The organism is Kitasatospora sp. NPDC114501 (genome assembly GCF_055633695.1).
Window position 1 is genome coordinate 1 of sequence record NZ_JBVKDS010000017.1, and the last position, 55,740, is coordinate 55,740.

The 55,740-nt window shown below is 74.7% G+C and carries 53 protein-coding genes (1 of these 53 only partly in view); 24 read left to right on the forward strand and 29 right to left on the reverse strand.

Features of this window, described 5'->3' with window-relative positions; genetic code table 11:
- Positions 1–774: 774 nt before the first annotated feature.
- Positions 775–1,959: an FAD-dependent oxidoreductase gene (locus tag ACZ7RU_RS28620; RefSeq protein WP_470343853.1), complete on the forward strand. Its 1,185-nt coding sequence runs from the start codon at positions 775–777 to the stop codon at positions 1,957–1,959.
- Between the two features lie 85 nt (positions 1,960–2,044).
- Here the strand turns inward: ACZ7RU_RS28620 and ACZ7RU_RS28625 are convergent, their stop codons facing one another.
- On the reverse strand, positions 2,045–3,034 hold the full coding sequence (locus ACZ7RU_RS28625) for a PI-PLC domain-containing protein (RefSeq protein ID WP_470343854.1): 990 nt from the start codon (positions 3,032–3,034) through the stop codon (positions 2,045–2,047).
- 514 nt (positions 3,035–3,548) lie between these two features.
- On the opposite strand from ACZ7RU_RS28625, the gene ACZ7RU_RS28630 reads away from it, so the two are divergent.
- Positions 3,549–3,932 (forward strand): peptidase inhibitor family I36 protein, encoded by a 384-nt coding sequence (locus ACZ7RU_RS28630; RefSeq protein WP_470343855.1) that lies wholly within the window; start codon positions 3,549–3,551, stop codon positions 3,930–3,932.
- Between the two features lie 140 nt (positions 3,933–4,072).
- Positions 4,073–6,322, forward strand: coding sequence for a trehalose-6-phosphate synthase (locus ACZ7RU_RS28635; RefSeq protein ID WP_470343856.1), 2,250 nt, complete (start codon positions 4,073–4,075; stop codon positions 6,320–6,322).
- Positions 6,323–6,388: 66 nt separating this feature from the next.
- On the opposite strand, the gene ACZ7RU_RS28640 is transcribed toward ACZ7RU_RS28635, so the two are convergent.
- The 5 genes from ACZ7RU_RS28640 to ACZ7RU_RS28660 form a co-directional block, all read right to left on the reverse strand.
- Entirely contained in the window at positions 6,389–6,982 is a 594-nt protein-coding gene (locus tag ACZ7RU_RS28640; RefSeq protein ID WP_470343857.1) for a hypothetical protein, read from the reverse strand.
- Positions 6,979–8,313, reverse strand: coding sequence for a hypothetical protein (locus ACZ7RU_RS28645; protein ID WP_470343858.1), 1,335 nt, complete (start codon positions 8,311–8,313; stop codon positions 6,979–6,981). Before ACZ7RU_RS28645 ends, ACZ7RU_RS28640 begins: the two co-directional genes overlap by 4 nt.
- A gap of 76 nt (positions 8,314–8,389) precedes the next feature.
- Positions 8,390–9,202 (reverse strand): ATP-binding cassette domain-containing protein, encoded by an 813-nt coding sequence (locus tag ACZ7RU_RS28650; RefSeq protein WP_470343859.1) that lies wholly within the window; start codon positions 9,200–9,202, stop codon positions 8,390–8,392.
- Between the two features lie 103 nt (positions 9,203–9,305).
- Complete coding sequence (locus ACZ7RU_RS28655) at positions 9,306–10,142, reverse strand: zf-HC2 domain-containing protein (RefSeq protein WP_470343860.1); 837 nt, start codon at positions 10,140–10,142, stop codon at positions 9,306–9,308.
- Positions 10,139–10,669, reverse strand: a complete 531-nt coding sequence (locus tag ACZ7RU_RS28660) for an RNA polymerase sigma factor (protein WP_470343861.1) — start codon at positions 10,667–10,669, stop codon at positions 10,139–10,141. Before ACZ7RU_RS28660 ends, ACZ7RU_RS28655 begins: the two co-directional genes overlap by 4 nt.
- 294 nt (positions 10,670–10,963) lie before the next feature.
- Between ACZ7RU_RS28660 and ACZ7RU_RS28665 the strand changes: the two genes are divergently transcribed.
- The 3 genes from ACZ7RU_RS28665 (at position 10,964) to ACZ7RU_RS28675 (ending at position 13,607) form a co-directional block, all read left to right on the forward strand.
- Positions 10,964–11,296, forward strand: coding sequence for a hypothetical protein (locus ACZ7RU_RS28665; protein WP_470343862.1), 333 nt, complete (start codon positions 10,964–10,966; stop codon positions 11,294–11,296).
- Between the two features lies 1 nt (position 11,297).
- Entirely contained in the window at positions 11,298–12,305 is a 1,008-nt protein-coding gene (locus tag ACZ7RU_RS28670; protein ID WP_470343863.1) for a tyrosinase family protein, read from the forward strand.
- Positions 12,306–12,479: 174 nt separating this feature from the next.
- Positions 12,480–13,607 (forward strand): NADH:flavin oxidoreductase, encoded by a 1,128-nt coding sequence (locus ACZ7RU_RS28675; RefSeq protein WP_470343864.1) that lies wholly within the window; start codon positions 12,480–12,482, stop codon positions 13,605–13,607.
- 109 nt (positions 13,608–13,716) lie between these two features.
- On the opposite strand, the gene ACZ7RU_RS28680 is transcribed toward ACZ7RU_RS28675, so the two are convergent.
- The 3 genes from ACZ7RU_RS28680 to ACZ7RU_RS28690 form a co-directional block, all read right to left on the reverse strand.
- Positions 13,717–15,060 carry a GH1 family beta-glucosidase gene (locus tag ACZ7RU_RS28680; RefSeq protein WP_470343865.1) on the reverse strand — a complete coding sequence of 448 codons (1,344 nt, stop codon included), beginning with the start codon at positions 15,058–15,060 and terminating at the stop codon, positions 13,717–13,719.
- Positions 15,061–15,258: 198 nt separating this feature from the next.
- Positions 15,259–17,115, reverse strand: a complete 1,857-nt coding sequence (locus ACZ7RU_RS28685; protein ID WP_470343866.1) for a sialidase family protein — start codon at positions 17,113–17,115, stop codon at positions 15,259–15,261.
- Between the two features lie 483 nt (positions 17,116–17,598).
- Positions 17,599–18,870 (reverse strand): MFS transporter, encoded by a 1,272-nt coding sequence (locus tag ACZ7RU_RS28690; protein WP_470343867.1) that lies wholly within the window; start codon positions 18,868–18,870, stop codon positions 17,599–17,601.
- Positions 18,871–19,522: 652 nt separating this feature from the next.
- Between ACZ7RU_RS28690 and ACZ7RU_RS28695 the strand changes: the two genes are divergently transcribed.
- A complete protein-coding gene (locus ACZ7RU_RS28695; protein ID WP_470343868.1) occupies positions 19,523–20,179 on the forward strand; it encodes a hypothetical protein in 657 nt (218 codons plus the stop codon).
- A gap of 62 nt (positions 20,180–20,241) precedes the next feature.
- Here ACZ7RU_RS28695 and ACZ7RU_RS28700 read toward each other — a convergent pair whose 3' ends face one another.
- From ACZ7RU_RS28700 to ACZ7RU_RS28725, 6 genes are all read right to left on the reverse strand, one after another.
- Positions 20,242–21,108, reverse strand: a complete 867-nt coding sequence (locus tag ACZ7RU_RS28700) for an NAD-dependent protein deacetylase (RefSeq protein WP_470343869.1) — start codon at positions 21,106–21,108, stop codon at positions 20,242–20,244.
- Positions 21,109–21,118: 10 nt separating this feature from the next.
- Complete coding sequence (locus ACZ7RU_RS28705) at positions 21,119–21,778, reverse strand: P-loop nucleotide/nucleoside kinase family protein (protein WP_470343870.1); 660 nt, start codon at positions 21,776–21,778, stop codon at positions 21,119–21,121.
- A gap of 85 nt (positions 21,779–21,863) precedes the next feature.
- Positions 21,864–22,613 carry a maleylpyruvate isomerase family mycothiol-dependent enzyme gene (locus ACZ7RU_RS28710; RefSeq protein ID WP_470343871.1) on the reverse strand — a complete coding sequence of 250 codons (750 nt, stop codon included), beginning with the start codon at positions 22,611–22,613 and terminating at the stop codon, positions 21,864–21,866.
- A 32-nt stretch (positions 22,614–22,645) separates the two neighbouring features.
- Positions 22,646–23,449, reverse strand: a complete 804-nt coding sequence (locus ACZ7RU_RS28715; protein WP_470343872.1) for a methyltransferase domain-containing protein — start codon at positions 23,447–23,449, stop codon at positions 22,646–22,648.
- A 31-nt stretch (positions 23,450–23,480) separates the two neighbouring features.
- A complete protein-coding gene (locus ACZ7RU_RS28720; protein ID WP_470343873.1) occupies positions 23,481–24,959 on the reverse strand; it encodes a hypothetical protein in 1,479 nt (492 codons plus the stop codon).
- Between the two features lie 190 nt (positions 24,960–25,149).
- Positions 25,150–25,479, reverse strand: coding sequence for a hypothetical protein (locus tag ACZ7RU_RS28725; protein ID WP_470343874.1), 330 nt, complete (start codon positions 25,477–25,479; stop codon positions 25,150–25,152).
- A gap of 201 nt (positions 25,480–25,680) precedes the next feature.
- On the opposite strand from ACZ7RU_RS28725, the gene ACZ7RU_RS28730 reads away from it, so the two are divergent.
- The 6 genes from ACZ7RU_RS28730 (at position 25,681) to ACZ7RU_RS28755 (ending at position 30,508) form a co-directional block, all read left to right on the forward strand.
- Positions 25,681–27,006: a sensor histidine kinase gene (locus ACZ7RU_RS28730; protein ID WP_470343875.1), complete on the forward strand. Its 1,326-nt coding sequence runs from the start codon at positions 25,681–25,683 to the stop codon at positions 27,004–27,006.
- Positions 26,997–27,641 carry a response regulator transcription factor gene (locus ACZ7RU_RS28735; RefSeq protein WP_470343876.1) on the forward strand — a complete coding sequence of 215 codons (645 nt, stop codon included), beginning with the start codon at positions 26,997–26,999 and terminating at the stop codon, positions 27,639–27,641. The genes ACZ7RU_RS28730 and ACZ7RU_RS28735 overlap by 10 nt, the downstream gene beginning before the upstream one ends.
- Before the next feature lie 16 nt (positions 27,642–27,657).
- Complete coding sequence (locus ACZ7RU_RS28740; protein ID WP_470343877.1) at positions 27,658–28,404, forward strand: DUF4097 family beta strand repeat-containing protein; 747 nt, start codon at positions 27,658–27,660, stop codon at positions 28,402–28,404.
- A gap of 147 nt (positions 28,405–28,551) precedes the next feature.
- Entirely contained in the window at positions 28,552–28,797 is a 246-nt protein-coding gene (locus ACZ7RU_RS28745; protein WP_470343878.1) for a hypothetical protein, read from the forward strand.
- 276 nt (positions 28,798–29,073) lie between these two features.
- A complete protein-coding gene (locus tag ACZ7RU_RS28750; RefSeq protein ID WP_470343879.1) occupies positions 29,074–29,784 on the forward strand; it encodes a class I SAM-dependent methyltransferase in 711 nt (236 codons plus the stop codon).
- Positions 29,785–29,803: 19 nt separating this feature from the next.
- Complete coding sequence (locus tag ACZ7RU_RS28755; RefSeq protein WP_470343880.1) at positions 29,804–30,508, forward strand: hypothetical protein; 705 nt, start codon at positions 29,804–29,806, stop codon at positions 30,506–30,508.
- A 191-nt stretch (positions 30,509–30,699) separates the two neighbouring features.
- On the opposite strand, the gene ACZ7RU_RS28760 is transcribed toward ACZ7RU_RS28755, so the two are convergent.
- Positions 30,700–31,287, reverse strand: coding sequence for a DUF6309 family protein (locus ACZ7RU_RS28760; protein ID WP_470343881.1), 588 nt, complete (start codon positions 31,285–31,287; stop codon positions 30,700–30,702).
- Between the two features lie 285 nt (positions 31,288–31,572).
- Here ACZ7RU_RS28760 and ACZ7RU_RS28765 point away from each other — a divergent pair, with 285 nt between their 5' ends.
- From ACZ7RU_RS28765 to ACZ7RU_RS28775, 3 genes are all read left to right on the forward strand, one after another.
- The gene (locus ACZ7RU_RS28765; protein ID WP_470343882.1) at positions 31,573–32,238 is read left to right on the forward strand and encodes a TetR/AcrR family transcriptional regulator; all 666 of its coding nucleotides are present in this window, start codon (positions 31,573–31,575) and stop codon (positions 32,236–32,238) included.
- Positions 32,239–32,363: 125 nt separating this feature from the next.
- Complete coding sequence (locus ACZ7RU_RS28770) at positions 32,364–32,558, forward strand: DUF1918 domain-containing protein (RefSeq protein ID WP_470343883.1); 195 nt, start codon at positions 32,364–32,366, stop codon at positions 32,556–32,558.
- A gap of 50 nt (positions 32,559–32,608) precedes the next feature.
- Positions 32,609–33,289, forward strand: coding sequence for a DedA family protein (locus tag ACZ7RU_RS28775; RefSeq protein WP_470343884.1), 681 nt, complete (start codon positions 32,609–32,611; stop codon positions 33,287–33,289).
- 7 nt (positions 33,290–33,296) lie between these two features.
- Here the strand turns inward: ACZ7RU_RS28775 and ACZ7RU_RS28780 are convergent, their stop codons facing one another.
- Positions 33,297–34,037, reverse strand: coding sequence for a PIG-L deacetylase family protein (locus tag ACZ7RU_RS28780; protein ID WP_470343885.1), 741 nt, complete (start codon positions 34,035–34,037; stop codon positions 33,297–33,299).
- A gap of 220 nt (positions 34,038–34,257) precedes the next feature.
- Here ACZ7RU_RS28780 and ACZ7RU_RS28785 point away from each other — a divergent pair, with 220 nt between their 5' ends.
- Both ACZ7RU_RS28785 and ACZ7RU_RS28790 read left to right on the forward strand, forming a co-directional pair.
- Positions 34,258–35,277: an MDR family NADP-dependent oxidoreductase gene (locus ACZ7RU_RS28785; protein WP_470343886.1), complete on the forward strand. Its 1,020-nt coding sequence runs from the start codon at positions 34,258–34,260 to the stop codon at positions 35,275–35,277.
- Positions 35,278–35,293: 16 nt separating this feature from the next.
- Complete coding sequence (locus ACZ7RU_RS28790; protein WP_470343887.1) at positions 35,294–35,698, forward strand: MerR family transcriptional regulator; 405 nt, start codon at positions 35,294–35,296, stop codon at positions 35,696–35,698.
- A gap of 63 nt (positions 35,699–35,761) precedes the next feature.
- Here the strand turns inward: ACZ7RU_RS28790 and ACZ7RU_RS28795 are convergent, their stop codons facing one another.
- The 5 genes from ACZ7RU_RS28795 to ACZ7RU_RS28815 all read right to left on the reverse strand — a co-directional run bounded on the left by ACZ7RU_RS28795 (position 35,762) and on the right by ACZ7RU_RS28815 (position 41,398).
- On the reverse strand, positions 35,762–36,988 hold the full coding sequence (locus ACZ7RU_RS28795) for an MFS transporter (protein ID WP_470343888.1): 1,227 nt from the start codon (positions 36,986–36,988) through the stop codon (positions 35,762–35,764).
- Between the two features lie 5 nt (positions 36,989–36,993).
- Complete coding sequence (locus ACZ7RU_RS28800) at positions 36,994–37,611, reverse strand: GNAT family N-acetyltransferase (RefSeq protein ID WP_470343889.1); 618 nt, start codon at positions 37,609–37,611, stop codon at positions 36,994–36,996.
- Positions 37,608–38,822, reverse strand: coding sequence for a type III PLP-dependent enzyme (locus ACZ7RU_RS28805; RefSeq protein WP_470344047.1), 1,215 nt, complete (start codon positions 38,820–38,822; stop codon positions 37,608–37,610). The genes ACZ7RU_RS28800 and ACZ7RU_RS28805 overlap by 4 nt, the downstream gene beginning before the upstream one ends.
- Positions 38,823–38,957: 135 nt before the next feature.
- On the reverse strand, positions 38,958–40,271 hold the full coding sequence (locus tag ACZ7RU_RS28810; RefSeq protein WP_470343890.1) for a DUF6271 family protein: 1,314 nt from the start codon (positions 40,269–40,271) through the stop codon (positions 38,958–38,960).
- Positions 40,253–41,398, reverse strand: a complete 1,146-nt coding sequence (locus ACZ7RU_RS28815; RefSeq protein ID WP_470343891.1) for a phytanoyl-CoA dioxygenase family protein — start codon at positions 41,396–41,398, stop codon at positions 40,253–40,255. Before ACZ7RU_RS28815 ends, ACZ7RU_RS28810 begins: the two co-directional genes overlap by 19 nt.
- A 432-nt stretch (positions 41,399–41,830) precedes the next feature.
- Between ACZ7RU_RS28815 and ACZ7RU_RS28820 the strand changes: the two genes are divergently transcribed.
- On the forward strand, positions 41,831–43,771 hold the full coding sequence (locus ACZ7RU_RS28820) for an FUSC family protein (protein WP_470343892.1): 1,941 nt from the start codon (positions 41,831–41,833) through the stop codon (positions 43,769–43,771).
- Between the two features lie 100 nt (positions 43,772–43,871).
- Here the strand turns inward: ACZ7RU_RS28820 and ACZ7RU_RS28825 are convergent, their stop codons facing one another.
- Positions 43,872–45,275: an amidase gene (locus tag ACZ7RU_RS28825; RefSeq protein WP_470343893.1), complete on the reverse strand. Its 1,404-nt coding sequence runs from the start codon at positions 45,273–45,275 to the stop codon at positions 43,872–43,874.
- A gap of 309 nt (positions 45,276–45,584) precedes the next feature.
- On the opposite strand from ACZ7RU_RS28825, the gene ACZ7RU_RS28830 reads away from it, so the two are divergent.
- A complete protein-coding gene (locus ACZ7RU_RS28830; protein WP_470343894.1) occupies positions 45,585–46,940 on the forward strand; it encodes a cytochrome P450 in 1,356 nt (451 codons plus the stop codon).
- Between the two features lie 145 nt (positions 46,941–47,085).
- Positions 47,086–47,814, forward strand: coding sequence for a rhomboid-like protein (locus ACZ7RU_RS28835; protein ID WP_470343895.1), 729 nt, complete (start codon positions 47,086–47,088; stop codon positions 47,812–47,814).
- A gap of 63 nt (positions 47,815–47,877) precedes the next feature.
- Here the strand turns inward: ACZ7RU_RS28835 and ACZ7RU_RS28840 are convergent, their stop codons facing one another.
- Entirely contained in the window at positions 47,878–48,459 is a 582-nt protein-coding gene (locus tag ACZ7RU_RS28840) for a DUF421 domain-containing protein (protein WP_470343896.1), read from the reverse strand.
- 54 nt (positions 48,460–48,513) lie between these two features.
- Entirely contained in the window at positions 48,514–49,338 is an 825-nt protein-coding gene (locus tag ACZ7RU_RS28845) for a LysR family substrate-binding domain-containing protein (RefSeq protein ID WP_470343897.1), read from the reverse strand.
- A 58-nt stretch (positions 49,339–49,396) separates the two neighbouring features.
- Here ACZ7RU_RS28845 and ACZ7RU_RS28850 point away from each other — a divergent pair, with 58 nt between their 5' ends.
- The 3 genes from ACZ7RU_RS28850 to ACZ7RU_RS28860 all read left to right on the forward strand — a co-directional run bounded on the left by ACZ7RU_RS28850 (position 49,397) and on the right by ACZ7RU_RS28860 (position 52,750).
- Positions 49,397–49,834, forward strand: a complete 438-nt coding sequence (locus ACZ7RU_RS28850; RefSeq protein ID WP_470343898.1) for a DUF5997 family protein — start codon at positions 49,397–49,399, stop codon at positions 49,832–49,834.
- Positions 49,835–50,133: 299 nt separating this feature from the next.
- The gene (locus ACZ7RU_RS28855) at positions 50,134–51,807 is read left to right on the forward strand and encodes a DUF885 domain-containing protein (RefSeq protein ID WP_470343899.1); all 1,674 of its coding nucleotides are present in this window, start codon (positions 50,134–50,136) and stop codon (positions 51,805–51,807) included.
- 217 nt (positions 51,808–52,024) lie between these two features.
- Positions 52,025–52,750 carry a hypothetical protein gene (locus ACZ7RU_RS28860; protein WP_470343900.1) on the forward strand — a complete coding sequence of 242 codons (726 nt, stop codon included), beginning with the start codon at positions 52,025–52,027 and terminating at the stop codon, positions 52,748–52,750.
- A 33-nt stretch (positions 52,751–52,783) separates the two neighbouring features.
- On the opposite strand, the gene ACZ7RU_RS28865 is transcribed toward ACZ7RU_RS28860, so the two are convergent.
- From ACZ7RU_RS28865 to ftsH, 4 genes are all read right to left on the reverse strand, one after another.
- Positions 52,784–53,551 carry an SDR family NAD(P)-dependent oxidoreductase gene (locus ACZ7RU_RS28865; RefSeq protein WP_470343901.1) on the reverse strand — a complete coding sequence of 256 codons (768 nt, stop codon included), beginning with the start codon at positions 53,549–53,551 and terminating at the stop codon, positions 52,784–52,786.
- A 234-nt stretch (positions 53,552–53,785) separates the two neighbouring features.
- The gene (locus tag ACZ7RU_RS28870; RefSeq protein WP_470343902.1) at positions 53,786–54,721 is read right to left on the reverse strand and encodes an ADP-ribosylglycohydrolase family protein; all 936 of its coding nucleotides are present in this window, start codon (positions 54,719–54,721) and stop codon (positions 53,786–53,788) included.
- Positions 54,718–55,557, reverse strand: a complete 840-nt coding sequence (nadE, locus tag ACZ7RU_RS28875) for an ammonia-dependent NAD(+) synthetase (RefSeq protein ID WP_470343903.1) — start codon at positions 55,555–55,557, stop codon at positions 54,718–54,720. The genes ACZ7RU_RS28870 and nadE overlap by 4 nt, the downstream gene beginning before the upstream one ends.
- 134 nt (positions 55,558–55,691) lie before the next feature.
- Positions 55,692–55,740, reverse strand: the final stretch of a protein-coding gene (ftsH, locus tag ACZ7RU_RS28880) for an ATP-dependent zinc metalloprotease FtsH (RefSeq protein ID WP_470343904.1). The gene runs 1,796 nt beyond the window's last position; only the last 49 of its 1,845 coding nucleotides appear in the window; its start codon lies beyond the right edge, outside the window; the stop codon is at positions 55,692–55,694.

Below are 55,740 nucleotides of genomic sequence, written 5' to 3' on the forward strand. Positions count from 1 at the left end.
ATCGAGGCCGGGGATGTCAACATATCTGGCGTTGACTTTTGGCACGCTGTTGAGTTCTCAAGGAACGGACGCTTCCTTCGGACTGCCTTCCGGCAAGCCCTCCGGGCTTCGTTCTTTCGTGTTTCCAGCTTATCAGATGTTTTCCGCTCCGTTTCCGGGGCTTTCACTTCCGACTCGCCGGCGTCTTTCGGGGCGTGGTGCCCTGTCCGACGTTTCAAACACTAGCCGATCCCCGCTCCGAAAAGCGAATCCGGCCGCAATCCGATAAAATGAACACGCCAATTACAGACCGGACCGCATCTGCACATGACAGATCCGCCCGAGTCGGGAAGTGGTGGTTCAGAGGATTGGCCGCCCCGGGACCGTCCGCGCTGACGCGTGTCCGGTGCTCCCAGTCGAGCGACTGGGAGACAGTACTCCTCCGCCACGCCCAAAACAAATGCCGTGGCTCAGGGCGGGCGGCTCCACGCCCAACGACTCCGCCGAGCAGGTCGAGGCGGTCGGCGGGGACGAGCGTGGCGGGAGCGGTGAGTCGCGGCGCGAGCGGCCCCGGCCCCGGCCCCGGCCCCGGCCCCGGCCCCTGCGAGGTGGGGCCCGGGCTATAGTCCCTGGGTCGCGAAAAACGATGCCCCGAGGGTCCACCCGCCGGGCATCGCTCGTACATCGACGCAGATGGTTCTGATCGGTGAGCGTCTCCTTGCCGGGACCGGGCATTCCGTCCGCTCCCCGCACTGACCGTCGCCGACGCGTGTCGGCGCTACAGAGGAGCGCAGCATGCAGAAGACCATCGCCATCGTCGGGGCCGGACTCGGCGGGCTGACGCTCGCCCGGGTGCTTCAGGTTCACGGCGTCGCCGCGACGATCTACGAGGCTGAGGCTTCGGCGACGACCCGCGCGCAGGGCGGACTGCTCGACATCCACGAAGTGACCGGGCAGGTCGCGCTTCGCGCAGCCGGTCTGTACGACGAGTTCCTCACCTTGGTCCGACCGGGCGAGGACGCCAAACGTGTGGTCGACCGCCACGGCACGATCCTTCTCGACATGCCTGCGGACCCCGGTTCGGCCCGTCCCGAGGTGGACCGTGGAGAACTCAGGCGCCTGCTCGTCGACTCGCTCGCGCCCGGGACGATCAGGTGGGGTCACAAGCTCGCCTCCATCCGGCACCGTCTGGAGGGCGGCTACGTCCTCACCTTCAGGGAAGGCTCCGCCACGCACGCCGACATCGTCATCGGCGCGGACGGTGCCTGGTCGAAGGTGCGCCCGCTGCTCACCTCCGCCGAGCCTTCCTACAGCGGAACCTGCTTCCTCGAGGTTGCCCTCACCTCGGGCGGCCGGAACCATCGGGCGGGCGTGGCCGCGATCGGCGGCGGCACCTTGATGGCGGTCGCGCCGGGCAAGGGCATCCTCGCCCACCGCTACGCCGACGGACGGGTGCGCGGATACGCGGCGCTGAACAAGCCCGAGGCGTGGATGAGGTCGATCGACTTCGGAGACCCGTCCGCGGGCCTCCGTCGAATCGCCGACGAGTTCGACGACTGGTCGCCGCTGCTCACCGCCTTCGTGGCAGAGAGCGACGCGGAACCGTGGCTGCGACCCATCTACGCCCTTCCCGTCGGGCTTGAATGGGACAGGGTGCCCGGTGTCACGCTCGTCGGCGACGCCGCGCACCTGATGTCGCCCTTCGCCGGCGAAGGCGCGAACCTCGCCATGTACGACGGCGCCGACCTGGCGGGCGAGCTGGCTGGGCAACTCGACACCGAGGCCGCGCTCACCGCCTACGAGGAGCGGCTGTTCCCGCGTGGTGGCGACGCCGCCGACCGGTCGGCGCGGAATCTGGAGGTCTTCTTCGGCCGGGAGGCACCGCGCAGCGTAGTCACGCTGTTCGATCGCTCCTCCTGCCCGAGTGCGGAGACCTTTCCGGCCGGCCCCGTGCGCCGAACTGTGCCCGAGGTGCTATGACTTCGGGATCTGGTCCCGGTGCCCGAGTCCGCTGGTACGAGGGGGGACGGGAGCAGCAGCGGCCCGTGATGTGAGGGTCGGCCGCCTACTTGAACAGGCGGTCCCCGTTGGTGGCCATGCGGTGGGTCCCGCTGTGGCGGTTCACCCAGTCACGGACGAGGTTGACGGCGTTGGCGCACTGCCAGCTGTCGTCGTACTCGCGCACGCCGGTGAAGGCGCCGTAGCCCGCGATGATGCCGTCCACCTGTGCGTCGCCAAGCAGTTTGTCGACGTACCACGGGTCGTTGTAGGTGGTCGTCCAGGAGAGGGTGGCCGCGAGCCGTCCGGCGGCCCGGTCCGCGGCTCCCTTCTTGAGTTCCGCGCAGGTGTTGTAGGTGGGCTCCGTGCAGTTGCCGAAGCCCTTGGTGATGTCGCTGTCGCCGTAGTCCATCGCCCGGCGGCCGGCCGGGAAGCCGCTCCCGGACCGGTCGAAGGCGCTGCGCACCTGGTCGCGGGTGCCGGTCGTGGTGATGCCCTCCAGCGGGCCGAGTCTGCCCTCCAGGCTCTTCCAGCCGCGGCCGCCGACGTCCGGGGTGCTGCCGCCGTGGTACTCGTAGAAGCCGTAGAGCACCTGGATGCCGGCGGCGGTCAGCCGCTGGGCCTTGTCGCGCAGTCCGGCGACGCTACAGGTGCGGTTCGGCTCCTCTCCGCAGTAGTTGGGGTCCTTGATGTCGAGCCAGACCAGCGACAGCCGGCGGCCCGCGTTGGCGTTGGAGACGATGCGGTCGAGCATGCTGTCGAAGCTGGGGCCGAGCCGGTTCTCGCCGGCCGAGGAACAGTCGTGGTAGGCGCGCCACTCGTTCGGGTTCCACCAGGCGCAGACGTCGATCTCGATGGCGTTGGCGCCGTGGTTGATCGCGGCGTCGACGCCGTCCAGGGTGTCGACCCGGTGCGCGATGGCGTAGATCGGGTGGCGCTGGTCGGCGGCTTCGGCGGGGGCCGCGCCGAGCGTGGTGGTGCCGACGATGCCGCACAGTGCCGCCGTCAGGGCGGACAGCGTCCGCACACGTGTGCCGGGCCCGTGGTGAGTCTTCAAGAGGGCACTCCTTCTCGCTGGTGTTCCGGGTGTCGTCCGTGTTCCGACTTGTCTGCGGTCAGACAATCGATATCACCAACTGTGCGTCGACGTACGGTGAATGAGCGCTGAACGAGGCCCGCGCCCGTCCACGATCGTTCGGGTGCGGCCGGATCCGGCGGGTGGCGGCCATCGTCGCGGCCGCCCGGGCCGAGGTGACGGGCGTCCGCCCTCGAACGGACGGTCGCTCCGCCTGAACCCAGGCGCCCCACGGGAACCACCAATCCGTCCAGGGCCGGGGATTCGAATCCCCGCCCGAAGTCGGTAAGGGGCGCGAGGTCGCGCGGAATCGCCGCCGGTAGCCGGACCCGTGTCGCTTTCCGCCATTTATTCGCATACGTCACTATCCGCCGCCGCCGCGGGTAATTCTGAGCTGCCCGCCGAGTGAAGGCGCCTACGGGACCGGAGCGGCTGTGCGCGCTCCGTCCCTCCCGGCCCCGTTCACCCGGACGCGCTCGACCGAAGGAGACGTCACATGCCCGTCGTTCGCAGGGTGCTGCTCACGGCCGCGGTCCTCACCGCCACCGTGGTCGTCGCGCCCACCTCCTCCGCCCAGCCCCTCGCGCCCGCGACCTCCCACGCCGCCGCCACCTCCCCGCTCGCCCGCCAGCCCAGCTTCCACGCCTTCACCGGCACCGGCTTCTCGGGCGCGGACCGCTGGTTCTACGGCAACCAGGGGGCGTGCACGTACGTCGGCGACAACTGGAACGACCGGATCCGCTCCGCCCGAACCGAGGGCGGCGACCGGGTCGAGCTGTGGGACAACTACGACTGCACCGGCGGGTCGATCACCATCGACGCCTCCGGCTACAGCAGCATCGGAGCCTGGGTCAGCGCCTACCGCGCCTACCTCGGTTAGGAGTTGACGAGCCGTGCGGCGGCTCGTCGGCCGGTGCGACCGGTCGACGGGCCGCCGCGCCGGATCGGCGGCAGGGCCGGCGGACATCAGCGTGAGGTGAACACTTCACCACAGGGCGTGATCGTGTTAGCGTCCCTCGGATGTCGAGGATTCTGGTCACCGATCTGGACGGCACCTTACTCGGCGGCACCCGGGACGACCGGCGCCGGTTACGGGACGCCCTGGTCCGCCACCCCGAGGTGACCACGGTCTTCGCCACCGGACGCTCGCCGGCCTCCGTCCGGGAGGTCCTGCGCGATCCGCTCGTCCCCCGGCCCCGGTGGATCATCGCCGACGTCGGCGCCACCGTCGTCGACGGCACGGACTTCGCCCCCGTCAGCCCGGTGCAGGAACACCTGCGGGCCGGCTGGCCCGGACCGGAGCGGGTGCGGGCCGCGCTGCGCGGCTTCCCCGGGCTCACCTACCAGCGCGGCGTCGTCCAGAACGGCCGCTGCTCCTACCACCTCGACCCCGACCGGCTCACCGACGGACTCACCGCCGCCGTCGAGGCCCTCGGCTGCACCTGGGTGTACTCGGCGGACCGCTACTTCGACGTCCTGCCGCCGGGAGCCTCCAAGGGCAACGCCCTACGGGCCCTGGCCGGCAGACTGGGCTGGCGGCCCGACGGGATCCTGGTCGCCGGGGACTCGCTCAACGACCTCTCGCTGTTCCGCTTCGGCGCGCACGCCGTGGTCGTCGCAGGGGCCGAGCCCGCACTGCTCACCGCCCTCGCCGAGGACCCCCTCGTCCACCGCCCGGACCGGGCCGGCGCGGCCGGGATCCACTCGGCGCTCCTGAACCTCGGCTGGGTGTCCCCCGAACCCGGCTCCGGACGCCCCGACTCCGGGCCCGCCGACTCCGGACGCCCCGAACCTGGTGGCCCGGGCTCCGGACGGCGCGGCCCCGAACACCCCGACCCCGCAGGCCCCGGCCCCGAAGGCCCCCCGCGCCGGCACTCCCTCGTGGTGGCCTACCACCGCCCGCCGCTGCACTGGGACGGCGGGAGCTGGCAGCCGCCCGGCAGCCCCAACGGCATCCTGCCGACCCTGAGCAGCGCCTTCACCGACGGCCTGCCGGGCGTCTGGGTCACCGCCCTGACCGGCCGCGACCGGACGGCGGCGCTCCCCCCGCCCACCTCGCCGCCGCTGTCCCCCGTACCGCTGGACACGGCCACCTGGCGCGGCTACTTCCACGACGCCTGCAAGGAGACCCTCTGGCCGGTCCTGATGTCCGAACCGGACAGGTCGACCTTCGACGAACGGGCCTGGACCGACTACCGTACGGTCAACGCCCGGTTCGCCCGGCACATCGCCGCCCAGGCGGCCCCGGGCGCCACCGTCTGGCTGCACGACTACAACCTCTGGCTGGTCCCCGGCCTGCTGCGCCGCCTGCGGCCCGACGTCAGGACCGGGATCTTCCACCACACGCCCTTCCCGGCCCCCGACGTCTTCGCCACCCTCCCGGTCGCCGCCGAACTGCGCGGCTCCCTGGCGCGCCTCGACTGGGCGGGCTTCCACACCGAGGAGTTCGCCCGTCACTTCCGCAAGGCCCTGGCCGGGCTGCCCGATCCGCCGCGCACCGGTGTCCACCCGCTCGGGATCGACCGGCCGGCCGTCGAACGGCTCGCCCGCCTCCGCGCACCGCACCGCACCCCGGCCGCCGACCCGGTGGTGCTCTCGGTCGAACGCCTCGACTACGCCAAGGCCCCGATCCAGAAGGTCGAGGCCGTCGACCTGCTGCTCTCCCGCCGGCCCGGGCTGCGCGGCCGGTTCGTCTTCCGGCTGGTCTGCGCGCCGCCCGAGCCCGGCATCACCGCCTACGACGCCACCCGCCGCCGCCTCGAACGGTCCGTCGCCGAGGTGAACGCCCGCTGGCGGCAAGGGCCTTGGCAGCCGGTCGACTACCGTCCCCGCGGTCTCTCCGCCACCGGCGTCGTCGACGCCTACCTGGCGGCAGACGTCCTCTGGGTGACCTCCCTCCAGGACGGGATGAACCTGACCGCCAAGGAGTACGTCGCCGCCCGGGCCGCCCTCCTGCCCGGTGACGCGAGGCCCGGAGCGCTGGTGCTCTCCCGGCACGCCGGCGCCGCCGCCGAACTCGGCGAGGCCGCCCTGCTCACCGACCCGCGCTCGCCCGAGGACCTCGCCGCCGTGCTGGCCCGCGCCCTCGACCTGGCCCCCGCCGAGCGCCGGGCCCGCCTGGAGCGGCTCTCCGAGCTGCTCGGCCGGGAGCGGCCCGCCGACTGGGCCGTCCGGATCGTCCACGCCATCCGGGGCTGCTCCACCTCGGCCACGCCGGTGGTGCGCCGGATCGCCGGCCGCCCGTCCCCGGTCTCGACGCGGCGCCCGTGAGCCGGAGCGGTCCCCGGCGCCAGTGAGCGGTAACCGTCCCCGGCACCCGTCAGGCCCCGGGCCGGATCACCGGCGGCTGCCGCGCAGGGTGTAGGCGACGGCGCCCAGCACCGTCAGGCCCACGGCCACCGACGTCGAGGTGTCGGTGCGGGGCTCCTGGACCAGCCACGTGAGCGCCTGCTCGAACCGGGTCGGCCGGGGCCCGATCGCCACCATCAGCAGCGCCCAGCCGACGGGCGGTGCCCAGGCCGCCTGCGCCCCGAACAGCGCCGCCGCGAGGGCCGTCAGCGCGGTGAGCGCCGACACCGCCAGCGCGAGGCTGCCGAAGGGCACGGCGTGGGTCGGCCGGTCGGCGGCCACCCGGGCGGCGGCGAGCAGGCCGAACAGGACGCCGCCGAGCAGCACCACGTGCAGCGCCCTGACCAGCCGCCAGCGGACCGGCGTGCCGCGCTCCAGTTCCTCGTCCGGGCCGGCCAGGGTACGGGCGACGGCGGCGACGCCCAGCACGACGGCGATCAGACCGACCGCGCGCGCGGTCCCCGGATCGTCCAGCCGGTGCCCGGCCCAGGTGAGGGCGGCGGCGGCCAGGAAGACCAGGAGGGTCGTCGGGATCGCCCGGCTGCGCAGGTGCAGCACCAGGCCGCGCAGTCCCGGGGTCACCGGCCGGCCCCCTCGCCCGTCGCGACGTCGCCCGTCACGGCCGCCAGTGGGTCCTGGCAGGCCAGCCCGGCCTTCCGGGCCTCCCCGATCCGCCGGTACCGCTCGTCGGCGGGCAGCGCGCGCAGGGTGTCGTGGGCCGCCCGGGCGACGGGGTTCAGCCTGTCCGCGGGAGTACCCAGGAGCACGGCGGCGACCGCCCGGGAGGCGTCGGACGCCCGCGTCCGTCCCTTCTCGTCGGAGAAGCAGTCGAGGTCGACGACGGCGTGCTGGGCCACCAGGTCGACGACCGTGTCCGGCTCCCAGCGGATGCCGCCCTGCTGGGTCCGGTACGGCAGCTCGATCCGGACCGTGCCGGGATCCCCCGCTCCGCCCGCCGCCCTGCCGTCGTCCAGCATCCAGCTCACCGGGTCCTCCTGCACCCGGGTCGGGCCGCCGGGCACCGCGGCGAAGGCGTCGAGCACCTTGCGGGCGGGCGGCAGCAGGTCGGGCAGCGCGGCGCGGTGCACCCTGGTGACGCAGACCCGGCCGTCCTCCGGTGCGCAGACCAGCTCGGTGGCCCGCGGTTCGGGGACGACCGCGCCCGAGGGCGCCACCAGCGAACCGAGCGCCAGCCCGGCCACGGCCGGTGCGGCGGCCAGCACCCGGGCCCGGGTGGTCCCGGCGACCGCCAGCAGCACGCCGGTCACGCCGAGAGCGGTGAACCAGACGGCCTGGCCCGCGGACAGCGCGGGCAGCACCCGGTGGAAGTCGTCCGTCACCGGCAGCATCGGCAGCACCGTGTCCACCAGCCGGTTCGCCGGCCGGCCGTCCCGGATCTGGGCGACCGCCAGGACCAGGAACAGCAGCACCGCCCCCAGCGGCGCCGCGACCGGCGCCGGGGCCACCCGGCCGATGCCCAGCCCGAACAGGGCGACGGCGACGACGGCGAGCAGCCCCACCGCGAGGCCCAGCGGCCATGCGCCGTCGCTGAACGTCGCGTTCCCGGAGACGACCACCACGGCCCAGCCGATCACCGCCGCCACCGCGGTCGCCGCCGCACCGGCCACCACCACCAGGGCCGGCAGCAGCCGCACCGGGCCCGGCCGCGGCGTGGCGGCGAACAGCTCGGACACCGAGCTGCGCCGCTCCCGCCCGCCGTGCCAGATCGCGGCGGCCAGCACCACCGGCAGGCAGATCCAGGCGGTCGACCGCAGCGAGTGGACCAGGGACGTCCAACTGGCCGCCCACTGCTGGACGTCCATCCAGAGGAAGATCCGGGCCAGGACGGCCAGCACCAGGAGCAGCGCGGGCGCGACCGAGCGCTTCGCCTCCAGGCGCGTCATGCGGAACATAGGTCGTCTCCAGGGTTCTAGGGGTCGGGGAGGGGAGGTGCGGGGCGCTACCGGTTGGCGCTACCGGTTCAGGGCCCTACGTCCGGGTGCGGGCCTTCGCCTCGCGGTGCCGGCGCAGGATGGCGGAGTAGCCGCGCTCGATGTCGCTGTCGCCCGGGTCGGCGTCGGTGCCCGCCGCGCGGATCCCGTCGACGTGGCCCGCGAAGACCGTGCCGCCCTCGTCGATCAGCACGACGCTGGTGCAGGCCGCGGCGACGTCTTCGACCAGGTGGGTGGAGACCAGCACGCAGGACTGTTCGCCGATGTCGCGCAGCAGGGCGCGGAACTCCAGGCGCTGGGCGGGGTCCAGGCCGACCGTGGGCTCGTCGAGCAGCAGGATGTCGGGGTCGTTGACGATCGCCTGGGCGATGCCCGCCCGGCGCAGCATGCCGCCGGAGAGCGAGCCCATCCGGTCGTCGGCCCGGCCGGTGAGGTCGACCCGGTCGATGGCGTGCTGCACCGCGTCGGCCGTCCGGCGCCGGGGCACCTCCTTGAGCCAGGCCATGTACTCGACGAACTCCCGTACGGTGAACCGGCGGTAGTGCCCGAAGGCCTGCGGCAGGTAGCCCAGCCGGCGGCGCACCTCCCGCAGTTCGCCCCGGCTGCGCCGGGCGGCGCCCAGGAGTTCCAGCTCGCCGCCGTGCGGGGTCAGGACGGTGGCGAGGGTGCGGATCAGGGTGGTCTTGCCCGCCCCGTTGGGGCCGAGCAGGCCGTGCACGCCGGCGCCGAGGTCCAGGTCGATCCCGTCGACCGCGAGGCGGCGGCCGTGCCGGACGGTCAGTGCGCGGGCCCGGATGTGGTGGGCGTAGCGGGTGGGGGCGATCTCGGCGGCGATGCCGGTGACGGGCATGGGAGGTTCTCCTCGCGGTGCGGGTGAAGGGCGGGACGGGTGTTGCGCGGCGTCGGGCGGTCCACGGCCGACGACAGACGGGCGGCCAGCCTCAGCGGGGCGGTCAGCCGCGGCGGGCGCGGGCCTCGCGGGGGTGCAGGTAGCCGGTGCGGCACAGGACGACGGCGACGGCCAGGACACCGGCCGCGACCGCCCACCCGGGGGCGGCCGAGTCCCGCAGGTACGACGGCACGGTGCCGCCGTCCATGGCGGGGACGACCACGATCGCGGCCCACCCCGCGCCGACTCCCGCCGCCGCGCGCTGGACGCCCAGCCGGCTGCCGAGCGCCAGGGCGGCGCAGGTCAGGGCGAGGGCCGGCAGCAGGACCAGCGCGGGCGCGGTGCCGGTGATCCAGCCGCCGACCGCCAGCGCCGGGATCACCAGGGCCAGGACGGCCACGGTCCGGCGCAGGAGCAGCCCGAGCCCCGCCCGGGGGGTCGCGGCGACCAGCTCGTGGACCGGCTCGGAGTGCGGCCCCCAGCTCAGGGCCACGCCCAACAGCGGCATCGCCGGGGCCAGCAGCACCAGGACCGGGGAGTCGGGGGCGGCGGCCGACGACAGCAGCAGGGCGCCGAGCACGACCAGCACGAGCGCCGCGACCCACGGCCCGAACGCCGGGGCCGCCCACCGGGCCAGCTCCGCCCGTACCCGCCGCCACCGCCGTCGGCGCACCGGCGTCAGCGACACCGCCTCCGACAGGCGCTCGCGCACCTGCGCCACCAGCGCGGTGTCGGCCGGGCTGTGGGCGCGGGACACCCTCCCCAGCTCGGCCCGGCAGGGGGCGCAGCGCTCCAGGTGCGCCTCCACCGCCCACAGCTCGCCGGCGGTGGGGGCGGCGCCCGGGGCATCACCGCCCAGGACGTAGCTCACCAGCAGCCGGTGGGGGACGTGGGCAGTCATGACAGGGCCTTTCGCAGGTCGAGGCGGGCACGGCGGGCACGGGTCTTGACCGTTCCCTCGGGGATCTTCAGCAGCGCCGCGGTCTCCCGGACGGTCAGGCCGTCGAGCACCATCGCGGTGAGCACCTGGTGCAGCTCGGGTGCGAGCCGGTCCAGGGCCGCGCCGACGTCGCCGCCGACCGCGGATTCCAGCACCTCGTGCTCGGCCGAGGGTGCCGGCGCCGGGGCGACGGACAGCGGCGGGAGCGCGCCGTGCCGGCCGCGCGCCCGGAAGGCGTCCACCAGCCGCCGGGCAGCGATCGTCCACAGCCACCCGCCGGCCTCCTCCCCGCGCATGCTGTCGGCGAACGACCCGGCCGCGCGCCACACCGCCAGGTACGTCTCCTGCAGGACTTCGGCGACGATCTCGTCGTCCGCGCAGCGTCGGCGCAGCCGTGCGGTCAGCCAGGGGGCGCTGCGCCGGTACAGCTCGTCAAAGGCCGCCGCGTCCCCGCGGGCGATCCGCCGGACCAGTTGGGCTTCGGTCATCGAGGCCGGTGAACGTTTCACGCCCTGGTCTTACGTGGCGCACGGCCCCGTGGTTTTCACCCGCACCGTGATCCACGTCACACCGAATGGTCCCGTTCCGGATCTCATGCCCTGCCGTCGGCTGCTGCTGGGTGATGCAGTGGATGCCCCCGCCGCTGGCAGCGACGCGGCCGATGTCGAGGCGGGTGATCGCGCGACCTCGTTCCGGCAGGTGCGGGCGGGCGGGTCCGGCGCGATGGTGGAGGGGAACGCCCGGCTCCGCCAGGCCGGGGCCACCACCGGTAGGGAGTCGCCATGGACCCGACCATCGATCCGACCCAGCTCGGGGCCGCCGCCGCTCCGGCGGCCTTCGGGAGGTACCTGGCAGCCCTGCCGCACGCGCCGATGGACCACGGGCACGGCCCGGCGAAGTCCGTCCGCACCGCGGAGTACGAGGGGCACCGGATCAGCATCACCACGACCTACGAGATCACGGTGGACGGCCGACCGCTGACGGCCGGGCTCGACGTGGACGACAGCGGCATGCTGTCCTGCCACGGCCTGCCCGCCTACCAGTTCGTCTCCGCGGTGGACGCCGTCAAGGTGCTGATCCACACCTTCCCCGACTCGTTCCGGGGCGGCGGCTGAGATGCCCGTCGTCCGCAGGAACATCCTCAAGGACCCGGCCGCCCGCGACGACTACGTCCGCGGCATCGGCCTGCTCAAGCAGGAGGACAGCCAGGTCACCACCCAGCAGCTGGGCGTCCCCGGCCCGGTCGTCCCGGTCCGCACGTACGACCTGTTCGTCGTCTGGCACGGCCGGACCATGGCGACGCCGATCCCGCCCACCGGCAACCCCCGGGTGCGCAACGCCGCCCACCGCGGGCCGATCTTCCTGCCCTGGCACCGGGTGATGCTCGGGTTCCTCGAGAAGAACCTTCAACGGGTGCTCGGGAAACCGGACTTCGCCCTCCCGTACTGGGACTGGTCGGCCGACGGCGACGCCGGCTCGCCGACCGACGCCGAGATCTTCTCCCCCGCCTACCTGGGCGGCGACGGCGACCCGGTGACGGACGGCCCGTTCGCCTACCACCCGGGCGATCCCGCCGGTTTCACCGTCCGCATCGAAGCCGCCGGGCCCGGCGGCATGGCGCTCGCCCAGACCAGCCGCGGCCTGCGCCGCTCCTTCGCCCAGCCGCCGCCGTTCGGCTGGCGCACCCTGCCGACCGGCGCCGAGGTCCAGGAGGCCCTCGCGTTCACCCCGGCCGGCCACGACCCCGCCGACCGCTACGACACCCTCGACTTCAACTCCTCCTCCGAGGGTTTCCGCAACCTGCTCGAAGGCTGGATCCCCAAGGACCCGGCCCGGCCGGTCCACCTGCACAACCAGGTCCACGTCTGGACCGGCGGCGACATGGGCCCGGCCACCTCGCCCAACGACCCGCTGTTCTACCTGCACCACTGCAACGTCGACCGCATCTGGGCGGGTTGGCTGAACCGCTACGGACCGCTGTACGCCCCCGACATGGACGCCCCGGCCGACATCTACCAGGGCGAACGGATCGACGACCCGATCGCCTCCCCCCTCGGCCCCTCCGCGACCCCGCGCTCCGTCCTGGACGTGTCGGCGATCTACGCCTACGACACCCTGCCCTGACCCCGGCCCACCCTGCGCCGGCGTCCGACGGGAGGAGAGCCGCCCCCCGGGACCCGGTGACGTGGATCACAGCGGGTTTCCCGCGGTCGGCGAAATGCGAGGGCCGCCGAGGCGGTTGGCACGGGCAACCGTCTCCGTCCCGGCGCACGTCACCGCTATCCGCGAGGAATCCCCATGACCGTCACCGAGCCCTCCACCTCCCGCGCGGCCGAGATCCTGTCCCGGCCCGTCACGATCAACGGGCTGACCGTGCCCAACCGCATCGTGATGGCGCCGATGACGCGCAGGTTCTCCCCCGGCGGCGTGCCCGGCGAGGACGTGCGCTCGTACTACGCCCGCCGCGCCGCCGCGGGCGTGGGCCTGATCGTCACCGAGGGAACGTACGTCGGCCACGAGTCCGCCGGTCAGAGCGACGACATCCCGCGCTTCCACGGCGAGGAGCAGTTGGCCGGGTGGGCCCGCGTCGCCGAGGACGTCCACGCGGCGGGCGGCGCCATCGTGCCGCAGCTCTGGCACATCGGCATGGTCCGCAGGCAGGGCGACCCGCCGTTCGCCGGCGCTCCCGCCGTCGGCCCGTCCGGCATCCGGCTGGACGGCACCGAGGGGACGGGCCGGGCGATGACCCGGGCCGACCTGGACGCCGTCATCGGCGCGTTCGCCGAGGCCGCCGCGGCCGCCGAGCGGATCGGCTTCGACGGCGTCGAACTGCACGGCGCCCACGGCTACCTGCTCGACCAGTTCCTGTGGGCGGGCACCAACCGCCGCACCGACGCCTACGGCGGCGACCCGGTCGCCCGGACGAAGTTCACGGCCGAGCTCGTCGCCGCGGTGCGCGAGGCCGTCTCCCCGCGGTTCCCGGTGATCTTCCGCTACTCCCAGTGGAAGGCGGAGAACTACGAGGCCCGGCTCGCCGAGACCCCGCAGGAACTGGAGGCGATCCTCGCCCCGCTCGCCGACGCCGGCGTCGACGCCTTCCACGCCTCGACCCGCCGCTACTGGGTCCCCGAGTTCGACGACTCGGACCTCAACCTGGCCGGCTGGACCAGGAAGCTCACCGGCCGCCCCGCGATCACCGTCGGCTCGGTCGGCCTCGACGGCGACTTCGTCCGCGCGTTCATGGGCGAGGGCGCGGCGCTCCAGGGCATCGACAACCTGCTGGACCGGCTGGAGCGCGACGAGTTCGACCTGGTCGCCGTCGGCCGCGCGCTCCTCCAGGACCCGCAGTGGGCCGCCAAGGTCCTCGCCGGCCGCTTCACCGACCTGCGCCCCTACGACGCCGCCGCCCTCCGCACCCTGAGCTGACGTCCGCGCCGCCACCGGACACCGCACGGCTCCCGGGTCGGAGCCGTGCGGTGCGTCGTCGAGCGGGGACGTCCGCGACGACGGCTCCGGGGCAGGCGCCGTGGAGGACCTACCGCGCGAACCGCGCCCGGTGGGCGGCGATCAGGTCGCGGTACCAGGTGTAGGAGGCCTTCGGGGTGCGGCGCTGGGTCTCGAAGTCGACGTGGACGAGGCCGAAGCGCTGGCGGAACAGTCCCTCCGCCCATTCGAAGTTGTCGAGGAGGGACCAGGTGTAGTAGCCGCGGATGTCGATGCCCTCGGCGGCGGCCCGGGCGAGGGCGTCGAGGTGGGCGGCCAGGAAGTCGATGCGGGGCTGGTCGGGGACGGTCTCCTCGGTGACGGAGCAGCCGTTCTCGGTGATGGTGATCGGCGGCAGGGCCTTTCCGTACAACTCGCGGAGGTTGAGGAGGAGTTGGCAGATGGCGTCGGGGACGACGGGCCAGCCGAAGGCGGTGTGGGGGACGTCGGGGATCTCGACGAGGTCGAACGGGAGGCCCGGTTCGGTGGGGGCGGCGACGCGGGTGGGGTTGTAGAAGTTGAGGCCGAGGCCGTCCAGCCCGGGGGCGTGGACGAGGTCGAGGTCGCCGGGGCGGACGGCGCCGAAGAGGTCGTCGGGGACGCCGAGGGCGGAGAGGTCGGGGTAGCGGCCGAGGAGCACGGGGTCGGTGAACAGCCGGTTGTGGAGGGCGTCGTAGGCCTCGGCGGCGGCGGTGTCCTCGACGGAGGCGGAGGCCGGCTGGACCAGGGTCAGGTTGTTGGAGAGCATCGCCTCCAGGCCGCGGTCGTGGAGGACCGCGGCGGCCAGGCCGTGGGCGAGGAGCTGGTGGTGGGCGGCCGGGAGGGCCTCGAACATCAGGGTGCGGCCGGGGGCGTGGGTGCCCAGCGCGTAGCCGAACACCGTGTGCACGAAGGGCTCGTTGAGGGTGATCCAGGCGGGGACGCGGTCGCCGAGACGGTCGGTGACGATTCCCGCGTACTCGGCGAAGCGGTGGGCGGTGTCGCGGTTGAGCCAGCCGCCGTCGTCCTCCAGGCCCTGCGGGAGGTCCCAGTGGAAGAGCGTGGGGAGGGGGGTGATGCCCGCTTCCAACAGGGCGTCCACCAGGCGGTCGTAGAAGGCGAGTCCGGCGGGGTTGACGGCGCCGGCGCCGGTGGGCAGGACGCGGGGCCAGGCGATGGAGAAGCGGTAGCCGTCGAGGCCGAGGCCCTTCATCAGGGCGATGTCCTCGGGGTACCGGTGGTAGTGGTCGCAGGCCACCGCGCCGGTGTGGCCGTCGCGGACGGCGCCGGGGCGGGCGGCGAAGGTGTCCCAGACGGACGGGCCGCGACCGTCCTCGGTCACCGCCCCCTCGATCTGGTAGGCGGCGGTGGCGGCACCCCAGCGGAAGTCCGCCGGCAGGTCGAAGCGGTCCGGCATGACGGTCTCCTGACGTGAACGTGAGGAGGACTCATGTTACTGGGGTGGTGCCGGAACACCAGAGGCCCGCATCGACAACTGCCGCCCCGGTGACGGGGATCAGGCCCGGCCCCCGGCTCCGGTGCGGGAAGCGGCAGGGCCAGTGCGGGAAGCGGCAGGGCCCGTCGTCCCGCCGGAGCGGGACGACGGGCCGGGCGGTCAGTGGCGGATCACCGGCGGGACGTGCCGCTCCCGGGCGGGTGCGGTGGAGACCACCGGCCCGGTGCTGGAGGGGGTGGTCCCGGCGCGGACGGGGAGGCCGCCGGCGACGGCATACATGGCCTCGTCGAAGGCCTGGCCGTCGGGCGGCGTCCTGCCGACCGCGAAGACCGCCACCGCCCTGCCGTCGACCACGGAGGTGGAGAGGTAGTCGCCGACCATGCGGCCCCCCGACGTGGCGGCGATCCGGGACAGCGGCATCGGACCGGCGACGGTCTGCGCCGCGCTCCAGGTGGCACCGCCGTTGGCGGAGGAGATGAAGCCGACCTCCAACTGGCAGGTGGCGGCGGTGCAGTCGGCGTTCGGGTAGAAGTAGTAGTACAGCCCGATCCTGGCGGCGGGGCCGGCGGTGGCGTGGTCGACGCCGAGGCCGGGGATGAAGTGGTCGACCCCGCTGGTGGTGGGGTCGATCGGCACCCGGGTCACCGCGGACCAGGTGGTGCCGTCGGTCGACGTCGCGTAGACGATGTCGTTGGCCTGGCAGCCGGAGCGGAAGCGGCAGTCCTGCCAGGCGACGTAGACCCTGCCGTCGGCGTCGATCTCGGCCGAGGGCAGGCCCTCACCGTCGCGCAGGCCGCCCGCGACGCCGTGCGCGAAGACGTCGGCGACCAGGACCGTGGAGCTCCAGGAGCCGCCGCCGTCGGTGGAGTTGAAGGAGCGGATCGAGGTGGTGTCGGTCGAGAAGGGGACCACGACCGTACCGTCGGGCCGCACCAGCGGCTGGCCGCCGAGGCCGAGGTCGATGCCGGACGGGCCCGCCGGGGCCGACCACGTGGTGCCGCCGTCCCGGGAGGTCGACATGATCACCTTGTTGTCGGAGGAGGGGAGGTCGACCTCGATGTAGCAGTTGCCGAAGTACCGGCTGCTGGGAGTGTTGTCGCAGACGATCCACTCCTTGTCGTAGCTCTGCCCGTCGAAGCCGACCGCCCGCACCGGGGCCTGCCAGTTCACCCCGTCGGCGGAGCGGCTGACGGTCACGCCGGCACCGTTGAGCACCGAGTCGATGACCAGACCGGCGATCATCCAGGTGCCGTGCCTGGCGTCGTAGGCGACCACCGGGTCGGAGGCGCGGGCCCAGCGTCCGTCACCCTGGTGGGTGGTGAGGCCGGGCAGCATGCCGTGCTGCCAGCTGACGCCGCCGTCCCGGGAGGTGCTCCAGCCGAGGTCCGACGCGCCGCCGTTGGTGAACCGGCCGACCTGGGCGGCGGCGACGATCGTGCCGCCGTAGTCGAAGGTGTCGGGCTCCACCACGGTGGCGTGCTGGCTGCCGCTGTCGGCGAACGGGTCGGTGCTCACCTGGACCAGGTTCGGTCCGCGGCCGTTGACGGTCAGGCTGAAGGTCGCCGAGCGGGTGGCGGAGGTGCCGGCGCCGGTCACGGTGATCGGGTAGGTGCCGGACGGGGTGCCGGCCGCGGTGGAGACGGTGAGCCCGGCGGGTACTCCGGCCGTCACGGCGGTCGGGGTGAAGACGGCGGTGGCGCCCGGTGGGAGGCCGCTCGCCGAGAACGCGACGGTCTGGGCCTCGCCGGCCGTGACGGCCGTCGTGACGGTGGAGGTCACGGACGAGCCCGCTCTCACGATCGCCGCGGCGGGGCTGCCGGCGAGGGAGAAGTCGTCCGAGGTGGAGCCGGTGGACCCGACGTCGCGGTGGCCGACATGGGTGGTGGCGGCCGGGCTTGTGTACGGGGCCGCGACGGCCGGGCCGGCGTTCCAGGCCGCGCCGGCCAGGGCGAGGGCGGCCGCCGCGAGGGCGGCGAACGGCCGCCGCCAGGGGGCAGGGGTGCGCGGGTGCCTCATCCGAAGCTCCTTTGCGTGGGGGTGGGAGTGCGGACGACGAGGGGCGGACCGCGGTCGGGGGCACGGCGATCCGCCCCGGTGGGGTGCGTGCGGATCAGGACGGCGCGACGTCGTCGAAGCTCGTGGAAGCGACGTCGCCCGTCCGGTTGTCGTCGTGGCCGATCAGGGTGGGCGGGTACCGGCGCCCGGCGGTGCCGGCGGCCGTCGTCCGGACCCAGCCGGAGGGGGCCGCCCGACACCCGAAAAAAGGGGTGAAGGACGTTCACGCGGAAGGACACGCGTGTTCGTAAATCGGAAGTGTGAACCGGGCCATGACATCGCACAAGATGTGCGACCGAAACTCGTGGAACAGCCCGGCCGGGGTTTGTACCCCTACCGGGAACGGGTATGGGGAGTACACCCACGAGCGCCACCGACACCGGCCCGACCAGGGCGAACGCGGCAGGGCGCGGCATTCAGCACCGGGTCGAAGCGGTCGGCCGGTCAGGCGAGGTCGCGCAGGCGGCGGATCGGGCTCGCCGCGAGGATCGCCGGGCCGGCCAGGCCGCATACCGCCAGCAGGAGCAGCGCCGTACGCGGTCCCCAGGCGGTGGAGGCCGCGCCGGCCAGGAGCGCGCCGACCGGGATGGCGCCCCAGGAGACGAACCGGACGGTGGCCATCACCCTGGGCAGCAGCTCCGGCGGGGTGTGGGTCTGCCGGTGGGTGCGGGCGACGATGGTGGTCACCACGAGGCCCGCCGAGAAGCCCGCGTTGCCGACGGCGTAGACCAGCGCCGCCCAGCCGGGGCCGGCCGCCGGGAGCAGGAAGGTGAAGAGCGCGGAGGTCAGCGCGGCCCACCGCAGGGCGCCTCCGCTGCCGACCCGGGAGACCACCCGGGGCGTGAGGGCGGCGCCGATCAGACTGCCGAGGCCGCCGGCGGCCATCAGGGCACCGACGGCGGCGGCCGTCGCGTCGAGGGTGTCGACCAGGAACACCGGGGTGAGCGTCATCAGCCCGCCGCCGACGAGGTTGACCGCGGTGGCGTCGGCGGCGCACGGCCCGACCACAGGGTGCCGGGTGACGAAGTGCCAGCCCTCGCGGATCTGCTCGCGCATCCCCGCGCCGGCCGGTCGGCCGACGGGACGCTCCGCGCGCGGCAGGCTGCGCAGCAGGGCCGCCGAGACCAGGTAGCTGGCCGCGTCCAGCACCATCGCCGCCGCCCCGCCGACGAGTTGGACCAGTACCCCGCCGAGCGAGGGGCCGGCCAGCTCGGTCGCGGCGCTGGTGGCGGAGAGCAGGCTGTTGCGGGCGGTCAGCTCCTCCTTGGGGACGATCGAGGGCAGGAAGGTGGAGTTGCCGACGTCGAAGACCACGCTCGCCAGCCCGTTCAGCAGGGCGACCGCCACCAGCTGCGGCAGGCCGAGCACCCCCAGGGCGGCCGCCACCGGTACCGAGGCGACGGCCAGCCCGCGCACCAGGTCCGCCGCCACCTGGGTGCCGCGCAGCGGGAGCCGGTGGACCAGGACGCCGGCCGGCAGTCCGACCAGCAGCCAGGCCAGGTACCCGGCGCCGGTGACCAGGCCGACCTGCCAGGCCGTCGCGTGCAGGGTGAGCACGGCGGTCAGCGGCAGGGCGACGGCGGTCACCTGGTCGCCTAATCGACTGACCAGCGATCCGGCCCAGTAGCGCCCGAACGCCCCTGCCGACGCCTGGAGTTGTGGCCCGTGCTCCGCTCCGCGGACCTCCACGGCCGCCGTTCGCGTGGTCGTGTCCACCCTCGGTCCCTCCCCTTCCGTCGCAACCCGTCCACCCACCCGCCCCCGAGCCCCGTCCCCCCGCCCGCCCTCCGATCCGCCGGCCGCGCTCAGGCTGCACAGCGGAACAGCGGACTCCTCCTGCGCGATCTCCCCGGCCCTTGCCGTCCTCGGCGACGGCTCGCGCCCCGCGACCGGCACCACCGACCAAGCGGCTCACCCTCGCGCTGGAGGCCGCCCGCACCGCTTGTGGCGTCCGCTAGCCGGTGATCGACCGGACGAGTCCATGGCGGACGCCCTCGCTCTGATCGACGGGCTCGCGACACACTGATGACGGGCCGGCTCCGGCCACGTCCGACGCACCGGGCGTCCGCACAGCCGCCCGGGTCCTGACGTGCCCCTGCCCAACTCACCCGACGCTCACACCCCGGGAGCCAGACACGTCGCGGCCGCCCCACCGCGACCGGCCGACCGGCCGACCGGCCACCCCGATCCCGACCTCGCCCTCGCCCTCGCCCTCGCCCCCGACCCGCTCGGCTCGCAGTCGCCCACGTCGGAGGGCTACCGGAGGACGCGCCTCCAGATTGTGACGTGCCCCTGTCTAGTTCGTTCCCGTCCTGGTGTGGTGGGATGAGGCCTCACGGGGATCAACCGCTGACGGGGGTGTTTGCTGGTGCGGAGTGGATGGCTGCGGGAGCTGGACGGGGACGCGGCGTGCCTGACGGCCGTGGGGCTGGTCCGGCTGGGGGCGCGGGACCGGTTGGGCACGGAGGACGGGGCGCCGGCCTGGGTGGGCGGGCTGCGGGCAGCCGCGTTCGCGGATGCCTGGCTGGCGTTCGGTGACGGGCCCGCGTCCGGGCTGCGGGTGCCCGCACCGGCGGTGCTGCGGGCCGTGGTGGCCCGAGCCGCGGAGCTGGTGCTGCGGTCCTGCGGGGAGGACGGGCCGGCGGCGCTGGAATGGCTGGGGCAGCGCTCGGCGGAGGCCCGCGAGCAGGCGCAGCGGGAGGGCGCCTCGCACCCGGCCGAACCCTGTGCGCTGACCCTGGTGTGGCACGGGGTCCAGGCGCTGACCGCCGAGGACGGGCCGGGCCACGCCCGCCGGATCGAGGAACGCGGCGAGGCGTACGTGCGGGAGCGGCACCGCCGCCAGGACACCCTGGCACTGGTGCTGTGCTGCACCCGGATCGCCGCGTCCGCGCTGGTGGAGCTGTGCGAGGACGATCCGGAGCGGGTGGCCGGCTGGCTGGAGCAGGACGCGGCGCGTTCCATGCCGCGCGGCGGCCGGGTGCCGCTCTGGGTACCGGGCCGACCCGCCCAGCAGCCGGGCTGAACGGCCGGGCTGAGCGGGCTGGCTGGCTGCGCGAATCGGGCCGGACGGGCTGCGCGGGCCGGTCAGGCCGCGTCGAGCAGCCGGGCGATCTCCGCCATGGCCGGCCCCAGCGGCAGGTCGAGCCGGAGCCCGGCGAGCTCGTCCCCGCGCGTCGGCCCCTGATTGACGATCGCGACCGGCAACCGCGCCCGGGCGGCGCGGCGCACGAAGCGCAGCCCGGACAGGACCGCCAGGGAGGAGCCGAGGACCACCAACGAGCTTGCCGCGTCGACCAGTTCGTAGCAGTGCTCGACCCTGGGCAGCGGGACGTTCTCGCCGAAGAAGACCACGTCGGGCTTGAGCACGCCACCGCAGTCCGTGCAGGCGGCGACCCGGAATCCGTCCACCAGCGGCTGGGGCAGCTGCGCGTCGCCGTCGGGCCGCAGCTGCGCCCCGGGCCGACGGAAGCCCCGGTTGAGCTCCTCCAGCCGCCGGTCCAGTTCGGCCCGGGTGCTGGTGCGGCGGCAGTCGAGGCAGACCACCCGGCGCAGGCCGCCGTGCAGTTCGACGGCCTCCCGGGTGCCGGCCGCGTGGTGGAGGCCGTCCACGTTCTGGGTGATGACCGCCGCGACGTGCCCGGCCCGGCACAGCCGTTCCACCGCGCGGTGACCGGCGTTGGGGCGGGCGCCGGCGATCGCGGGCCAGCCGGTGTGGCTGCGGGCCCAGTAGCGGCGCCGGGCGTCCGCGCTGCCGGTGAACTCCTGGTACGTCATCGGGGTGCCGCTGCGGCGCCGGCCGGTGGCGCCACGGTAGTCGGGGATGCCGGACTCGGTGGACAGGCCCGCCCCGCTGAGCACCACCGTGCCGCGCCGGTCCAGCAGCCGTACCAGGGCTTCCAGCTCCTCTCCCGGCAGGGCGGCCCGCCCGCCCGGGTGTTCGAACGCGTCCATACCGTCGAGGTTAGACCGACGGCCCGGGCTTCCCCTTCCGGTGGGGCAGTTCCTCGGCGGCGCCGGTGGCGAAGGCCGCGATCCGTTCCAGCGGCGGGTCCCAGCCCCGGGTGGTGTCCACCAGCAGGCAGGGCGCGTCCAGGGTGATCGGCGCCCAGGACTCGATCGGCCGCTCGCCGCGCGCGATCCGGCGCAGCAGCTCGCCGTCCGCGTGGACGGCGCGCACGGGCGCCTCGGCGGCCCGGCGGGCGATCCGCTCGCGGGCGGCGTCGGGGTGGACGGCGCAGCGCACGACGCGCAGCTCGGCGAGGCCGACGAGCGGTGCCAGACCGGGCCGCCACAGCCGGTCCTGGTAGGCCGCCTCCGCCACGAGGTCGGTACCCGTGCGCAGGTGTCCCTCGATGGTGCGGAAGAACTCCGTGAGGGCCCGCCGGTCCAGGTCCTCGACCGGCGCCTCCCGGGCGGCGGCCATCCGCTCCTTGATCTCGTCCCGGCAGACCGCCGGCCGGCCGAGCGCGTCGGCCAGGGCGTGCGCCAGCGTGGTCTTGCCCGCGCCGGGCGGGCCGCTCACGACGAGCAGGTGGGGGCGTCGGTCGGCGGTCGGGCGCGGGTGCACGGCCGCGAGCGGGTGCGCGGCCGGGCGTCGGTCCGCGGTCGGGGGTGGCGTCATGCCTGGTGAGTCTGCGCGGGCCGGCCGGCGCCCGCCACCTCCCCTGCCGGTGGCCCGCCCGGCCTCCGTCAGGCCCGGCCGCCCGTCAACCCCAGCCCGGCACCGGCGGCAGCGGCCACGCCGGCGGCACGGGCAGCGGCCCGTCCGTCCGCGGAGCCGCCGCCGGCCGGCGCCCCGACAGCCAGCCGAGCAGGGCGTGGCCGGGGCCGCTGACGGTGGGGCCGGCCGGGGCCAGGGGCCATTCGCGGGCGAGGTCGGTGGCCTTCAGCCGGGCGACCGGGAATCCGCGCGCGACCAGCGCGGCCACCGTCGCGTCGAGTGCCCAGGCGACATACCCGGTGGGCCAGTCGGCGGTCGAGTGGCCGAGACCGAGATCGAGGTGGTGGGTTTCGAGCTCCCGCCACGCCCGGTACAGGGTGAACCAGGCCGGGTGCCGCCAGCCCGCGAGCGCGGACACCAGGACGGACCACCGCTCGGCGGGCAGCTCGGCCGCCGCCGCGAACATCCCGTCCAGGCTCCCGCGCAGGTCGGCGACCAGCTCCGCGGCTCCCCGCCCGGCGCCCTCGTGCAGCGCTCGGTCCAGCGCGGCGGCATCGGCGCGCGGCCCCGGCGCGGTGCCGGTCCGGGCCACGGTCAGCAGCCACCCGTACGCGTCGGCGCTGCGGGCGAGGTGGGTGAGGACGTGGGCGCGGCTCCAGCCGGGCAGCGTGGAGGGGTCGCGGGTCTGCCGGTCGGTGAGGGCGCCGACGGTGGCGAGGAGCCGCCCGGCGGAGGCGCGCACCTCGGCGAGCAGCGCGGCGGCCTCGGCCGCGCCGAGACCCGCGGGACACGTCACGGGCGGCGTCACGGGCGGCGTCACGGAGCGGGTCACGGGCGGCGCGCCCAGGCGGAGATCATCGGAGCGGTGGCCAGGTCGAGCCGGCCGGTGGCGACGTTGGCCAGGTGGCGGTCGATCTCCTCGTCCGTGGCGAGCCCCTCCCGCACCAGCGCCCCGCTGATCTGCCGGACCGTCGCGTCCTCCAGGACCGCGCAGGCCGGCGAGGTGATCGGGAAGTACGCGTCGGCCCGGACGTCGACCAGGCCCGCCTCGCGCAACGCCCTGGGCAGCGTCCGCCCGTACGCGAGGTCGGCGCCGTGCCCGGCCATCAGGGTGCGGAAGCCGGTCCGCAACCGGTTGGCGAGGCGCTCCTCGGGCCCGGACTCGTCCGGGCAGAGCAGCGGTTGCAGGGCCGGGTCGGCGTCCTCCAGGAGCAGCCGGCCGCCCGGGCGCAGCGCCCGCACCATCCGGCGCAGGGCCTCGGCGCGCTCGGCGACGTGCACCAGGACCAGCCGGGCGTGCACCAGGTCGAAGCCGCCCGGCGGCGGCGGGTCGGCGGCGACGTCGTGGCGCAGCACCTCGATCACGCCGCCGGCGGCGGGGGCGGCCCAGGAGACGTCGATGTCGGTGGCGACCACCGCGCCGGTCGGGCCGACCCGCTCGGCGAGCCCGAGCGGCACCGACGGGCCGCCCGCGCCGACCTCCCAGCAGCGCATGCCGGGGCCGATCCCGAGGGCGTCGACGTGCCGGAAGGTCACCGGGTCGAACAGCTCGGCGAGGGCGCCGAACCGGACGCCCGCCTCCGGCCGGCGGTTGTCCAGGAGGTAGCCGTGGTCGCTGTCGTGTTCAGCCATGCCGGGATTCTCGCAGGAGGTGGAGCGGCCCTCAGGGCTCCAGGGTGGGGTCCGGGTCGGTGAGCGCCGGGAAGTCGTACGTCACCTTGCCGATGTCGGAGACCAGGTAGCCGCCGTCGGGCTGGCGCTGGAGCCGCAGGCGCGCGGTGAGCCCCCTGGGTCGCTGGGACCAGCCGCCGTCCGCGACGTAGGCGCAGTCGACGGGGACCTCCAGTTCGACCACGTCGCCGGTGAGGTCGTGCGGGTCGAAGCGGCCCGCCACGGGGCGCGCGGTCGCCCCGGTGACCACCGACCAGCCGCGCCGCGCCGTCAGCTCGGCGGGCCAGACCGTTCCGTCCACCGCGCAGGCGTTCAACCCGCCGCCGGAGGCCGCCAGTTGGGGCGTCAGATACCTGCGGACCCGGCTGAGGACGGCCGCCGGGCCGGTGTCGCCCCGGGAGGTGTCGAAGCTGCCCGAGGTGACGGCCCAGGCGATCGCGACGGACTCCGCGTCGTGCTCGTCGACCGTCAGCGGCGGCGTCGCCGCGGTCGGCCGGTCCTTCGGCGGAGGCGGCGGCTGCGTCGGGTCGGCGTCCGGCGCGGAGGCGAAGGTGTAGCCGGCCGGGGCGACGGCGACCGTGGTGCCCGGGATCTCCTTCTCGTCCTGGTCGTAGCAGGGGTTGCACCGGACGCGCTCACCGGAGCCCCGGCCGTAGCCGGTCTCCCAGCCCCTTCCGTGGGTCGACAGCTCGGCGCCCTCGGCGGTCCGCACCCCGGAGATCCGGAACGGGCGGTCGCCGTCCTTCAGTGTCCAGGTGCGGTGCTTGCCGTCGAGCGTGCCCTCGACCGTGAGCACGTAGTCGTAGCTGTGCCGGGCCGCGAGCACGGTCAGGCTGACGATCTCGGGCTTCTGGTTCTCCAGGTACAGGTACCTGTCGGTGAAGTACGGCGCGAACGAGACCGGTCCGGCGGCCCCGATCAGCGCGACCGGGTTCGGGGAGTCCAGGTCGACGCCCATGTCGATCTTCTTGCCCTCTCCCTGTCCGGTGCAGTTCACGACCGTCCCGGGCAGCGGCTCGCGGGGCTCGCCCACGATCGTCGCCCGCACCTGCTCGATCGCCACGGTGTGGCCGTTGCCGACCATCGAGACCGAGAGCGGCGACGCGCCCACGTCCGTGCCGCCCTGCGCGTGCGACCACGTCCGGGCGGCGCCGCAACCGGTGACGGCGGGCAGCTCGGCCGGTTTCACCACCTTGGGGACGACCGCGGTCGCGTCGGCGTCACCGTGCCCGGGGTCGTAGCGGGCGCCGAGCTCCGGCGCCTTGCCGCCGTCCGTCGCAGTCAGCACCCAGTACGTCGTGCCGGCGCCCAGCAGCGCCAGTACGCAGAACACGGCGATCACCAGGCGCAGTCGCGGTCTGCGGCCGCCCATCAGCGAGAGGACGCCGCCCATGAACACGTTGCCGTGGATGGTGCTCTGGTTGATCCTGTTGTGCGTCTCGTGCTTGTGCGTCTCGTGCTGGTCGCCCAATCCACCCACCCCGTCCGACAGGTCCGCGCCCACCACAGTGCTGTTCCCGGCGGACGAAGGGAAGACCGCGACCGAGAACCTCCGGCCCTTTCCGCTTGTTGACGAAAAGTCGGCGAGTGAGCCCGGAAACGCCGCGAAGCGTCGCCAACCTGGCCCGCGGCGGTCACCCGGCTCTCCGGCCGGGGCCCCGTCACGAGCGGCGCGGGATCCGGGCGGTCCGTGACAGCGACACGCAGATGACGCAGGCGGCGGCCCACACCAGGGGGACTGTCCACGGGCTCCACCACATGAGCGCAGGCGAGACGGCCGCGGCCGCCGGCAGCGCGACGGTGACCGGCAGCACGACGTCGCGCCGGTACCGCCTCAGCTGCTCGCCGAGGACCTCTTCGACGATCTCGGCGACGATCTCGGCGACCCGGTCGTCGATGGTGTCCCCGTAGCGCACGAGGAACTGCTCGATGTCGTCGGTCCTGCCGGCCGGGCAGGGACGGCCGGCGGCGTTCGCGTGTCGATCGGTCATGTCCCCACGATGTCGCACGGGGCGGCGCCGGGTCGTCAGCGTGAACCCACCGGCCGGAGGGGGGTAAACCCTACCCCCCGCTGGTGGGCTCTCCTCGCTGCCGACGGGTGGTCGGCTTGGGTACCGTCCCCTTGTCGAACCGAGGCGCGGACGGTGACCTGGTCGCCGCCCGCACTGCCCACGAGAGCGGGTCCGAAGCAGTTGACCGAGAACATCGCCGGCCGTGCCACCGGCAGAGTCCGGACGGAAGCCCGGCCACCCCGCGAGGTGGTGCCGGGCAATCCGCTGCGCGCGCTGGCCTCCCCCGTGCTGTGGCGGGCGTCGATCCACCTGGCACTTGACGGTCTGGTGGCGCTGGCGGGACTGGCCGTGCTGGTCGTGCTGGTCGTCGCCGTCTGCCTGGCGCCCGCCGGCCTGGTGGGCCTGCCGCTCACGGTGGCGGCGGGGTGGGCGCTGTTCCGGCTGGCCGCCGTGGAGCGCACCCGGTTCGCCGTGACCTGCGGGCTGGAGCTCGACGAGCTGCCGGCGCCGGTCTCTTCGTGGCGGTTGGTCAAGTCGCTGCAGTCGCTCGTCCACAACCCCTGCACCTGGCGGCTGATCGGCTACTTCGTACTGCTGATGCCGGTGGCGGTGGTGACCGTGGTCGGGGTGGCGCTGATCTGGGCCGTGCCGCTGACCCTGGTGCTGCTTCCGGCCTACTACCGGGGTCTGCCCGGCGGGCAGGCCCAGCTCGGGCCGTTCGTGGTGGATTCCCTGCCCCGGGCGCTGCTGGTCGCGGCGGTGGCGCTGCTGGTCGGCTCGGTCCTCTCCCCACTGATCGTCAAACTCCTGCTGGCCCTCGACAGAGCGCTGGCCGTCGCACTGCTCTCCCGGCCCCGCGGCATGGAACTGGAACAGCGGATCAACGATCTGACCGAAAGCCGGGCCCGGGTGGTGGACGCCGCCGAGGCGGAGCGCAAACGGATCGAGCGGGACCTGCACGACGGTGCCCAGCAACGGCTGGTGGCGATGTCGATCACCCTGGGCCGGGCCAGTTCGCGCTTGAAGAAGTCCGGCGACCACGAGACCAACGAGCTGGTCGAGGACGTCCGGCGGGAAACCCTCAGCACCATCGCCGAGTTGCGCAACCTGGCCCGTGGCCTGCACCCGCCGGTGCTGACCGACCGCGGCCTGGAGGCGGCGCTCTCCGCCGTCGCCGCGCTGGCTCCGGTGCCGGTGCGCCTCGACGTCCTGGTGGAGCCGCGCCCCTCCGCCGCCATCGAGGCGGTCGCCTACTTCACGGTGACCGAGGCGCTCACCAACGTGGCCAAACACGCTCGTGCCACCCGCGCCTGGGTGGAGGTCCGGCGGGAGGGCGCCCGACTGGACGTTAGGGTTGGCGACGACGGGCATGGCGGAGCCGACCTCGCGGCCGGCACGGGTCTTACCGGTCTGGCGGACCGGGTGTCCGGGGTGGACGGGCGGTTCCGGCTCAGCAGTCCGGTGGGTGGACCGACCGTGATCGAGGTGGAATTGCCATGCGGGTAGTGCTGGCCGAGGACTCCGCGCTGCTGCGCCAGGGCATCGAACTGCTGCTCAGCGAACAGGGTATCGAGGTGGTCGCCGCGGTCGGCGACGGGGAGCAGCTCCTGCGCGCGGTGGCCGAACACCGGCCGGACGCGTGTGTGACGGACGTCCGGATGCCGCCCACCTTCCTGGACGAGGGCCTGCGCGCCGCACTCGCGGTACGCGCCCGCTGGCCGGAGACCGGCGTCCTGGTGCTCTCCCACTACGTCGAGGAGCGGTACGCCATCGACCTGGTCAACACCAATGAGAACGGGGTCGGCTACCTGCTCAAGGACCGGGTGTCGGACGCCGAGGAGTTCGTGGACGCGCTGCGCCGGGTCGCCGCGGGCGAGACGGTCCTCGACCCGGAGGTGGTCAAGCAGTTGCTGGCCGGCAGCCGGCAGCGGGACCCGCTGTCCACCCTGACGCCGCGCGAACGGGAGGTCCTCACGGCCATGGCGGAGGGCCGTTCCAACGCCGGGATCGCGGCCGATCTGGTGATCGGCACGGCGGCGGTGGAGAAGTACATCCGCAGCATCTTCGTGAAGTTCGATCTGCAGCAGGAGGCGGGGGACCACCGCCGCGTGCTCGCCGTTCTGCGCTACCTGGGAGCTTGAGATCAGTACCACACCGATGAAGCGCCGTGGATGCCTCCTCATAGGGCTGGCCGTCCTGGTCGCGGTCGTCACCGTGGCCAGTTGGATCGTGGTCGACCTGCTTCCGGCGCACCACCCGTACAGCGGCGACTGGCAGCAGGACGCGGCCGGCGCCGGCCGGGTGACGGTCCAGGCCGACGGACTCGACGTGACGCTCAGTCAAGACGGCTCCTCCCAGGTCACGGCGGCCATGAGCGGCAGCTACACGGGCCGTGTCCCGCAGGTCTCCGTCACCCGGTCCGGGTCGGACGTCACGGTCACCGCCGGCTGCTCCGACGACTGCTCGGGGCACCTGCGGATCACGGTGCCGGCCGGCCTGGCCGCGCAGGTGAGCACCGGGGACGCCGGGATCCGGGCGAAGGGCCTGACCGGCCGGCTGGATCTGACCACCGGACTGGGCGGGGTGGAGGTGGACCAGTCGTCCGGCCCGCTGACCGTGCGGAGCACGTACGGCCAGGTGACCCTCGCCGACAGCAGCGCCCCGAACGCCGAGGTGACCACCACCGACGGCGCGGTCAGCGCCTCCTTCACGGCGGCACCCGCCTCCCTGAAGGTCACCACGGGCTACGGCGGGGTCGACCTCAAGGTGCCGCACGACGCCACCTACCACGTCGACGCGCAGAGCTCCTGGTCGCCGCCGAGCGTCTCGCTGCCGAACACCGCCACGGACGCGCCGCACAGCGTGGTGGTGAGGACCACGCGCGGCGGCATCACGGTCCACTGACCACGCCCGTACCGCGAACGACGGTGGCGTCCCCGGGTCTCCCGGGGACGCCACCGTCGTTCGGACGATCAGCCGTCGACCATCGAGGGGGTCGGAGCCGCAGATCCCGCAGGCCGGTGTGCGCACCGGCAGCTGCCCGGACCACGGATGCCGGGTGAGTCCTGCGAGGAGGCCAAGCCGGCCGGTACGGCGATGACTTCGTCCGGTCGCTCCTGCCGGGTCCAGGGCCTCGTGGCCGCGGCCGCCGCCGCACTGGCGGCGATCACCCCCACCCCCGTCACGCCCGCCATCGCATCCGGAGTCAGCGCCGTCGCGCAGCCGCAGGCCGCGGCCGCCCCGGCCGACACCACCACCGGCACCACCACCCCGCCCGACGACGACGGCTGGGACTGACAGGTGGGTTATCCGTACCCCGGTTCGTGGGCTGGCCGCGTGTCCGGCCCAGCCGAACTGCTGTTGGCTGGAGGGCAGATGGTCGGTGCGGGGCGGCGCAGGTACACCGCCCCGCAGCACCGCCGTGAACCGCCGGTGGAGGACACCGGCCTTCCCGAGAACGAGGATCCGGCGGCGCGTCGGCCTCCCTCACCGTGGCCGCCTCCAACGGCGGCTTCCACATCCACTGAGCGGGCACCACCGCCCCACGCCGACGACCGACGTTGGAGAAGAAGCATGCGCCACCCCTCCTCACCCCTGCGCGCCCCGTTCGGCAAGGCCGGCGTCTGGGCCCTCGCGGGCGCCTCGGTCGCGGCCGCGGCCACCGCCTGGTGGGTGACCGACTCCGCACCGTACCCCTACACGCAGCACCGGCTACTCGACCTGCCACTGCCGTTCCTGTCCTGGGAGCGGCTGGCCGGGCAGCTCCAGCCGCTGCCGGGCGAGCGGATGCTGGAGATCGGTCCCGGCACCGGGCTGCAGTCGCTCCAGGTAGCGCCCCGGCTCGGCGCCGACGGCCGACTGGACATCGTCGACATCCAGCAGGAGATGCTCGACCACGTGATGCGCCGGGCCGCCGGGTCCGGCCTCGACACCATCGCCCCCACCCTGGCCGACGCGCGCGAACTTCCCTTCGACGACGCCACGTTCGACGCCGCCTACCTGGTCACCGCGCTGGGCGAGATCCCGGACGTCCCCGCCGCCCTGAGCGAGCTGCGCCGGGTCCTCAAGCCGACCGGTCGCCTGGTCGTCGGCGAGTTCTTCGACCGCCACCAGATCCGCCCGGCGGCCCTGGGTCGGCACGCCAACGCCGTCGGCCTGCACGTCATCCGGCAGTCCGGACCGGCCCTGGCCTACTTCGCGCTGCTTCGGCCCTGCACCTCGGGCTCCGACGGCCGGCCGCACGCCGGTGCCGCGGACCGGTGTGCGGCCGCCATCGGCTCCTGATCGGGACTGGAGAACCATCGTGAACGATCCCGGCATCCGGCGCGCGGCCGAGAGCGAGTGGGGCCCGCTCTACCGCCGGGCGCGCGCCCGGCTGCGGGCCAGGGGCGCCGCAGCACTGACCCTCACCGTGGTCTCCAGCTGCCTTGTGCTGCTGTTCGCGGCGGTCGACGAGTCACCGAGCGGGGCGGCCTTCGTCTCCCGGATGGGCGAGGTCCGGGCCACCGAGCCGTGGGACGTCGCGCTGCTGCGCTTCCCGGTCTCGATATTCGTGCCGGCCCTGGACCTGCCGGTCTGGGGGGCGCTGGCCCAGGTGTTCGTGGTCTTCGCGATCGCCGAGCTGACCCTCGGCCCGTGGCGCACGCTCGCCGTCGGGTACACCTGCTCGCTGGTGGGCACCTGCTACGCGCGCTTCGGGGTGTCCCGGCCGCCCGGCCACCTGCTCCACCTGCCCGCCGCGTTCGCCGAGGTCCGGGACACCGGGCCGTCGGTGGCCGTGATCGGCCTGGGCCTGCTGGTCGCCTGGCGGTTCGGGGCGCGCTGGACCGCGCTGGGCGTGGTGCTGCTGACGGCCGCGATCACGGCGGTGGACCCGTCGCTGGCGGGCTACGAACACATGGCGGCGCTGGTGACCGCCGCCTTGCTGCTGCTCGCGGACGGGGCCGCCCGCAGGCTGGCCGCCCGCGGTGCGCACGGCTCCGCCGCCGTGGCACCCCGGCCGCGGTGACCTGACCGGCGACCGGGGCGGCGCCGCCGCGCCCACCCCGGATCGCGCCGGTCGGCCCGTGTCACCGTGCCCACCCCGGATCGCGCCGGTCGGCCCGTGTCATCCGGCCAGTTCCGCCCGCAGCGGGCGGGCGGGCGGAACTGGCCGGGCGCGGCCACAGGAGGCGGACCGGCGGTGCCGCACCGCGGAGATCACGCCGGCTCGCCCCCGGCCAGACCCGCCCGGTCCGCCCGCCCCGCCCGGGCGGGCCCGACGGCCGCCCCCGGATCGCCCACCAGGTAGCCGTCCAGCAGCGCCCGCCCGGGCAGCCGTCCGGCCAACTCCCAGGCCAGCATGCGGTGCAGGCCGTCGAGGTGGACCAGACCCGACCGGACCTCCAGCGCCCCGTAGTCGGGGTGGTCGACCGGGTCGGTGCTGAGGAACAGGGGCGTGAACGGGGCCCACCGCAGCAACCGCAGCTTCGCCGCACAGACCGGGTTGGCGGCGCTCCAGGCGGCTCCGCCGGCCCGGATCCGCTCGGCCGCCTCGGCCACCGTCGCCCCGCAGCGCGGCACCAGTTCGAGCTCCCCGCCCTCGCTGAGGTGCCAGGGCAGCACGATGCCCAGGACGTCCGCCCGGGAGAGCCGGATCCGCCACCAGCCACCGGGGATCCGGTCGGCGCGTTCGAGGTTCTCCACCGCGTACCGGTTGCTGTTCGCCTCGTGGGCCCGCTCCACCGGGTGGTCCCGCAGGTAGGCGTCGCGGACCTCGGGATAGGCGACGGCGGTGACGATCTCCACGGCAGTACGCTCCTGCTCCTCAGACGACGGTTCCGGTGGGTCACAGGCGCCTCGGCCGCCACGGCTGGACCGCGGCCACCACGAAGAGGCACGCGTCGATCACGCAAAGTAGTCCGCCCCAGGAGTATGAACCCGTGCTCGCGTCCACGACAAGGCCGGTGCCGACGCGTGGACACCCACCCGCCACCGTGCCGTTCGGCTCCGGAACCCGCCCCACGGGGAACGCCGGGCCGTTCGCGCCCCGGTGATTCGCCGCCGCAACAGCGGATGCGGCACAGTGAGGTCATGAACGCGGGAGCCAGGAGTCAGCAGACGGCCGGACCGGTCAGGCGTCGCCCGGTCCAGCAGCGCAGCCTGGAGCGGTACGGCCGCATCCTGGACGCCTGCGCCGGGCTGCTGGACGAGGTCGGGCCGACCGCGCTCACCACCAAGGAGGTCGCGCAGCGCGCCCAGGTGCCGATCGGCACCCTCTACCAGTTCTTCGCCGGCAAGGAGGACCTGCTGGCCGCGCTCGCCACCCGCAACCTGGACCACTACCTCCAGCGCCTGGACGCCCGGCTGGCCGCCGCCGCACCGGTGGACCCCGCCGTCTTCACCGACCTCGCGGTGGAGGAGTTCGTCGCGATGAAGCGCGCGGTACCGGGCTTCGGCCAGCTGGACTTCGGCCTGGCCGGACCGGCCGTCCCCTCCGGCGTCCAGAACGACCGGCACCTGCTGGACGCCGGGGTGGACAACAACACCGCCGTCGCGCTGCGGCTCCAGGCGCTCGGCGGCGAACTGTTCCGGGCCGGCGACCCGACGGCCACACTGACCCTGCGGGTGGCGCTGGAAGCCGCCGACGCGGTGCTCAAACTGGCCTTCCGGGAGGCCCCGGACGGCGATCCGGCCCTGATCGCCGAGTGCAAGCGGTTGGTCCGCGGCTACCTCGCGCAACAGCCGTCCGTCCGCTGACGCCCGGCCCCGCGGGTCCAGGTCGTCCCGCCGGCCCGAGGCGTTGCGAGCCCGCCGCACCCGCAGCACAGTGGATAGCGAACGGCCGCGGAGGCGGTCGCCGCGCACGACCGGAGGAGCAGACCATGCACGCAGCGGTAGGTGACCAGCTCCATATCCACAGCAGGTCGGTGGGCATGGTGGACCGGAAGGGCGAGATCGTCGAAGTGCGCGGCACCGACGGCGAGCCGCCGTACGTGGTCCGCTTCGAGGACGGCCACGAGGGTCTGATCTACCCCGGCCCCGACTGCAACGTCGAACAGCGCCAGGCGGGGCGCTGACCCACACCCCCGCCGCCCCGCGCGCCCCCCGTGCGAGGTGGTGAGGAGCGGTGTCCGCCCCCGCGACCCCGCTGCCCGGGGCACTCGCCGGGCTCGCGCCACTGCTGGACCACTACGGGTACCTCGCGGTGGCGGTGCTCGTCCTGCTGGACAACTGCGGCATCCCGGTGCCCGGGCAGACCGTCCTGGTGCTGGCCTCGGTGTACGCCGGCACCGGGCACCTCGACTTCGCCTCGGTGCTGCTGATCGCGGCCGGCGCCGCCGCGCTCGGCAACACGCTCGGCTACCTGATCGGCCGCACCGGCGGGCGCGCCTTCGTCCACCGCTGGGGCCGCTACGTGCTGCTCACCCCGGCCCGGATGGAGCGCGCGGACGGTTTCTTCGCCCGGCACGGCGGCAAGGTGGTCACGGTCGCCCGCTTCGTGGACGGGCTGCGCCAGTACAACGGGATCATCGCCGGGACCACGGAGATGCCCTGGCGCCGCTTCCTGCCGTACAACCTGCTCGGCGCGGCGCTGTGGACGGCGGTATGGGGCACCTTCGGCTACCTCGCCGGCGCCAACATCGGCACCGTCTACCACACGGCGCTGCGCTACCAGGTCTGGTTCGCGGTCGGGCTGGGCGTGCTGGTCGCCGCCTTCCTGCTCCGCCAGGTGCTGCGCTACCGGCGCCGGCGACGCTCGGACGGCGACGCCGACACCGACACCGGGTCAGACGCCGGCCCCGGGTAGCCGCGGGTCAGCTCAGCGGGAACACCTCGAACGGCACCGCGAAACGCGTCCCCAGCCGGCTGCCCGCGCCCCGGCCGAAGCCCTCCAGGAACTCCCGCGGCTCCGCCATCGCCCCGCCCAGCCCGGCCAGGTACGCCCTGTGCTCCTCCAACGAGGCGACTCCCCGGTCGAAGTGCTCGGTGGTGTCGACCGCGTGCTTCGCCTCCGGCGAGGCCGCCGCCCAGATCTGCCGCACGCCGTTCCACGGCTCGTGGCCCTCGGCCAGCAGTTCGCGGAACACCCAGCGGTTCCCGGCGTCCCGGACCCCGTCCAGGGTGGCCCGGCCGACCGCGATGTGGTCGGCCTGGTTGAGGAACACCCCGCCATAGGTCTCCCGGAAGTTGCTGGTGATCACGATGTCCGGCCGGTGCCTGCGCACCACCCGGGCGATGTCCCGGCGCAGCGGCAGCCCGTACTCGACCACGCCGTCCGGGTGGCCGAGGAACTCGACGGTGTCGACGCCGACCACCCGCGCCGAGGCGAGCTGCTCGGCCTCGCGCAGCGGCCCGCACTCGGCCGGGTCCAGCGAGTCGATGCCGGCCTCGCCGCTGGTGACCATCACATAGACGACCTTCTTGCCCTGCGAGGTCCAGCGGGCGACGGCCGCGGCCCCGCCGTACTCCATGTCGTCGGGGTGGGCGACGATCGCCACCGCGGTCTGCCAGTCCTCGTCGACGGGCTCGAAGGGCTCGGGGGCCTGCTCGGTCATCCTGCTCGTTCCTCTCGCTGCGGCTCTCAGGCGTACATCCGTACCACAGACGCACTTCCGTACCACCCGCGACTCCAGGACACCGCCGCCCCGCACGCCCCGTCAGACACCGTCGCACCCCGCCGACTTGCCCCTGACGTAAGGGTCAGGGGTTAGCGTCCGGGCGTCCCGCGGCGGCACCGCCCCGCCGCCTTCTCCCCCTCCGCCGAGGAGCGCCGCCATGACCCCGCCCACCACCGCCCGCGTCGTCCGGCTGACCGCCGCACCGTCCGGGCTGCCCGCCCCCGGGGACTTCACCGTGGCCGAGGAGCCACTGCCGGCGCCCGGCCCCGGGGAGGTGCTCGTCCGCAACCGGGCCTTCCTGGTCTACGCCGCGCTGCGCACCCTGATCAGCGGTGGGGGCTCCGGTCTGCCGCTGCCGCACATCCGGCCGGGGGACGCGCTGTTCGGGCCGGCCCTCGGCGAGGTGCTGGCCGCCCCCGCGGACGGGCCGCTGCGCCCCGGCGACCTGGTCACCCACCTCGCCGGCTGGCGGGACCACGCGGTCGCCGAGGCCGCACGGTTCACGGCCGTCCCGGCGGACTTCCCCGATCCGGTCGCGCTGGTCTCCTCCGCCTCCTCCGCCTACGGCGCCCTGACCCGCACCGCCGGGGTGCGCCCGGGGGACGTGGTGCTGGTGACGGGCGCGTCGGCCTCGGTGGGCACGGTGGCCGGGCAGGTCGCCCGACTGCTCGGCGCCTCCCGGGTGATCGGCACCACCCGCTCCCCGGCCAAGGGGAAGCGCCTGACCGCCGAACTCGGTTACGACGCCGTGCTGGTGCCCGGCGGGCGGCCGTTCGCCGAGCAGTTGGCCGAGGCCGCGCCGGACGGGCTCGACGTGGTGCTGGACCTGGTCGGCGGCGAGCAGCTGACCGCCGCCGTGGACGCGGCCCGGCGCGGCGCCCGGTTCGCCCTGGTCGGCGCGCTGGCCGGCCAGCTCGATCCGGAACGCCCGGGCGGCGACGCCCCGGCCGTGATCGACGGCTTCCGGGTCATCACCCACGGCCTGACCCTGCGCGGCTTCACCGGATCGGACCACCCGGGCCTGGAGCCCGAGTGGCGAGAGCGCCTCGCCGGCTGGCTGCGCACCGGCGGGATCGTCCTTCCCCGGACGTCGGTTCCGGGCATCGACCGGGCTCCCGCAGCGTTGACGGAACTGTTCACCGGGGACACCTTCGGGACCACCATCGTGGAACTCTGACGACCAGGGAGCGGGCATGCGGATCGGGGACGCGGCGGCAGCGGCGGGCACCACACCGAGGGCGCTGCGCTTCTACGAGCAGCGCGGCCTCCTCCACCCGCCCGCCCGCTCCCCGTCCGGCCAGCGCGAGTACGGCCCGGCCGAGGTCGCCCGGGTCCGGCTGATCCGCCGACTCCTCGCGGTGGGGCTGACGGTGGACGACCTGGCCAGCCGCGCCCACCGCCTCGACCTGCTCGGCCAGAACCCGCCGGTCCGCTGCTCCGACGACCCCGGCTCCGACACCTTCGCCCCCGTCGTCCACGCCCGGCTGGCTGTCCTCGACGCCGAGATCGCCCGCCTCACCGCCCGGCGCGCCGGACTCGCCCACCACATCGCCACCGGCGGCACCGAGGTCCGGGCCCAGGATCCCCTGGCCGGATGAGGAAGGCTCGCCCGGGACCTCGCGACGGGGGCGCGCGAGGTCCCGGGCGGGGTTCGGGGGGTGTCAGGTCGGGTCGGCGGCGAGGTGAGCGGCGGCGGCGGGGGTGGCGGGGACCGGTCGGTCGGGCCAGCGGATCCGGGTGGCGCAGAGGGAGACGACGGCCGCCGAGGCGGCGACGGCGGCCATGCCCCAGAGCAGGCTGGTGGCACCGGCGATGAAGCCGATCACGGCGGGGCCGGCCAGCAGGCCCGTGGTGCCCATGGCGGCGACCAGGGAGAGGGCGTCGGCGCCCTGGCGGGCGGCGGCGACGTAGACGCACGGGGTCACCGCGGCCACCCCGAGGCCGACGCAGGCGAAGCCGAGCAGGGTCGGGACCACGCCGCCGACCGCCAGGGCGAGGGCGAGTCCGAGGCCGGCCAGCAGGCTGCCGGTGCGCACGATCAGGCTGTCGCCGAAACGGGTGCGCCAGCCGTCCGCGAAGATCCGGGCGCAGACCATCATCACCGAGACCACCGCGATGCCCAGCGGGGCGAGCCCGGCTCCGGCGTGCACGTAGTCCTTGAGGTAGAGCGCCGACCAGTCGTTCATGGCGCCCTCGGTGACGGTGCCGAACACCATCGCCAGGCCCATCCAGAGGGTCACGGCGGTCGGCAGCACGAAGCCGCGGCGCCGCTTCCGCTCCGTCGGTCCGGCGGCGTCGGCGGCGTCGGCGTCGGCGGCCGGGCCGTCCGCCAGCAGTCCCGGCCGGGCGGCCACGACCAGCACCGCGAGCAGCGCGGCGGCCAGCCCGAAGTGGACCGCCAGGGTGTCGGTGAAGGAGGTGACGCCCGAGGCCAGCAGCGCGGCGAGCAGCGAGCCGGCGCTGAAGGTGGCGTGCAGCCGGGACATCGTGGTCCGCTCGAAGCGGGCCTCCAGCGCGGCGCCCTGGGCGTTCATCGCGACGTTCAGGCAGCCGACCGCGACGCCGTCGAGGAACAGCACCAGCAGCGTCACCGGGTAGTTCGGCACCACCGACAGCGCGAGCAGGATCACCCCGAGGGCGAGGGCGGACAGCACCGAGAGCGAACGGGAGCCGAGCCGCCGCGTCAGCACCGCGACCAGGGGGAAGGACACCGCCGCGCCGATTCCGCAGGTCATCAGCAGCAGACCGATCTGGGCCTCGCCCAGGTCGAGCCTGGCCTTCAGCGCGGGCACCCGGGAGACCCAGGTCGCGTACTGGAATCCGAGGACGAAGAACAGTGCGCCGATGGCCACTTGGGACCGGCGGAAGTCGTCGCGAACGGGGGACATCGGTATCAGCCCACTTCGGCTCTGGGGTGCGGCCCGGGGGCCGGGACGGTGGAGTGCGGCAGCGGCCGGGCCGGGACGGGGTCCAGCGGCATCGCCATGTAGACCGCCCGGGTGCCGTAGCTCTCGGGCAGGTCGATCTCGGGCCGGGCGCGGTAGCCCAGCGGGGTCCACAGCACGTGCGAACCGCGGACGGCGACCAGCGAGGCGGTCCGGTAGCCGGCCTTCCGGGCGGTGTCCTCCAGGTGCCGCAGCATCCGCAGGGACAGGCCGCGGCCGCGCAGGTCCTCGGAGATCACCAGGTCGTGCGCGTGCATGTTGGTCTGCCGACCGCCCGCGCCGCCCCCGGCCCCGCCTCCGTCCGCGCGGCCGCCCGCGGGCCCGTCCGCGTCCTCGCTGCGGCTGAGGTCCGGGCAGTGGAACAGCGGGTACGGCAGGGCGAGCAGGTAGCCGCCGAGGCCGCCCGGGTGCTCCAGCACGAAGCAGGTGTCCGGTGAGGCGCGGTGCCGGGACCGGAGCGCCTCGCGGCCCTCGGACAGGCCGCTGGCGGCGTAGGCGCGCTCCTCCAGCGCGACCACGGCGTCCCAGTCCTCCTCCCGGAGCAGCCGGATGCGGTACTCGCTCATGCGCTTCCTCCGTCGCGGTGCCCGCCGATGCAGCTGTACGGCAGCGGCGCGAAGCCGTTGAACCCGCGGGTGGCGTAGGCCGTGGCGTACGCGCCGCAGGAGTGGATCCAGACCGGCTCACCGGAGCCGATCGCGCGCGGGACGCGCACCAGGCCGCCGTCCTGCGCGTACGCGTCGTCGCTGTCGCAGGTCGGGCCGGCCACCACGGCGTTGACGAACTGGCCGCCGGGGTGGGTGGGGAACTCCAGCCGGTACTGGAGCTGGTCCATCTCGTACAGGCCGTTGAACTTGCCGCAGCTGAGGTAGAGCCAGTCCTCCCGGGCGCCGTCGAGGCGGTGGCGGGAGGTGAGCCGGGCGACGTGGGCGCGGATCGCGCCGTGGTCGGCGACCAGGTGGCGCCCGGGCTCCAGCAGGAACTCCAGCGGTGCGCCGTTGACGGCGTTCAGCCGTTCCATGCCCTCGCGGATCACCGCGAACATCTTGTCCAGCGGCGGGTCGAGCGGGCGCCCGCTCCGGTCGAGGACGCCGAGGGCGGGCAGCCCGCCGCCGAGGTTGATCCGGGTCGGGGTGATGCCGCGCCAGTTGAGCGCCTCCAGCACGGCGGCCAGCGAGTCCACGGCGGCGTTCCAGGCCTCGGCGGTCATCTGCTGCGAGCCGACGTGCACGGACAGGCCGGACGGCACCAGCCCGGCGGTACGGGCTTCGCCGAGCACCCGCAGCGCGTCCTCGGGTGAGCAGCCGAACTTGTGGCTGAGGCCCCACAGCGCGCCCTCGCCGCTGGTCGCGATCCGGCAGAACACCCGTGCCCCGGGGGCGTGTTGGGCGATCGCCGCGACGTCCTCCAGGCTGTCGGTGGCGAAGTCCCGCACGCCCAGCCGGTGGGCCTCGGCGATGTTGCGGTCGGACTTGATCGTGTTGCCGTAGTGGATCAGCTCGGGCGGCACGCCGGTGCGCAGGGCCTGCGCGATCTCCTGCGGGCCGGCCGCGTCGAAGCCGGAGCCGAGCGCGGCGAGGTGGTCCAGCACCTCGTCCACCGGGCAGGCCTTCATCGCGAACCGGACGGCCACGCCGGGCAGTTCGGCGAGGAGTGCGGCGTACTGGCGGCCGATGCCGTCGAGGTCGTAGAAGATCCGGTCGTCGGTGGCGGCGGCGAGCGCGGCGCGCAGCGCGCTGCGGTCGTGCTCGTCGGGGCGGGGTGCGTCGGTGTGCACCACGGCGACGGCCGGGGCGCGGTGGGTGGGCGGGTGGTTGTCGGCGTGGCCGGTGGCGTGGCCGACGGCATGGCTCCCGGCGTGGCCGGTGGCGTGGCTGGTGGTCTGGCGTGTCACGTGAGAGGTCCCGTCCGACTAGCGCGGCAGCAGGTCGGCGGGGGTGGCCTTGCTCGCCCGCACCAGCGGGCCCCACGCGTCGATCAGTGCTGCGAAGTCCTCGATGTCCGTCTGCGCCTCGTCGAGCAGGCGCGCCCGAAGGGGCGCCAGGTGGTCCGCGAACTCGGCGTACTTCCCGCCGAGCCGCCGGTAGCAGCGGTCGAGTTCGGCGAGCCTGCGGTGGTTCTCCGCGCGGTCCGTCGCGGCGCTGCGACGGGCGGAGTCGGCGATCGGCTCGGGGCGGACGCGGTGCTGTTCGTCCAGCAGGGCGCCGCCGGCGGCCTCCATCTCGTGGTAGACCGGGTGGAGGTAGAGCATGGAGAGCAGGAACTTGGCGTAGCGCAGCTGGTAGGCGGTGAAGCCGTGGCCGGTGCGCCGTTCCGGGGTGTAGTAGTTGACGATGTGGCGGTTGTGGGTGACGCCCGGCAGGGTCGCGTCCCGCACCAGGTGGTGCAGGAAGTAGTCGCTGCCGATGGTGTCGGTGGCGGGCGGCAGCGGCACCCGTTCGTACACCTCGTGGTGGAGGCCGATGTTGCACATGTCGATGCGCCAGATGTCGGGGAGGTCGAGCACGGCACGGTCGACGGTGAACGGTTCGGTGCCGCCGCCGGTGAAGGAGTCGGCGACGAGTTCGCGCTTCTCCTCCTCGCTCGCGCCGGTCGGCGCCCAGAGCGCGACCACGTCGTGGTAGACCTCGGGGTCGAGCTCGCGGATCTCGCCGATGTCGACGGAGAGTTCACCGACGAAGGAGGCGCCGACCAGCGCGACGGGCTTGTCCGCGTGGGCCGCGTCGAGGCTGTTCCGGGTGACGGCGGCGGCCGCGTCGGCGGCCTTGAGGCCCAGCGTGGCCAGCTCGTGCTCGATCGGGAACACCGGTTCCCCGTCGAGCAGTTGGTAGCGGCTGTCGGAGTCGCGGCGGTGCACCGACGCGCAGCCGAGGGCCGCGGCCAGCAGGAACGCCCGGTTGGTGCAGGCGCCGTAGGAGACGGCGTCGGGCAGCATCAGGTCGAGCAGCCGGTCCGGGGCGGCCGCGCCGGACCGGTCGATCACCTGGCGCAGGAAGGCGCGCTGGGCGTCCTCGTCCAGGTGGTGGACGACCACGCCCTCGACGGGCGGCAGGGCGGCGAGCGCCGCGGCGTGCCGGGCGCGGGCGTCGGGGTCGGCGGAGTCCAGCACCAGCAGGTGCACCCGGACGTCGAACCGCCGTACGGCGTGGGCGGCTTCGGCGCCGACGGCGGTGATGGTGTCCGTGCACTCGCGGTTGGTGGGCAGGGTCAGGCAGACGTCGCGCATTCCCGCTCCCCCTCGGCGTCCCGCCGGCCTTCCCCGCGTCCCTCGAACGGCTCGTGCTCCTCGAACGGCTCGTGCTCCTCGAACGGCTTGCCGCTCCAGGACCGCAGACCGAGCAGCTTCTCCCCCAGCTCGGTGAGTTCGGCGGTCGGGTAGCGCTCCGCCTCGGGCCGGTCGGCGTCGCCGACCAGGGTGCGGTTCCAGTCCGGGGTGGCGAGCGTGCGCCAGGACTCCACCCGGGAGCGGCGCAGCTTCTCGGCCTCCTCCAGCGCGGGCATCATCGACAGGTACTGCACCGCCCGCACGCCGTTCTCGGAGGTGTTGCGCTCGACGCCGTGGGCCAGCAGGCCGTTCCAGATCAGCAGGTCGCCGGCCTTCAACTCGGGTCGCACGACGGGGTACTCGGTACGGTCGACGTCCGGTCGGATCGGGTCGCGGTCGGCCGGCTGGGCGGCCTGCCACTCGTTGAAGCGGCGGAACAGCTCCGGGTCGCACTGGAAGCCGCCGTGGTCGGGGGCGGTGTCGTTGAGCGCGATGATGCCCTGGACGCGCTGCGGCAGCATGCCCTGGGTGGTGTCGACGTCCCAGTGCAGCTCGATGTCGAAGCCGCGGTCGGTGGGCTCGATCAGCGCGCGGTCGCGGTTGCGGACGTTCGGCGGGTTGAGGTTGAGCCGGTCGAGGGTGACCCAGAGCTCCTCGCAGTCCCACACGTCCACGAAGGCGTCGTAGACGCGCTGCGACTGGCGGCTGTCCCAGAGGAGTTGGTGGTGGTAGGCCTCGACGAAGCCGTAGATGTGCAGGTGCCGGTCGAGTTCGTCGCGGTACTCGCGCTCGCGGTACCACTCCTCGGGACGGTCCGGCGACAGGCCCTGGAACTCCCAGGCGAAGTCGAGCAGTCGGCGCGCGGCCTCGGCCGGGACCGCCTGCTTCACCACCACGTAGCCGTAGGTCTGCCAGAACGCGAAGTCCTCCTCGGAGAGCACCCGCAGCGGGTGCTTCTTGCGGACCTCGCGCAGCGCGGTCCGGGCGAGGTAGCTCTCGGTGTCGGCGCTGAAGTAGGGGCGCTGCGAGGCGGCCCGGTACAGGTATTCGCCGGCGGGTGCGTCGGGTTGTTCGGCAGGGCTCGGCACGGGCAGTCACTCCATGGTTCGTAGTCGGCGCGGCGCTTCCTCGGCGCTCGGTGCGGGCACGGCGGGTCGACGGCCGCTCACCGGCCGCGACAGGAATTCGAGCGCGGGCCGAAGGGCCGTCCGCGCACGACCTTTCCCGCCTCCGGCCCCCCGGGCGCGGAGCAGCGCCACGTCAGGGGACCAACTCGCTCGCCCGGCGGGGCCTCTCACGTCACATCAGCCCCTGCCGAGCCGCGCCCCTCATACGTTGGACTAGACCAACTAATGGTGTCAACCCTTTCCCGCGGGTTACCGATTGGGAAATCAGCGCAGCTCACCGCGCCTCTCGGGGTTCGCTTTATGTTTCGGAGGCGGACATAAGAGCGGGTATGTTTCCGGAATTGACATAACCGTGAAACGGTGAACCGGCCGGGTCGGCCGTACGTTGGCCGTATGGCACGCGCGCTGACGGCTCCCCCGTGGCTGACCGAGAGCCTGCGGCCCCGGGCCGCTCCGATCCCCTGGGCGGCGGTCGCCCGCGCCTCCGTCGCGCTCGCCGCCCCACTCGCGGTGGGCACCGCCACCGGACGGCCCGGCTACGGCGCGCTGGTGTCGATGGGCGCCCTGTCCGGAGTCATCGGGGACACCGCCGACGCGTACCGGATGCGGGTGTTCAACATCGCCGTGCCCCAGCTGTTCGGTGCCCTCGGGCTCCTGTTCGGCACCCTGGTGTTCGGCACCGGCTGGCCGGCCGTCGCGACGGTCACCGTCGTCGCCCTGGTCTCCGGCATGATCTCCTCGATCGGCGCGGTCGCCTCCGTCTCCGGACTGCTCCTGCTGCTCAACTCGGTGGTCGGGGCCGGCCTGCCGCTGCCCTCCCCCTGGTGGCTGCCGCCCGCCCTGCTGCTGCTCGGCGGCCTGGTGGTGCTCGCCCTGACGCTGCTCGCCTGGCCACTGCGGCTGGGCGTCCCGGAGCGCTCGGTGGTGGCGGGCACCTACCGGGCGGTGGCCGACCTGCTGGAGGCCACCGGCACGCCGGAGTACGACGGCCGCCGCCGCGAGCTGACCCAGTCGCTCAACCAGTCCTACGACCTGCTGCTCGCCCGCCGCGCCCGCCGGCACGGCCGCTCACCCACCCTGGCGCGGCTGCTCGCCCAGCTCAACGCGGTGATCCCGATCGTCGAGGCGGCCCCGGCGGCCCAGCTGCGCCCGTCCGGTCTCGGCCCGCTGCCCGGCGGCTACCCGGCCGCCGTCCGCGCGCTGGCCGACGCCGTCGAGCGGGGCCGCACCGGCCCGGCCCCGCCGCTCGACCTGCCCGCCCCCGCCGGCCCGTCCACCCGCGCGCTGGTCGCGGCGATCGGACACGCCGCCACCGTCGCGTACGAGGCCGCGCCCGACCCGTACGCCTTCGACGACCGGATCGGCCGGCCCGCCCGCCTCGCGGTCCGGGCCCGGCGGGCCACCAGGGCGCTGCTGCTGTCCGCCGCGTCCTGGCGGTACGGGCTGCGGCTGGCGCTGTGCATCGGGCTGGCGCAGGTGCTGGTCTCGGTGATCGCGGTGCCCCGCTCGTACTGGGTGACGCTGACCGTGACCTTCGTGCTGAAGCCCGACTTCGGCTCGGTGTTCTCCCGCGCGGTGCTGCGCGCGCTCGGCACCGCCGCCGGGCTGCTGATCGCCATGCCGGTGCTCGCCGAGGTGCCGCACGGCTGGTGGGACGTCCCGGTGATGGCGGTGCTGGCGACGCTGATCCCGGCGCTGTCCGCCAAGGGGTACGCGTTCCAGACCGCGGCGATCACCCCGGTCATCCTGCTGCTCTCCGACCTGCTCAACCACCGGGGCTTCCAGCTGGTGCTGCCCCGGCTGTACGACTCGCTGATCGGCTGCGGTATCGCGCTGCTGGCCGGCTACCTGCTGTGGCCGGAGTCCTGGCACACCCGGGTCGGCGACCGCCTCGCCGACGCCGTCCAGGACACCGCCGCGTACGTGTCGCTGGCCTTCACCACCGCGCCCGGACGGGACGAACCGGCCCGCGCCCGCTACCGGCGGCGGCTCTACCGGGACCTGTCCACCGTGCGCGGCGAGTTCCAGCGGGCGCTCACCGAGCCGCCGCCGGTCGGGGCCCGGGCGGAGGCGTGGTGGCCCGTGGTGATCGCGGTCGAGCGGATCGTGGACGCCACCACCGCCACCCGGGTGCGGGTCGAGCACGGCGCGCCGGTGCCGACCGCCGCCGAGGTCACCACCGTCGCCCGGGAGCTGGCCGACCTGGCCGAGGCGCTGCGCACCGGCGAGCCGCTGCCGGAGGCGGAGCCGGACGCGCTGGCGCCGGACTGCGCGCTGGCCCGGCTGCACCAGGAGGTGCACGCGGCCCGGTCGGTGGTGGCACCCGCGCCCTGAGCGCTCCCGATCCCGGCGAGCGCCGCCACCCCGAGCACCCGTGCCGTCGAGCGCCGACGCCCCGGGCACCGCCGCGCCCTCCGGTGGGCGGTGCCCGGTCTCAGTCCTGGATCCGCCGCCAGGGCCGGTCCGCCTCCAGCGCGAAGGCCAGCTCCAGCAGCAGCCGCTCCTGCCCGTGCGCCGCCGACAGGTGCACCCCGACCGGCAGCCCGCTGGGCGCCGAGCCCGCCGGCAGGGCGATGCCCGGCCCGCCGGTCACGTTGTTGACCGGGGTGAAGGCGACGTAGCGCAGCAGCCGCTCGATCAGCTCGTCGAAGTCCACGTTCGGGCTCAGGTGCCCGATCGGCGGGGCGGTGTGGGCGAGCACCGGGGAGAGGATCACGTCGTGGTGGTGGAAGATCCGCGCGTACACGCCCTCGGCCCGGCGCAGCCGCCGCAGCACGCCGGGGGTCTGCGGGAACTCCGCCTGGAAGCGGCGGCGCAGCCCGGTGGTCAGGCCGTCCAGCCTCCCGGCCCGGAAGCTCGGGTCGATCAGCAGCCGGCCGGTGGCCGCGATGGCCCAGGCGATGTAGCCCCAGTAGCTGACGAAGTCGCGGGAGAACTCCTCGCCGAAGGGCAGCTCGGTGGGCTCGACCAGGTGGCCCATCGCCTCCAGCCGGGCGGCGGTCTCCTCGACCACCTGGCGGGTCGGTTCGTCGGTCTTGGCGATCGGCGAGTCCACCACCAGGCCGATCCGCAGCCGCTGCGTGCCCGGTCCCTCGACCAGGCCGAGCGGGGGCAGCCCGGGGTTGCCGCGGTGCCGCTCGGCGGCGGCGAAGAAGGCGGCGGTGTCGCGCACCGAGCGGGTCAGTACCCCGTCGGTGACCAGGTCGATCGGCAGTTTGCCGCCCTGGGCGTTGGTGACCAGCCGGCCCCGGGTGGGCTTGAGCCCGACCAGTCCGCAGCAGGCCGCCGGGATGCGGATCGAGCCGCCGCCGTCGTTGGCGTGCGCGATCGGCACCACGCCGGAGGCCACCAGGGCCGCCGCGCCGCCCGAGGACGCGCCGGCCGAGTGCGAGGGCTTCCACGGGTTGCGCACCGGTCGGGCGGTGGCGAACTCGGTGGAGGCGTTGAGGCCGAACTCGGGCAGCCTGGTCTTGCCGAGGACGGCCAGGCCGGTGGAGAGGAACTGGTCGGTGAAGCGCGCGTTGCGACGGGCCGGGCGGGCCCGGTAGGCCTCGCTGCCCATCCCGGTCGGCAGACCGCGCAGGTCCACGTTGTCCTTGAGGTAGGTCGGCACGCCCCACAGCGGACCGCCGATGCCCTCCCGGCTGATCTGCGGCCTGTCGTACGAAGCGTGGGCGACGGGCAGCAGCGTGCCGTCCACCCGGCCGGCCCGGTCGACGGCCGCGCCGACCAGTTCCCTCGGGTTGACCGCGCCGGAGCGCACCAGCGCGGCGAGCGCCACCGCGTCGTGGGCGCCCAGGGCGTCGTCGGCGAACGCGTGGACCCGCTCGTCGGTCATCCGAACTCCCCACTCCCTGCCGGACGTTCCGCCGTCCGACGATCGCACCGGCTGGTCGTACCTGCCCGGTTCTACTGACCGGTAATCTCACCGGGCTCCGAGTGTAGGCGCGACCGGCGGCGGCCGCCGGGCCGGGGCCGCCTTCGACGGGTCAACGATCCATCAAATCTTCGAGGGCGCACGACCGTTCGCCTCGCGCCCCCACGTTCACTCCGTCCGCCGGTCCACGATCGTTTCGCCGTACACCGCCGGGAAAGATCACGTTCACGATTCGTCCCGGTCCTCCCGCCCGAACCAAGGTGCCGCCCCGTGCCGACCTCCCTCTTCCCGACCACCCGGTTCACCGCGGCCACCGCCCCCGGCGGCCTCCCCCTGCTCGGCCACGCCGCCGCCCTCCTGCACCGCCCGCACGAGTTCGTCGCCGGCCTGCCCGCCCACGGCGACCTCGTCCGGTTGCGGCTCGGCCCGCTGCACGCGTACGTGGTCTGCCACCCCGAGCTGGTCCGCCGGCTGCTCACCGACGACCGCACCTTCGGCAAGGGCGGGCCCCTCCCCGGCAAGGCTCGGGAGGTCCACGGCGACGGCCTCGCGACCTGCCCCGCCACCGCCCACCGGCGCCGGATGCTGCAACCCGCCTTCCACCGCGACCGGCTGCCCGGCCACGCCGCGCTGATGGCCGAGGGGATCGCCGACGCCACCGCCCGCTGGCACGACGGCGACGTGATCGACGTCCCCACCGCGATGCGCCGCCTCGCCACCGCCGTCACCGCCCGATGCCTGTTCGCCGCGCCCGAGCGGGCCGGCTCGCCGCCGGTGCACCGCGGCCTCGGCGCGCCGACCCGCGGCGCCGGCCGGCGGACGCCGCCGCCGCTGCCGCTGCCGCTGCCCGGAGCCGACCTCCTGCCCACCCCCGGCAACCGCCGCCTCCGCCGCGCCCGGCAGGACCTGCGGGAGATCACCCGGCGGCTGATCGCCGACCACCGCGCCGCCGGCGCCGACCGGCAGGACCTGCTCTCCACGCTGCTCGCCGCGACGGACGAGGACGGCCGGCCGCTGTCCGACGCCGAGGTCCACGAGCAGGTGGCCGCCCTCCTGTCGGCCGGCCTGGGGAGCACCGCCGCCACCCTCTCCTGGGCCTGGACGCTGCTCGCCGCCAACCCGGCCGTCCGGATGCGGCTGCACGCCGAACTCGACACCGTCCTGGACGGCCGCCCCGCCCGGCACGAGGACCTGCCCGCGCTCCCGCTCACCGCCCGGATCGTCAGCGAGACCCTGCGGCTCTACCCGCCGCCGTGGATCCTCAGCCGCACCGCCACCACCGACACCGAACTCGGCGGCCACCGCATCCCGGCCGGCACCACCCTGCTGTACAGCCCCTACCTGCTGCACCGCCGGGCCGACCTGTTCCCCCGCCCCGACCGCTTCGACCCCGACCGCTGGCTCACCACCGCCCGGCCCGCCCCCGGCACCTACGCGCCCTTCGGCCTCGGCGCCCACCGCTGCATCGGCGACGCCTTCGGCACCACCACGGCCGTCCTCGCCATCGCCACCGTCGCCGCCCGCTGGACCGTCGCCCCCACCCCCGGGCGGCCCGTCCGCCCCACCCGCGGCCCCCTCCTCGCGCCACGGCCCTTCACCGCGACGCTGACCCGCCGGGTCCGCTGACCGGATGCCGGGACCCGGGAACCCCGGCGTCACCGACCCGGGATCCGGCCGGACGCCCGTGACCGGGCTTCGGTACTGTCCCGGCGTGGCCGGCCGCACGGGCGCCGGCCGGAACCAGGCCGCTCGACCGGGACACCACCAGACCATGAACGCTCGCACCCCACGGGGTCTCCTGACCGGGCCGCTCCGCGCCGTCCGGACGTATCCGCGCCGCTCGCCGCTGACCTTCGGCTACGTCCTCTTCCTCCTGCTCGGGCACGTCTGGGTCGAGAACCTGGTCCCGGCGGACCGCGCGGACGCGCTCCGCGACCACATCAGCACCAACCTCGACAACCTGCACGACCACCCGGTCACCGCCCTGTTCGGCAGCGCGCTGCTCTTCGACGGCACCCTCACCGAGATCCTCACCACCGGTTTCGGCGGCACCCTGATCACCCTCGGCCTCGGCGTCTGCTGCTGCCTCGCCTGGACCGAACGGCGCTTCGGCGGCCCGCGCGCCGCCGCCGTCTTCCTCGGCGGGCACATCGCCGCCACCCTGGTCACCGCCGCGGTGATCCTGCTCGCCCTGCGGCAGGGCTGGTACCCGGAGAGCGTGCGCCAGGCCTCGGACTACGGCATCAGCTACGGCGCCCAGACCGTCCTCGCCCTCGCCACCCTCGCCGTGCCCCGCTGGGCCCGGCTGCCCTGGGCCGCCTTCGTCGTGGCCTGGCCGCTGTCCGGCGACGGCGAATGGCCCGGCCCCCTGCCGGACTTCACCACCGTCGGCCACCTCCTCGCCGCCGCCCTCGGCTTCGCCCTGGCCGCCGGCGTGGCGCTCGCCGCCGCCCGCCGGCGCCGCGCCGGGGCCCTCGCCCCGGCGGACCTCCACCGGTGATCGTCCGAGCCGTCCCCGGCCCACCCGGCGTCCGCCCCGTCCGGCCGGAGCGCTGACCCCGCGTCAGTGCGGCGGCCGGCGGTCGGCGGCGAGGGCGGTGAGCAGCCGCTCGATCTCCGCCAGCCGGCGCCGCAGGTCCTCGACGTCGCCCCGGGTGGCGTTCTGCTCGTCCGGCTTGAGGGCGACCAGCAGCTGCCCGTCCGGCTCCAGCCGGGCCCGGGCGACCTCGCCGAGGTCGTCACCGTTCTGGAGCCGGATCGCGTGCTCCAGCTCGGACGGGCGCAGCGCCAGGCTGCGCAGCGCCCCGGGCACCAGCCGGCCGTCCTCCACCACGGTGGTGGCGGTGCCCTCCAGCAGCCGGGCGGCCTTCGGGTCGCGGGCGAGCCAGCGGGTGACGGCGGCGTTCACCACGATCAGGGTGACCGCCCCGATCACGCCGCCGAGCAGGCTGTCGTCGTTGCCGATGACGGCGTTCTGCACCACGTTGGAGAGCAGGAAGACGACCACCATGTCGAAGGTGTTCATCCCCGCCAGCCCGCGCTTCCCGACGAGCCGGAACAGCACCAGGATCAACGCGTAGACGGCGATCGTGCGGAGGACCTTCTCCACGATCGGAATCTGGACGGCCACCAGGTCGTGCCACACTGCCCCGCTCCTCCCGCCTCGGCTGCTGGGAACGGGGCCGACGCTACGCCACGGTCACCGCTTCGGCCTGCCGCGCCGGGCCGCCGCGCCCCGCCCGCCGGCCTTGGCTCCCCCGGTCTTCTGGGTCCCCGCCCGCTGCCCGCCGGGCTTCTGCCCGCCCGACTTCTGCGCACCGCTCCGCTGCCCGCCGGCCTTCTGCTGCGGCTTGCCCCGGCCGGCCGCCGCCTTCTTCGGCTGCGCCTCGGGCGCCGCCTGCCCGGCCCCGCGCCCGCGCGAGCTGTTGACCGTACGGCCGCGGACGATCCCGATGAACTCCTCCACCAGGTCCGTCGTCCGGTCCTGCGGCCAGGCCAGCGCCACCTGGGACTGCGGCGCCTCCACCACCGGCCGGTAGGTGAGGTCCTTGCGGTGGTGCAGCCGGGCCAGCGACTGCGGCACCAGGAGCACGCCGACGTTCGCCGCGACCAGCTCGATCGCGTCCTCGGTGCTGTCCGGGCGGGCGACGGCGGGGCGTCCGGGCAGGGTGTCGGCGGTGAAGCCGAGGGTGTCGTCGAGCGGGTGGAAGACCACCTCGTCGGCCAGGTCGTCCAGCGGGACCTCCTCGGCGGCGGCGAGCCAGTGGTCCTTGGGGAAGACCACGACGGTGGTCTCGGTGTAGAGCGGGATCGCGCTCAGCACGTCCTTGTCGACCGGCAGCCGGACGAGTCCGGCGTCCGCGCCGCCCTCGCGCAGGGTGCGCTCGCCGTCGCCGAACGGCACCGCGAGGAGCTCCAGCGGGACGTCCGGGAGCCGCTCGCTCCAGACCCGGACCCATTTGCCGGGGGTCACGCCCGGGACGTACACGAGCCGGAAGGAGGGGTTCACCTGCATGTCTGTCACAGGGCAAGGCTACCGACCGTGACCGGAAGCGCCCGCGCACTCCCTTACCCTTGTCTCCATGACATCGCTCAAGCAGAAGACCAGCCAGACCATGAAGCCGGCCACGGCGGCCAAGAAGCTGGGGATCTACCTCGACGCGGCGCCGACCGACTTCCAGGAGGGCGTGGTCTCCCGCGAGGAGCTCAACGCGCTGCAGTCCGAGCCGCCGCAGTGGCTCCAGGACCTGCGCCAGAACGGCCCGCACCCGCGCCCGGTGGTCGCCGCCAAGCTCGGCATCTCGATCTCCGGCCTCGCCCGCGGCGGCGTGACGGAGGCGCTCACCACCGAGCAGATCGAGGCGATCAAGGCCGAGAACCCGCTCTGGCTCCAGCACGAGCGCGCCAACCAGGTGGACGTCCGCAAGGAGACCGCCCGGATCAAGGAGAAGCACGAGAAGGAGGCCGCCGCCAAGGCCGCCAACGAGGGCAAGGAGGGCAAGGCCGCCCAGGCCCGCTGACCCGTCCTCCCACCGCCCGGCACGGCGGCGCTCCGGCGCCGGTTGCCGGACCGCTGCCCGACGATGGTGCCGGCGTCCGTCCCGACGGGCGCCGGCACCGTCGTGTACGGGTCCGGCGGACGAGGCCGTACGGCACGGTTCGGCCCCCGTCGGCGGTGTGGCGGGCACCGGCCCCGGGTGGAACTCCCCTCCCTCCGGCGCGTATTGACCGCGCCGCCGGTCGCTCCGAATAATCGGCGGGATCGGGGCGCCCCACCGGCCCCCCGTGCCGCACCGACCGCACCGGACCAGGGGGACCAGTGATCGAGCAGCCTCAGCACGCCGGACTCGCCGCACTCGCGGAGGAGTTCTTCACCGCCGAGAACACCCACAACCCGTTCGAGGCGACCCTCAGCGGCGTCGAGGGCTTCGGCCATCTGGTGCCCGACCCGTCCCGCGCGGCGGCGCACCGGCACCGCGAGGCGCTGCGGGGCTTCGCCGGCCGGCTGGCCGCGATCCCGCTGGACGCGCTGGCCGGCGAGGACCGGATCACCCACCGGGTGCTCGCCCGGCTGATCGACAACGGCGTCGGCGGGATCACCCACGGGCTGGCCGAGTTCAGCGTCTCGGCGACCATCGTCGCCCCGCAGAACGAGGCCTTCACCGCGCTCACCATGACCTCCGTCGACCAGGAGGGCGCCGCCGCCTTCGTGGAGCGCCTCGCGGCCCTGCCCGGCTACTTCGACGCCGTCCTGCGCCGCACCCTGGACGCCGCCGCCGAGGGCCGCCGCCCGCTGCGCAGCGGGGTGGACGCCGCCGTCGCCCAGCTGGACGCCCACCTGGCCACCGCCCCGGCCGAGGACAAGCTGCTGCGGCCGCTGGCCGGCCGCCCGGAGTTCGAGCGCGCCCACACCCTCGTGCGGGACGCCGTCCGCCCGGCGGTGGCCCGCTTCCGGGCCGGGCTGGCCGAGCAGCTGGCGCCGGGCGCCCGGCCGGACGACAAGGCCGGGGTCTGCCACGTGCCGGGCGGCACCGAGGGCTACGCGGACGCCGTCGCCCGCTTCACCCGGCCCGGACTCACCCCCGAGGAGGTGCACCGGATCGGTCTGGAGGCCGTCGAGGCGCTGCGCGAGGAGTTCGCCGAGCTGGGCGGCAAGGTGCTGGGCGTCACCGACCCCGCGGCCGTCCTGACCGCGCTGCGCGAGGACCCCGCGCTGCGCTTCGGCAGCGCGGCCGAGATCGTCGCCCTGGTGGACGGCGCGCTGGAGCGGGCCCGCCTGGCCTCCGCCGACTGGTTCCGCCCGTACCCGATCGCCGACTGCGTGACCAGGGAGATCGACCCGATCGAGGCCGAGACCGCGCCGCTGGCCTACTACCAGCCGCCGGGCCCGGGCGGGCTGCCCGGCACCCACTGGATCAACACGCTGCGCCCGGAGACCCGGTTCAGCTACGAGTACGAGGCGATCGCCTTCCACGAGAGCGTGCCCGGCCACCACCTCCAGCTCGCCGTCGCCCAGACCCTGCACCACCTGCCGCGGTTCCGGCGGAACCCGAGCGGCCAGCTGACCGCCCACGTCGAGGGCTGGGGCCTGTACACCGAGCGGCTCGCGGACGAGATGGGGCTGTACGGTTCCGAGCTGTCCCGGTTCGGCATGCTCTCGCTGGACGCGCTGCGGGCGGCCCGGCTGGTGGTGGACACCGGGATGCACCACTACGGCTGGTCCCGGGAGCGGGCGAAGGCCTACCTGCGGGCCAACACCGCCACCACCGAGGCCAACGTCCGCAACGAGATCGACCGCTACATCGCCTGGCCGGGCCAGGCCACCGCCTACCTGATCGGCCGCCGGGAGATCGTGCGGCACCGCGAGCGGGCCCAAGCCGTGCTCGGCGCCCGGTTCGACGTCCGGGAGTTCCACCACCAGCTGATCGGGCACGGCAGCCTGCCGCTGGGGGTACTGGAGGAGCTGGTGACGGACTGGATCCTGGAGCACTAGGTGTTCTGAGCCGTAAGGGGTCGGGGCGCGGTCGGCGCGGCAAGGACCGGCGCCCTCGGTTCCGCGCCGTCGCGGAAACGGTTCCGCACGCCCGGTCAAGGCTTCCCGCGCCCGGACGTGGCGTCACTCCATCGGCCCTGTGGACAGGGTAGTGTCCGCCGGCGGGTCTCCGGCACGCCCGGCGGCCACCGCTCCCGCACACCCCGATGGAGGAACCGTGCCGGCTTCCGTCCGCCGCGCCCTGGCCACGGCCGCGGCCGTCCTGCTCGCCGCCGCAGCCGCGGGCTGCTCGCCCGGTGGCGACCACGCCAAGGGGGCCGGGTCCGCCCCGGCGGGCGCGGGCGACGCCGCGGCCGCCGCCCCGCCCACGTCCGCCGCGATCGTCACCGGCCCCGGCCCGAAGAGCAGTTACGAAGCCCAGCCGCAGCCCGCGCCGGGCAGCTGCCACTACCGCTACACCGCGGACAAGCAGCCGCTGCCCGACCCCGGCTGCACGCCGGGCGCGATCAGTCCGGCGGTCGACCAGGACAACCTCAAGGACACCATCTGCAAGCAGGGCGGCTACACCTCGACCATCCGCCCGCCGTCGAACATCACCGGCAGGGAGAAGGCCGAGAACGCCAAGTCCTACGGCTACACCGGCCCGATGGGCGACGCCGAGTACGACCACCTGATCAGCCTCCAGCTCGGCGGCGACCCCAACGACCCGCGCAACCTGTGGGTCCAGCCGCCCTCCCCCGGCCACGTCCCCGGCAAGGGCCCGAACAACCCCAAGGACGCGGTGGAGACCCACCTGCACACCGCGATCTGCAAGGGCCAGGTCACCCTGGCCGCCGCCCAGCAGGCGATCGCCACCGACTGGACGACCGCCGAGGCGAGGCTCGCCGTCCGCACCGGCTCCGGCGCCGCCCCGACCCCGGAGGCCGACGCCGACGGGGAGTGACGGACCGCGCCGCCGTGCCCCCGGCGGCGCGGCTCAACGACCCAGCACCGCACCGCCGTTGAGCCCGATCACCTGACCGGTCAGATACCCGGCGCCCGGCGAGGCCAGGTAGCCGACCGCCTCGGCCACGTCGGCCGGAGTGCCCGCCCGGCCGACCAGGGTGTCCGCGACCTTCCGGGCGTGGAACTCCTCGCTCCAGCCCGCCCCGAAGATCTCGGTCTCCTCGACGTAACCGGGCGCCAGCACGTTCACCGTGATCCCGTCCGGGCCCAACTGCCGCGCCAGACCGAACGCCCAGCCGTGCAGGGCGGCCTTGGCGGCGGCGTACGAGCCCGCCGAGTGCGGGCCGGCGCCGCCGCGCTGGGCCGCCGCCGAGCTGATCACCACGAGCCGGCCGCCGGGGCGGCGCAGCCCGTCCTGGAGCGCCGTGGTCAGCAGCACGGCGGTGAGCAGATTGCCGTCCAGGTCCCGCCGCCAGGACGCCGCCAGCGCGGCCAGGCTGCCGTCGGCGGGCGGCGTGACGATCGCACCCGCGTTGTTCACCAGCACGTCCACCGGCCCGAGTCCGGTGATCCGGGCCGCTGCCGCCTCGACCGCCGCCGGGTCGGTCAGATCGGCCGCCACCGGCACGACGCGCCCCGGCCCGGCAGCCCGCTCGATCTGCTCCCGGGCCTCCTCCAGCACGGCCGCCCTGCGGCCCAGGATCACCACCCGGTGCCCGTCCCCGGCCAGCCGTGCCGCGATCGCCCGGCCGATCCCGGTACCGCCCCCGGACACCACCGCGAGCCGATCCACCGTCATCACTCCGTCCCCCCTCGTCCGTCAGCCGGCCGCACAGCCGGCCGCCCTGGCCCACCCTCGGTGCCACCGCACCTCGTTCCGGCCGCCACATCGGCGGCCCCCTCACCCCGCACGCCGCTCCCACCCCTACGGGTCAGAGTCCGCTCCCGCTACCGTAGCCAGTCACGTGAGCGGGCCGGCATCCCGCCGGGGATCCTCGCCGTCTTCCTCCGGTAGACCGCACCGGCTCCGCCCTCATCGCCGACCGCCCGTCAACCTCGCCGCCAGATCGAGCAGTTCGGGCGCCCGCAGCACCCGCCCGCCGAAGCCCGGCAGCGCGACGTGCAGCGGCTCGACCCAGCGCGCCGGAATCGCCGCCGACCCGTACCGGGCTCCGGCCAGGCCGCCGGTGACGGCGGCCACGGTGTCGGTGTCCCCGCCGAGGTCGATCGCGGCGCGCAGCGCCTGCTCGAAACCGTCGGTGGTGCGCAGCGCCCAGACCGCCGAGCCCAGGCAGGGCCAGACCGCGCCGTTGGCCTCGGTGGCGCGCTCCGGATGCCAGTCGGGAGCGAGGACGGTGGCGTAGCGCTCGCGGTGGCCCGGGTCGACGTGGGCCAGGACGGCGGGGAGTTCGGCCGGCGGGTCGGCACCGTCGAGGGCGAGCCGGACGAGCTCGTGGAAGATCGCCGTTCCCTCCCAGGCGGCGCGGTCACCGTGGGTCAGTGCCGCGAGGCGCCGGCCGGCGTCCATGGTGGCCCGCCGCCCGGCGCGGGCGAAGGCGACGGCGGAGGTCGAGGCGCGCATCAGGGCGCCGTTGCCGGCGGCGCGCAGCGTGGTGTTGAAGTGGACGGCGGCGGCGAGGTCCCAGGGCAGGCCACTGGTGAGGACGGCTTCGGTCTGGATGCCGATGTCGTGCGGTTCGGCGGCGGCCCAGCGGCGGAACCGGTCGAAGATGTCCGGGAGGTCCAGACCGCCCCGCTCGACCAGCGATTCGGCGACCAGGACGGCCATCTGGGTGTCGTCGGTGGCCTCGCCGAGGCCCCAGCCGCCGCCCGCCACCAGGTCACCGGGGGTGTCCGGGAAGCGGGCGGAGAAGGCGCCGGCCGGGCCGAACTCGTAGGGCGCGCCGAGGGCGTCGCCCACGGCGGCTCCGAGGACGGCTCCGGCGGCGCGCTCGGCCGGGCCGGTCATGCCACGGGCGGGGTGACCGGGAGGTTGCGCTTGTGCTCGGTGCGGCGGTAGTGGCCGAGGACGGTGCGGAAGACGTCCTCGGTGACCGGCAGGCCCTCCAGGAAGTCGTCCAGGGCGTCGTAGCTGACGCCGAGGGCGTCCTCGTCGGGGCGGCCGGGGGCGAGGTTCTCCAGGTCGGCGGTCGGGGTCTTCTTGACCAGCTCGGCCGGCGCACCCAGCGCCTCGGCGATCGCCCGCACCTGGCGCTTGGTCAGACCGGACAGCGGCATCACGTCGGCCGCGCCGTCGCCGAACTTGGTGAAGAAGCCGACGGCGGCCTCGGCGGCGTGGTCGGTGCCGACGACCAGCCCGCCCTTGGCGCCCGCCGCCGCGTACTGGACCACCATCCGCTGGCGGGCCTTGACGTTGCCGCCGACGAAGTCCTCGTGGCCGTGGTCGTCGTAGGTCAGGCCGGCGGCCTTCAGCGCGGCCAGCGCGCCGTCGGTGGCGGGCTTGACGTCGACGGTCAGCACCTCGTCGGCGCGGATGAAGCTGAGCGCGAGCTGGGCGTCCGCCTCGTCCGCCTGGACGCCGTACGGCAGCCGCATGGCGGTGAAGGTCACCTGGCGGCCCTCGGCCCGCAGCCGCTCGACGGCGAGCTGGCAGAGCCGCCCGGTGGTGGTGGAGTCGACACCACCGCTGATGCCCAGCACCAGGCTGCGCGCGCCGGTGGTCCGGACCTGCTCGGCCAGGAACTCCACCCGGCGCTCGGCCTCCGCCGCGGGGTCCGGCACGGGGGCGACCCCGAGGGCACGGGCGATCTCCCGCTGGACGTCGGCGGGCAGGGGCTCGGTCATTCCGACTCCTCGGGACGGTGGGTACGTGACGCGGTCTCGAGGATACGACCACCGCCGACGCGGCCGTGACGGGCGGGGGGCCTCCCGGGGTTCCACGGGCTCCGGGGGTTCCGCGGGGCCGCCGGGTCCGCGGGCTATCCAGGTTTCGCCGTCCCTCCCGGCTCTCCCGTCCCTTCCGGCTTG

Excerpts from the sequence above, each read along its gene's own strand:
- ACZ7RU_RS28700 (WP_470343869.1), bottom strand. The coding sequence starts at position 21,108 with ATGGACGCGTTCGAACACCCGGGCGGGCGGGCCGCCCTGCCGGGAGAG.
- ACZ7RU_RS28820 (WP_470343892.1), top strand. The coding sequence starts at position 41,831 with ATGGCACGCGCGCTGACGGCTCCCCCGTGGCTGACCGAGAGCCTGCGG.
- ACZ7RU_RS28750 (WP_470343879.1), top strand. The coding sequence starts at position 29,074 with ATGCGCCACCCCTCCTCACCCCTGCGCGCCCCGTTCGGCAAGGCCGGC.
- ACZ7RU_RS28675 (WP_470343864.1), top strand. The coding sequence starts at position 12,480 with ATGACCGTCACCGAGCCCTCCACCTCCCGCGCGGCCGAGATCCTGTCC.
- ACZ7RU_RS28865 (WP_470343901.1), bottom strand. The coding sequence starts at position 53,551 with ATGACGGTGGATCGGCTCGCGGTGGTGTCCGGGGGCGGTACCGGGATC.
- ACZ7RU_RS28665 (WP_470343862.1), top strand. The coding sequence starts at position 10,964 with ATGGACCCGACCATCGATCCGACCCAGCTCGGGGCCGCCGCCGCTCCG.
- ACZ7RU_RS28795 (WP_470343888.1), bottom strand. The coding sequence starts at position 36,988 with ATGTCCCCCGTTCGCGACGACTTCCGCCGGTCCCAAGTGGCCATCGGC.
- ACZ7RU_RS28650 (WP_470343859.1), bottom strand. The coding sequence starts at position 9,202 with ATGCCCGTCACCGGCATCGCCGCCGAGATCGCCCCCACCCGCTACGCC.
- ACZ7RU_RS28655 (WP_470343860.1), bottom strand. The coding sequence starts at position 10,142 with ATGACTGCCCACGTCCCCCACCGGCTGCTGGTGAGCTACGTCCTGGGC.
- ACZ7RU_RS28725 (WP_470343874.1), bottom strand. The coding sequence starts at position 25,479 with ATGACCGATCGACACGCGAACGCCGCCGGCCGTCCCTGCCCGGCCGGC.
- ACZ7RU_RS28715 (WP_470343872.1), bottom strand. The coding sequence starts at position 23,449 with ATGGCTGAACACGACAGCGACCACGGCTACCTCCTGGACAACCGCCGG.
- ACZ7RU_RS28810 (WP_470343890.1), bottom strand. The coding sequence starts at position 40,271 with ATGCGCGACGTCTGCCTGACCCTGCCCACCAACCGCGAGTGCACGGAC.
- ACZ7RU_RS28735 (WP_470343876.1), top strand. The coding sequence starts at position 26,997 with ATGCGGGTAGTGCTGGCCGAGGACTCCGCGCTGCTGCGCCAGGGCATC.
- ACZ7RU_RS28800 (WP_470343889.1), bottom strand. The coding sequence starts at position 37,611 with ATGAGCGAGTACCGCATCCGGCTGCTCCGGGAGGAGGACTGGGACGCC.
- ACZ7RU_RS28660 (WP_470343861.1), bottom strand. The coding sequence starts at position 10,669 with ATGACCGAAGCCCAACTGGTCCGGCGGATCGCCCGCGGGGACGCGGCG.
- ACZ7RU_RS28745 (WP_470343878.1), top strand. The coding sequence starts at position 28,552 with ATGCCGGGTGAGTCCTGCGAGGAGGCCAAGCCGGCCGGTACGGCGATG.
- ACZ7RU_RS28620 (WP_470343853.1), top strand. The coding sequence starts at position 775 with ATGCAGAAGACCATCGCCATCGTCGGGGCCGGACTCGGCGGGCTGACG.
- ACZ7RU_RS28635 (WP_470343856.1), top strand. The coding sequence starts at position 4,073 with ATGTCGAGGATTCTGGTCACCGATCTGGACGGCACCTTACTCGGCGGC.
- ACZ7RU_RS28630 (WP_470343855.1), top strand. The coding sequence starts at position 3,549 with ATGCCCGTCGTTCGCAGGGTGCTGCTCACGGCCGCGGTCCTCACCGCC.
- ACZ7RU_RS28850 (WP_470343898.1), top strand. The coding sequence starts at position 49,397 with ATGACATCGCTCAAGCAGAAGACCAGCCAGACCATGAAGCCGGCCACG.
- ACZ7RU_RS28825 (WP_470343893.1), bottom strand. The coding sequence starts at position 45,275 with ATGACCGACGAGCGGGTCCACGCGTTCGCCGACGACGCCCTGGGCGCC.
- ACZ7RU_RS28645 (WP_470343858.1), bottom strand. The coding sequence starts at position 8,313 with ATGTTCCGCATGACGCGCCTGGAGGCGAAGCGCTCGGTCGCGCCCGCG.
- ACZ7RU_RS28870 (WP_470343902.1), bottom strand. The coding sequence starts at position 54,721 with ATGACCGGCCCGGCCGAGCGCGCCGCCGGAGCCGTCCTCGGAGCCGCC.
- ACZ7RU_RS28780 (WP_470343885.1), bottom strand. The coding sequence starts at position 34,037 with ATGACCGAGCAGGCCCCCGAGCCCTTCGAGCCCGTCGACGAGGACTGG.
- ACZ7RU_RS28740 (WP_470343877.1), top strand. The coding sequence starts at position 27,658 with ATGAAGCGCCGTGGATGCCTCCTCATAGGGCTGGCCGTCCTGGTCGCG.
- nadE (WP_470343903.1), bottom strand. The coding sequence starts at position 55,557 with ATGACCGAGCCCCTGCCCGCCGACGTCCAGCGGGAGATCGCCCGTGCC.
- ACZ7RU_RS28765 (WP_470343882.1), top strand. The coding sequence starts at position 31,573 with ATGAACGCGGGAGCCAGGAGTCAGCAGACGGCCGGACCGGTCAGGCGT.
- ACZ7RU_RS28705 (WP_470343870.1), bottom strand. The coding sequence starts at position 21,778 with ATGACGCCACCCCCGACCGCGGACCGACGCCCGGCCGCGCACCCGCTC.
- ACZ7RU_RS28680 (WP_470343865.1), bottom strand. The coding sequence starts at position 15,060 with ATGCCGGACCGCTTCGACCTGCCGGCGGACTTCCGCTGGGGTGCCGCC.
- ACZ7RU_RS28835 (WP_470343895.1), top strand. The coding sequence starts at position 47,086 with ATGAACGCTCGCACCCCACGGGGTCTCCTGACCGGGCCGCTCCGCGCC.
- ACZ7RU_RS28790 (WP_470343887.1), top strand. The coding sequence starts at position 35,294 with ATGCGGATCGGGGACGCGGCGGCAGCGGCGGGCACCACACCGAGGGCG.
- ACZ7RU_RS28670 (WP_470343863.1), top strand. The coding sequence starts at position 11,298 with ATGCCCGTCGTCCGCAGGAACATCCTCAAGGACCCGGCCGCCCGCGAC.
- ACZ7RU_RS28785 (WP_470343886.1), top strand. The coding sequence starts at position 34,258 with ATGACCCCGCCCACCACCGCCCGCGTCGTCCGGCTGACCGCCGCACCG.
- ACZ7RU_RS28685 (WP_470343866.1), bottom strand. The coding sequence starts at position 17,115 with ATGAGGCACCCGCGCACCCCTGCCCCCTGGCGGCGGCCGTTCGCCGCC.
- ACZ7RU_RS28770 (WP_470343883.1), top strand. The coding sequence starts at position 32,364 with ATGCACGCAGCGGTAGGTGACCAGCTCCATATCCACAGCAGGTCGGTG.